General features: G+C 69.0%; 49 protein-coding genes and 1 tRNA gene (1 of these 50 cut by a window edge). 29 read left to right on the top strand and 21 right to left on the bottom strand.

The window, feature by feature from the left end; all coding sequences use genetic code 11:
* Both bchE and bchJ read left to right on the top strand, forming a co-directional pair.
* Window positions 1–1,530, top strand: partial view of a magnesium-protoporphyrin IX monomethyl ester anaerobic oxidative cyclase gene (bchE, locus tag IAI54_RS02145; protein WP_187970793.1) — the 3' portion only. Its footprint begins 96 nt before the window's first position; the window shows 1,530 of its 1,626 coding nt (coding positions 97–1,626); its start codon lies off the left edge, out of view; its stop codon occupies window positions 1,528–1,530.
* Window positions 1,531–1,570: 40 nt separating this feature from the next.
* Window positions 1,571–2,131 (top strand): bacteriochlorophyll 4-vinyl reductase, encoded by a 561-nt coding sequence (gene bchJ, locus IAI54_RS02140; RefSeq protein WP_187970792.1) that lies wholly within the window; start codon window positions 1,571–1,573, stop codon window positions 2,129–2,131.
* A 135-nt stretch (window positions 2,132–2,266) separates the two neighbouring features.
* Here bchJ and IAI54_RS02135 read toward each other — a convergent pair whose 3' ends face one another.
* Both IAI54_RS02135 and IAI54_RS02130 read right to left on the bottom strand, forming a co-directional pair.
* On the bottom strand, window positions 2,267–3,415 hold the full coding sequence (locus tag IAI54_RS02135) for a Gfo/Idh/MocA family protein (RefSeq protein ID WP_338021487.1): 1,149 nt from the start codon (window positions 3,413–3,415) through the stop codon (window positions 2,267–2,269).
* Complete coding sequence (locus tag IAI54_RS02130; protein ID WP_187970791.1) at window positions 3,363–4,775, bottom strand: L-fucose/L-arabinose isomerase family protein; 1,413 nt, start codon at window positions 4,773–4,775, stop codon at window positions 3,363–3,365. Before IAI54_RS02130 ends, IAI54_RS02135 begins: the two co-directional genes overlap by 53 nt.
* 46 nt (window positions 4,776–4,821) lie before the next feature.
* On the opposite strand from IAI54_RS02130, the gene IAI54_RS02125 reads away from it, so the two are divergent.
* Together IAI54_RS02125 and IAI54_RS02120 are read left to right on the top strand one after the other, a co-directional pair.
* A complete protein-coding gene (locus IAI54_RS02125) occupies window positions 4,822–5,379 on the top strand; it encodes a histidine phosphatase family protein (RefSeq protein WP_187970790.1) in 558 nt (185 codons plus the stop codon).
* A 90-nt stretch (window positions 5,380–5,469) separates the two neighbouring features.
* Window positions 5,470–6,024: a histidine phosphatase family protein gene (locus IAI54_RS02120; protein WP_187970789.1), complete on the top strand. Its 555-nt coding sequence runs from the start codon at window positions 5,470–5,472 to the stop codon at window positions 6,022–6,024.
* Window positions 6,025–6,085: 61 nt separating this feature from the next.
* On the opposite strand, the gene IAI54_RS02115 is transcribed toward IAI54_RS02120, so the two are convergent.
* Together IAI54_RS02115 and IAI54_RS02110 are read right to left on the bottom strand one after the other, a co-directional pair.
* Entirely contained in the window at window positions 6,086–7,135 is a 1,050-nt protein-coding gene (locus IAI54_RS02115; RefSeq protein ID WP_187970788.1) for a tagatose 1,6-diphosphate aldolase, read from the bottom strand.
* Window positions 7,132–8,028 carry a PfkB family carbohydrate kinase gene (locus IAI54_RS02110; protein WP_187970787.1) on the bottom strand — a complete coding sequence of 299 codons (897 nt, stop codon included), beginning with the start codon at window positions 8,026–8,028 and terminating at the stop codon, window positions 7,132–7,134. The genes IAI54_RS02115 and IAI54_RS02110 overlap by 4 nt, the downstream gene beginning before the upstream one ends.
* 269 nt (window positions 8,029–8,297) lie before the next feature.
* Between IAI54_RS02110 and IAI54_RS02105 the strand changes: the two genes are divergently transcribed.
* The 5 genes from IAI54_RS02105 (at window position 8,298) to IAI54_RS02085 (ending at window position 13,164) form a co-directional block, all read left to right on the top strand.
* Window positions 8,298–8,528 (top strand): acyl carrier protein, encoded by a 231-nt coding sequence (locus IAI54_RS02105; RefSeq protein ID WP_235679360.1) that lies wholly within the window; start codon window positions 8,298–8,300, stop codon window positions 8,526–8,528.
* Between the two features lie 99 nt (window positions 8,529–8,627).
* A complete protein-coding gene (locus IAI54_RS02100; RefSeq protein ID WP_187970785.1) occupies window positions 8,628–9,806 on the top strand; it encodes a beta-ketoacyl-ACP synthase in 1,179 nt (392 codons plus the stop codon).
* Between the two features lie 31 nt (window positions 9,807–9,837).
* Entirely contained in the window at window positions 9,838–11,109 is a 1,272-nt protein-coding gene (locus IAI54_RS02095) for a beta-ketoacyl-ACP synthase (protein WP_187970784.1), read from the top strand.
* Window positions 11,110–11,143: 34 nt separating this feature from the next.
* The gene (locus tag IAI54_RS02090) at window positions 11,144–12,175 is read left to right on the top strand and encodes a zinc-binding dehydrogenase (protein ID WP_187972978.1); all 1,032 of its coding nucleotides are present in this window, start codon (window positions 11,144–11,146) and stop codon (window positions 12,173–12,175) included.
* Window positions 12,175–13,164, top strand: coding sequence for a lipid A biosynthesis lauroyl acyltransferase (locus IAI54_RS02085; RefSeq protein ID WP_187970783.1), 990 nt, complete (start codon window positions 12,175–12,177; stop codon window positions 13,162–13,164). Before IAI54_RS02090 ends, IAI54_RS02085 begins: the two co-directional genes overlap by 1 nt.
* Here IAI54_RS02085 and IAI54_RS02080 read toward each other — a convergent pair.
* The 4 genes from IAI54_RS02080 to IAI54_RS02065 all read right to left on the bottom strand — a co-directional run bounded on the left by IAI54_RS02080 (window position 13,161) and on the right by IAI54_RS02065 (window position 18,570).
* Window positions 13,161–14,081 (bottom strand): dimethyl sulfoxide reductase anchor subunit family protein, encoded by a 921-nt coding sequence (locus tag IAI54_RS02080; protein ID WP_187970782.1) that lies wholly within the window; start codon window positions 14,079–14,081, stop codon window positions 13,161–13,163. The genes IAI54_RS02085 and IAI54_RS02080 overlap by 4 nt on opposite strands.
* Window positions 14,082–14,147: 66 nt before the next feature.
* Window positions 14,148–14,912, bottom strand: coding sequence for a 4Fe-4S dicluster domain-containing protein (locus tag IAI54_RS02075; protein ID WP_187970781.1), 765 nt, complete (start codon window positions 14,910–14,912; stop codon window positions 14,148–14,150).
* Window positions 14,913–15,123: 211 nt separating this feature from the next.
* Entirely contained in the window at window positions 15,124–17,973 is a 2,850-nt protein-coding gene (locus IAI54_RS02070; protein ID WP_187970780.1) for a molybdopterin oxidoreductase family protein, read from the bottom strand.
* A 165-nt stretch (window positions 17,974–18,138) separates the two neighbouring features.
* On the bottom strand, window positions 18,139–18,570 hold the full coding sequence (locus tag IAI54_RS02065) for a L,D-transpeptidase (protein ID WP_187970779.1): 432 nt from the start codon (window positions 18,568–18,570) through the stop codon (window positions 18,139–18,141).
* Between the two features lie 208 nt (window positions 18,571–18,778).
* Between IAI54_RS02065 and IAI54_RS02060 the strand changes: the two genes are divergently transcribed.
* Window positions 18,779–20,050, top strand: a complete 1,272-nt coding sequence (locus IAI54_RS02060; protein ID WP_187970778.1) for an acetylornithine deacetylase/succinyl-diaminopimelate desuccinylase family protein — start codon at window positions 18,779–18,781, stop codon at window positions 20,048–20,050.
* A gap of 96 nt (window positions 20,051–20,146) precedes the next feature.
* Window positions 20,147–20,581 carry a L,D-transpeptidase gene (locus IAI54_RS02055; RefSeq protein WP_187970777.1) on the top strand — a complete coding sequence of 145 codons (435 nt, stop codon included), beginning with the start codon at window positions 20,147–20,149 and terminating at the stop codon, window positions 20,579–20,581.
* A 22-nt stretch (window positions 20,582–20,603) separates the two neighbouring features.
* Here the strand turns inward: IAI54_RS02055 and IAI54_RS02050 are convergent, their stop codons facing one another.
* A complete protein-coding gene (locus IAI54_RS02050) occupies window positions 20,604–21,275 on the bottom strand; it encodes a glutathione S-transferase family protein (RefSeq protein WP_187970776.1) in 672 nt (223 codons plus the stop codon).
* A 232-nt stretch (window positions 21,276–21,507) separates the two neighbouring features.
* Between IAI54_RS02050 and IAI54_RS02045 the strand changes: the two genes are divergently transcribed.
* From IAI54_RS02045 to IAI54_RS02025, 5 genes are all read left to right on the top strand, one after another.
* Complete coding sequence (locus IAI54_RS02045; protein ID WP_187970775.1) at window positions 21,508–22,989, top strand: ABC transporter substrate-binding protein; 1,482 nt, start codon at window positions 21,508–21,510, stop codon at window positions 22,987–22,989.
* Between the two features lie 148 nt (window positions 22,990–23,137).
* Complete coding sequence (locus IAI54_RS02040) at window positions 23,138–24,085, top strand: ABC transporter permease (RefSeq protein WP_187970774.1); 948 nt, start codon at window positions 23,138–23,140, stop codon at window positions 24,083–24,085.
* On the top strand, window positions 24,082–24,951 hold the full coding sequence (locus tag IAI54_RS02035; RefSeq protein WP_187970773.1) for an ABC transporter permease: 870 nt from the start codon (window positions 24,082–24,084) through the stop codon (window positions 24,949–24,951). Before IAI54_RS02040 ends, IAI54_RS02035 begins: the two co-directional genes overlap by 4 nt.
* Entirely contained in the window at window positions 24,951–26,576 is a 1,626-nt protein-coding gene (locus IAI54_RS02030) for an ABC transporter ATP-binding protein (protein WP_187970772.1), read from the top strand. The genes IAI54_RS02035 and IAI54_RS02030 overlap by 1 nt, the downstream gene beginning before the upstream one ends.
* Window positions 26,577–26,591: 15 nt before the next feature.
* Window positions 26,592–27,047, top strand: a complete 456-nt coding sequence (locus tag IAI54_RS02025) for a GFA family protein (protein WP_187970771.1) — start codon at window positions 26,592–26,594, stop codon at window positions 27,045–27,047.
* Window positions 27,048–27,050: 3 nt separating this feature from the next.
* Here IAI54_RS02025 and IAI54_RS02020 read toward each other — a convergent pair whose 3' ends face one another.
* A complete protein-coding gene (locus IAI54_RS02020; protein WP_235679225.1) occupies window positions 27,051–27,404 on the bottom strand; it encodes a TerB family tellurite resistance protein in 354 nt (117 codons plus the stop codon).
* Window positions 27,405–27,849: 445 nt separating this feature from the next.
* Between IAI54_RS02020 and IAI54_RS02015 the strand changes: the two genes are divergently transcribed.
* The 10 genes from IAI54_RS02015 to IAI54_RS01970 all read left to right on the top strand — a co-directional run bounded on the left by IAI54_RS02015 (window position 27,850) and on the right by IAI54_RS01970 (window position 39,069).
* The gene (locus IAI54_RS02015; RefSeq protein WP_187970770.1) at window positions 27,850–28,698 is read left to right on the top strand and encodes a helix-turn-helix domain-containing protein; all 849 of its coding nucleotides are present in this window, start codon (window positions 27,850–27,852) and stop codon (window positions 28,696–28,698) included.
* 93 nt (window positions 28,699–28,791) lie between these two features.
* On the top strand, window positions 28,792–29,214 hold the full coding sequence (locus tag IAI54_RS02010) for a VOC family protein (protein ID WP_187970769.1): 423 nt from the start codon (window positions 28,792–28,794) through the stop codon (window positions 29,212–29,214).
* 71 nt (window positions 29,215–29,285) lie between these two features.
* Window positions 29,286–30,143, top strand: a complete 858-nt coding sequence (locus IAI54_RS02005; RefSeq protein ID WP_187970768.1) for a TrmH family RNA methyltransferase — start codon at window positions 29,286–29,288, stop codon at window positions 30,141–30,143.
* Window positions 30,144–30,247: 104 nt separating this feature from the next.
* Window positions 30,248–30,442 (top strand): hypothetical protein, encoded by a 195-nt coding sequence (locus IAI54_RS02000; RefSeq protein WP_187970767.1) that lies wholly within the window; start codon window positions 30,248–30,250, stop codon window positions 30,440–30,442.
* A gap of 429 nt (window positions 30,443–30,871) precedes the next feature.
* Window positions 30,872–31,420, top strand: coding sequence for an RNA polymerase sigma factor (locus tag IAI54_RS01995; protein ID WP_187970766.1), 549 nt, complete (start codon window positions 30,872–30,874; stop codon window positions 31,418–31,420).
* A 49-nt stretch (window positions 31,421–31,469) separates the two neighbouring features.
* Entirely contained in the window at window positions 31,470–32,423 is a 954-nt protein-coding gene (locus tag IAI54_RS01990) for a FecR family protein (RefSeq protein ID WP_187970765.1), read from the top strand.
* 168 nt (window positions 32,424–32,591) lie between these two features.
* Window positions 32,592–36,065 carry a TonB-dependent receptor domain-containing protein gene (locus IAI54_RS01985; RefSeq protein WP_235679224.1) on the top strand — a complete coding sequence of 1,158 codons (3,474 nt, stop codon included), beginning with the start codon at window positions 32,592–32,594 and terminating at the stop codon, window positions 36,063–36,065.
* Window positions 36,066–36,411: 346 nt separating this feature from the next.
* Window positions 36,412–37,629: a tonB-system energizer ExbB gene (exbB, locus tag IAI54_RS01980; protein WP_235679223.1), complete on the top strand. Its 1,218-nt coding sequence runs from the start codon at window positions 36,412–36,414 to the stop codon at window positions 37,627–37,629.
* A 4-nt stretch (window positions 37,630–37,633) separates the two neighbouring features.
* On the top strand, window positions 37,634–38,161 hold the full coding sequence (gene exbD, locus IAI54_RS01975) for a TonB system transport protein ExbD (RefSeq protein ID WP_187970763.1): 528 nt from the start codon (window positions 37,634–37,636) through the stop codon (window positions 38,159–38,161).
* A 62-nt stretch (window positions 38,162–38,223) separates the two neighbouring features.
* Complete coding sequence (locus IAI54_RS01970; protein ID WP_235679222.1) at window positions 38,224–39,069, top strand: energy transducer TonB; 846 nt, start codon at window positions 38,224–38,226, stop codon at window positions 39,067–39,069.
* A gap of 208 nt (window positions 39,070–39,277) precedes the next feature.
* On the opposite strand, the gene hisD is transcribed toward IAI54_RS01970, so the two are convergent.
* The 4 genes from hisD to IAI54_RS01950 all read right to left on the bottom strand — a co-directional run bounded on the left by hisD (window position 39,278) and on the right by IAI54_RS01950 (window position 44,404).
* Window positions 39,278–40,585: a histidinol dehydrogenase gene (gene hisD, locus IAI54_RS01965; RefSeq protein WP_187970761.1), complete on the bottom strand. Its 1,308-nt coding sequence runs from the start codon at window positions 40,583–40,585 to the stop codon at window positions 39,278–39,280.
* A gap of 71 nt (window positions 40,586–40,656) precedes the next feature.
* On the bottom strand, window positions 40,657–41,658 hold the full coding sequence (locus IAI54_RS01960) for an ABC transporter permease (RefSeq protein ID WP_187970760.1): 1,002 nt from the start codon (window positions 41,656–41,658) through the stop codon (window positions 40,657–40,659).
* Window positions 41,655–43,262, bottom strand: a complete 1,608-nt coding sequence (locus IAI54_RS01955) for a sugar ABC transporter ATP-binding protein (RefSeq protein ID WP_187970759.1) — start codon at window positions 43,260–43,262, stop codon at window positions 41,655–41,657. Before IAI54_RS01955 ends, IAI54_RS01960 begins: the two co-directional genes overlap by 4 nt.
* Window positions 43,263–43,291: 29 nt before the next feature.
* Window positions 43,292–44,404: a sugar ABC transporter substrate-binding protein gene (locus IAI54_RS01950; protein WP_187970758.1), complete on the bottom strand. Its 1,113-nt coding sequence runs from the start codon at window positions 44,402–44,404 to the stop codon at window positions 43,292–43,294.
* A gap of 203 nt (window positions 44,405–44,607) precedes the next feature.
* On the opposite strand from IAI54_RS01950, the gene IAI54_RS01945 reads away from it, so the two are divergent.
* Window positions 44,608–45,702, top strand: a complete 1,095-nt coding sequence (locus tag IAI54_RS01945; protein WP_187970757.1) for a LacI family DNA-binding transcriptional regulator — start codon at window positions 44,608–44,610, stop codon at window positions 45,700–45,702.
* Window positions 45,703–46,218: 516 nt separating this feature from the next.
* Here IAI54_RS01945 and IAI54_RS01940 read toward each other — a convergent pair.
* Window positions 46,219–47,988, bottom strand: a complete 1,770-nt coding sequence (locus IAI54_RS01940; RefSeq protein ID WP_187970756.1) for a hydantoinase B/oxoprolinase family protein — start codon at window positions 47,986–47,988, stop codon at window positions 46,219–46,221.
* Window positions 47,989–47,992: 4 nt separating this feature from the next.
* Window positions 47,993–50,050 (bottom strand): hydantoinase/oxoprolinase family protein, encoded by a 2,058-nt coding sequence (locus IAI54_RS01935; protein WP_187970755.1) that lies wholly within the window; start codon window positions 50,048–50,050, stop codon window positions 47,993–47,995.
* Between the two features lie 164 nt (window positions 50,051–50,214).
* Between IAI54_RS01935 and leuC the strand changes: the two genes are divergently transcribed.
* Both leuC and leuD read left to right on the top strand, forming a co-directional pair.
* Entirely contained in the window at window positions 50,215–51,621 is a 1,407-nt protein-coding gene (leuC, locus tag IAI54_RS01930) for a 3-isopropylmalate dehydratase large subunit (RefSeq protein WP_187970754.1), read from the top strand.
* Between the two features lie 2 nt (window positions 51,622–51,623).
* Window positions 51,624–52,283, top strand: coding sequence for a 3-isopropylmalate dehydratase small subunit (gene leuD, locus IAI54_RS01925; RefSeq protein ID WP_187970753.1), 660 nt, complete (start codon window positions 51,624–51,626; stop codon window positions 52,281–52,283).
* 31 nt (window positions 52,284–52,314) lie between these two features.
* On the opposite strand, the gene IAI54_RS01920 is transcribed toward leuD, so the two are convergent.
* The 5 genes from IAI54_RS01920 to IAI54_RS01900 form a co-directional block, all read right to left on the bottom strand.
* Window positions 52,315–52,749 (bottom strand): TadE/TadG family type IV pilus assembly protein, encoded by a 435-nt coding sequence (locus tag IAI54_RS01920; protein WP_187970752.1) that lies wholly within the window; start codon window positions 52,747–52,749, stop codon window positions 52,315–52,317.
* Complete coding sequence (locus IAI54_RS01915; protein ID WP_187970751.1) at window positions 52,746–53,324, bottom strand: TadE/TadG family type IV pilus assembly protein; 579 nt, start codon at window positions 53,322–53,324, stop codon at window positions 52,746–52,748. The genes IAI54_RS01920 and IAI54_RS01915 overlap by 4 nt, the downstream gene beginning before the upstream one ends.
* Window positions 53,325–53,329: 5 nt before the next feature.
* Window positions 53,330–55,309 carry a pilus assembly protein TadG-related protein gene (locus IAI54_RS01910; protein WP_187970750.1) on the bottom strand — a complete coding sequence of 660 codons (1,980 nt, stop codon included), beginning with the start codon at window positions 55,307–55,309 and terminating at the stop codon, window positions 53,330–53,332.
* Between the two features lie 404 nt (window positions 55,310–55,713).
* Complete coding sequence (locus IAI54_RS01905) at window positions 55,714–56,643, bottom strand: restriction endonuclease (RefSeq protein WP_187970749.1); 930 nt, start codon at window positions 56,641–56,643, stop codon at window positions 55,714–55,716.
* Window positions 56,644–56,895: 252 nt separating this feature from the next.
* A tRNA-Thr gene (locus tag IAI54_RS01900) sits at window positions 56,896–56,971 on the bottom strand.
* Window positions 56,972–57,051 lie beyond the last annotated feature (80 nt).

The following is a 57,051-nucleotide window of genomic DNA, read 5'->3' as shown; positions in this document are numbered from 1 at the left end:
CTGCGGCGCGCGGGCTTCGACGACATTCATTTCATCGACGCCATGACCGAGGACGTATCCGACGAGGATCTGGCGCGGCGGATGGCGCAGATCGCGCCGGACGTGGTGGGGGTGACCGCCATCACGCCGTCGATCTACCGCGCCGAGGAGGTGCTGCGGATCGCCTCCACCGTCGTGCCGGATGCGCTGCGGATGCTGGGCGGCGTCCATGCCACCTTCATGTACAATCAGGTGCTGACCGAGGCACCCTGGGTGGACGTGATCGTGCGCGGCGAGGGCGAGGAGATCTGCACGGCGCTGATGGAGGCGGTGCGCGACGGGCGCTGGCCGGCCGACCGGCACGCGATCCGGGGGATCGCCTTCCGCGACGGCGACAAGATCGTGGCGACGGCCGCGGCCGGCACCGTCAAGGACATGGCGACGATCAAGCCGGACTGGTCGGTGCTCGACTGGTCGAGATACATCTACATCCCGCTCGGCACGCGGGTGGCGATCCCCAACCTCGCGCGCGGCTGCCCCTTCACCTGTTCGTTCTGCTCGCAGTGGAAGTTCTGGCGCGACTACCGCGTGCGCGACCCGAAGGACGTCGTCGACGAGATCGAGGACCTCGTCGACAACCACGGCGTCGGCTTCTTCATCCTGGCCGACGAGGAGCCGACCATCAACCGCAAGAAGTTCGTCGCCTTCTGCGAGGAGCTGATCGCGCGCGGCCTGACCGAGAGGGTCAAGTGGGGCATCAACACGCGCGTCACCGACATTTTCCGCGATCGCGACCTGCTCTCCTTCTATCGCAGGGCGGGGCTCGTGCATGTCAGCCTCGGCACCGAGGCCGCCGCACAGCTGAAGCTCGACCGCTTCAACAAGGAAACCAAGGTCGAGGAGAACAAGACGGCGATCCGGCTCCTGCGCGAGGCCGACATCCTGGTGGAGGCGCAGTTCATCGTCGGGCTCGACAACGAGACGCCGGAGACGCTGGAGGAGACCTTCCGCATGGCCTGGGACTGGCAGCCCGACCTCGCCAACTGGTCGATGTACACGCCCTGGCCGTTCACGCCGCTGTTCCGTGAGATCCGCGACCAGGTCGAGATCTTCGACTTCTCGAAGTACAATTTCGTCACGCCGATCATGAAGCCGGCGGCGATGGAACGCGGCGAACTGCTCGACGGCGTGATGAAGAACTACCGGCGCTTCTACATGCGCAAGGCGCTGTTCCACTATCCCTGGCGCGGCAGCGGGTTCCGCCGGCGCTACCTGCTCGGCTGCCTGAAGGCCTTCCTGAAGGCGGGCGTGCAGCGGACCTTCTACGACCTCGGCAAGGCCGGCTACTGGGGACCGCAGACGAAGACGAGCGTCGATTTCGGCTTCGACGAGACGCGGACCCTCGCCGAGGCGCAGATGGATGACTGGGAAGCCTCGGCCGACCGCGCCGCCCGCGCCGCGGAGCGGCGGGAAGCGGTGCGCGCGCAGATGAAGGAGCGGTCGGAGGTGCGTGCCTGCGGCGGCGGCACGCAGCAGATGGAGGGCGCCTGAGGATGTGCGGGCGGCGGGCGGGCGGATCGGCCCGAACGCGGTGCTGCAGCTGTTGCCGGTGGTGGAGGAGCGGCTGGGCGCGGCGCGCGTCCGCCCGCTGCTGATGGCGGCCGGGCTCGCCGGTCCGCCCGACGGCACGACGATGATCCCTGAAGGCGAGGCGGTGCGGCTGCACCGCGCCGTCCGCGCGACCGAGCCCGTGCTCTGGCCCGCGCTGCTGGCAGAGGCCGGCGCGCGGACCGCGGACTACATCCTCGCCAACCGCATCCCGGCATCGGCACGGGGGCTGCTGCGGCTGCTGCCGGCCGGAGCTGCCGCGCGGCTGTTGTCGGCCGCCATCGCGCGGCACGCCTGGACCTTCGCGGGCTCAGGCCGGTTCCGGGCGGTCGATCCCTGGACCTTCGAGATCGCAGGCAATTCCTTCGTGCAGGGCGAGACGTCGGCGCATCCCGTCTGCGTCTGGCATGCGGCCGTGTTCGAGGGGCTGTATCGCGCGCTGGTCGACGACCGCTGCCGCTGCCGCGAGGTGCAGTGCGGGGCGCAGGCGGGGTCGGGCGGCGTCTGCCGCTTCGCGATGCGGCTGGAGCGGCGGCGGCGGTGAGACATGCGGGCGGGAAATGCGGTGAGAAATCCGGGGACAGTTTACTTAATTCGGGCCGAATCCTGAACGTTTCCCGAGACGTCTTCAGGTCGAATTAAGTAAACTGTCCCCGTACCTCCCGCACGTCCCGCATTTCTACCGCAGATCCACCGCCCTGCCCGTCCGTGCGCTCTCTTCGGCGGCGGCGCCGATGAGGACGGATTTCAGGCCGTCGTCGAGCGTCACCTCGGGCGTGCCGCCGCGGCGGACGAGGTCGAGGAATTTCCGGTGCTGGAAGAAGGTGGAGCCGTGGTGGTCGCCGGCGGCGAGGATGGTCTCGTCGACGTGGATCTCCTCGCGCACGGGCTGCTTGGTGGCGCGCGGCGAGATGACGACCTCCGACATCCGCTCGCGTCCGTCGGGGGAGAAGCGGGCGGGGCCGGGGACGAAGGCCTCGATGCGGGCGGCGTCGCCGGTGACGGCAACCTGTTCCTGCCACCAGGAGCCTTCGGCGAACATGCACAGATCGAGCATGGCGCGGACGCCGTTGGCGAAGTCGACGACGACGAAGGCGTTGTCGAGGATATCGGGCGCGCGACCATCATAGCGCTCGTCGAGGAAGTTCACGTCCATGGCGCCCGAGGCGTAGACGCGGACGGCCTCGGACTGCGCGAGCAGCCGCATCAGGTCGAAGAAGTGGCAGCATTTCTCGACCAGCGTGCCGCCGGTGCGGGCGGAAAACCGGTTCCAGTCGCCGACCTTGGCAAGGAAGGGGAAGCGGTGCTCGCGGATGGCGATCATGCGCAGGCGGCCGGCCGTGCCGGCGGCGAGTTCGGCGCGCAGGCGCTCCACCGGCGGCATGTAGCGATATTCCATCGCCACCCAGACGGGGGCTGCCCTGCCCTCGGCGCTTTTCAGGATGGCGCGGCAGTCGTCGACCGTGGCGCAGAGCGGCTTCTCGACCAGGATCGGCAGGTCGGTGGAGAGCACGTCGCGCAGGATGGCGGCGTGGGTGTCGTTGGGGCTGGCGATGACGATCGCGTCGCAGAGGCCGGACGAGATGAGGTCGCGGTGATCGGCGAAGGCGCGACAGCGTTCGCCATAGGGACCGGCGGCGAGCTGGCGGCTTTCGGGATGGGGGTCGGAGACGGCGGTGATCTCGGTGCCGTCGAGCAGGGCGATGTTGCGCATGTGCTCGCGCCCCATCATGCCCGAGCCGATGATGCCGTAGCGGATGGTCATCGGCCGCGCGTCAGAGATCGAGGACGGGAAGGCCGAGCGATCGGGCAGCGGCGTCGAGAGCATTCCGGTGGTCTCCATAGGCGAGCGCCATGTGATGCTCGAGCGCCGCGCCCATGATGCGGTCGAGCAGGTGTCTTGCCGGCGTGTCGAAGCGGACGACGCCGGAGGTTCCGGTGAAGGCCATCGGCCGCTTCAGCACCTCGCCGCCGCCGATGACGGCGACGGGGCGGCCGCGCGCCTGGCTGATGCGGAAGAACGTGACGCGGCCGGGCTTCAGCGGGAATTCGTAGAGCAGCGGCATCTTGCGGTTGGTGTGGATGGTCGCGCGTGCCACGGCATCGGGGTCGGCCATCGAGACCGGCGCCTGGCCGCAATGCCAGACGACGCCGGTGTCGTCCTCGGCATCGAGGTCGACGAGGTCGGTCAGGAAGGCCGGCGCGTCGGCGATCGTCTGGAGGAGCAGCGTCGACAGCGCGCCGTAGACGTCGGCCTCGCAGGCACAGGGCACCCGCGCCTCGCCCATCATCGAGACGGGTCCGCAGACCGCGCCGCCATATTCGGTGAAGGTCTCGGGCCAGCAGCGGATGGCGAAGGCGTCGTAGCGGCCCTCGGCCCGCAGCGCATCGATGGCGGGTTTCAGGCGCAGCGACCGGTCGAGTTGCTGCTGGTCAACGGCATCGAGGCCGACGAGGTCGACGCTGGCCGCCGCACGGGTCTCCGCGAGCGCCTCGGAAGAGATGGCGCCGGCGCGGGCAAACAGGTCGGACAGGTCGAGTTCGTCGACGGTCGCGCCGGCAAGTGCTGCGATGGCATGCTTGTCGTAGGCGCAGGTGGGGAAACCGTCCGGATGCCGGCCGATGCGGGCGATGCGGGCGCCGCGGATGGCCTGCGCGGCGGCGACACCTGCCGGATCGTCGCCGGTCGCTGCGCGCGTGCCGACCGGGACGGCCTGCCTTGCGCCCGACAGCAGGTCGGTCAGCGCGGCGCCGATGCCGGAGGCGTCGGGCGCGGCATGGAGATAGCCGAAGGCGCGGTCGGCGAGCCCCAGCGCGTGGGCCGCGAGATTCAATCCGCAGAAGGAGTTGAGCCGCAGCCGCCCGCCGGCGCGCGGCTCGGGGATCGACCAGAGCGCCAGCGGCTTTGCGAAGGCATTCGCCACCTCCGCCACCATCCCGGCATCGGTGAAGGTGACCTGCAGCACGAGCAGCCGGTCGATGGTCTCGCCTTTCAGGGCCGCAATCGCCGCGCGGGTGGCGTCGGCATCGAACAGCAGTGACCGCGGCCCGACGGTCTCGATGCCGGCGCGGTCGAGGGCGGCCAGCATGGCGGCGAGGTTCTCCCCGGCGAAGGGCACGTCGAAGGTCGGCCGCCCGAGCGGCAAGAGCCCGACGCGCCCGATGGTCGCGGTTCCTTCACCCGGCATGGCGGTCCCCTAGATGGCTCTGCATCGGGACGCGGAGGCGACGACGATGCGATTTCTGTTGGTTTTCCTGGCGATGGGTCTGCTCGCGACGACCCCGGCGCGGGCCGACGAGGCCGACCGGCTGCTGCTCTCGGAAGGCGGACGCACCGTGCTGATCAGGCATGCAACGGCACCGGGGACCGGCGACCCGGCCGGCTTCGACCTCGCCGACTGCGCCACCCAGCGCAACCTCTCGGAGGAAGGGCGCGCCCAGGCGCGGCGCATCGGCGAACGCTTCGCGGAATGGGGCGTCGAGGTGGACGCGGTGCTGTCCAGCCGCTGGTGCCGGTCGCTGGAGACGGCGCGGCTCGCCTTCGGCGCCGACCGGGTGGAACCGTATCCGCCGATCGATTCCTTCTTCGGCGACCGCACGTCGGAGCCTGCGCAGACCGCGGCGGCGAAGGCGCGGATCGCGGGTTTCGATGGCGACGGCGTTCAGGTGATGGTGACGCACCAGGTCAACATCACCGCCCTGACCGGCATCGTGCCCGGTCAGGGCGAGGCGGTCGTGGTGGAGCCGGACGGGGACGGCGTCGCCGTCGTCGGCCGCATCCGCTTCGACTAGCCAGGCAGCAGGCGCGACCAGGACCGCGGATACCGGCGCTTTGCTTCGGCTGCACTTTGCCTGTATCCAGACGTTCCAACCGGAGGATTCATGATCCGTACCATCCTTGCTGCAGCTCTGCTGCTGTTCGCGCTGCCGGCGCAGGCCACCGAGGCCGGCTGGGCGCTGCTGCGCGAAGGCGGGCATGTCATCCTGCTGCGGCACGCCTACACGCTCGGCACCACCGACGCCGAGGCCTTCGACATCGAGGACTGCGCCACGCAGCGCAATCTCTCCGACCGCGGCAAGCTGCAGGCGCGCAAGTTGGGGGCGCTGCTGGCAGCGCGCGCCGCGCCCGTCGAGAAGGTCTATTCGAGCCGGCTCTGCCGCGCCCTGTCGACGGCGGAACTCGCCTTCCAGCGCATTCCGATCGAGGCGTTCCCGCCGCTCGACCCGCCCGTGGGCGACGCCGAATACGGCGCGGAGGCGCGTCAGGCGGTGCTCGACCTCGTGCGCAGCTACCGCGGCTCCGACAACATCGTGCTGGTAACGGACCTGGCGACCATACAGGCGCTGACCGGACGCGCGGCCCGCGAGGGCGAGGCGCTGATCGTGAGGCCGGGCGACGCCATGCTGTCGGTCCAGGCGCGGATCATCTTCAACTGAAGCCGCACGCCTTCCGGCGCGCCCCTGCCCCCTGCCCTTCAGCGGTCCGCACGGCATCGGTCTAGACCTCCATCCCGCCATAGACGTGCCGGAAGGAGGCGTCGGCCGGCCGGAAGACCGCGCCTTCCGGGCCGTAGGCCGGATGGCGGTACCAGGGGAGCGCTTCGGCGTCGGTGAGCGCGTTGAGGTCGCGCATGTAGCCGACGGCACCGCCTTCGAGCCCGGTGCGCATCGCCGGCCAGTCCGGGAAGTGGCCGAAGGCCTCCAGCCAGATGGCGCGGCCGGCGAGATAGCCCGACGCGCCGGCCCTGTAGGCATGGGTGAGGAGGGCACGGAAATCGGCCTTGCCGGCGCCGGCCGACAGCATCACCCAGGGCCGTCCGGCGAGCCGTCCGAGTTCGTCGAAGACGGCCTGGACCTCCTCCCAGCCCTCGCCGCCGACGCCCGGCGCGTCGCCGGCATTGACGGGGCTCTCCAGCTTGAAGACGTCGACGCCATAATCGGGCCTGGCGAACTCCTCGACGGAGGCGAGCACGTCGTCGGCCTTCTTGCCCTTCATCTCGACATAGTCGCTCGTCTGGTGCGCGTCCTTTGCCAGCGGATAGACGAGGAGTTCGAAAAGAAAAGGAATGTCAAAGCGGTGGCAGGCCTCGCCGATGCGCCGGACGAAGTCCTTCTGATGGCGATTCACCGCATCGCCGGCATCCGGGCGGTACCAGGCGAGCACCTTGACCGCATCGGCGCCCATGCGCTTGATCTTTTCCACCGACCAGTCGTCGATCTCCGACGACAGGCGCCCCTCGGGCGTCTCGACGAAGATGGAATCCTCGAGCGTGACGATCAGGCCCTTCTGGGCCGACAGCCGGCCGATGCCGCGCGGGATGGCATAATGCGGGTCGAGCAGCATGGCGGAGGATTCCTCCTGCAGCGTCTCGATCAGCAGCGTCTTGAAGCCGGCGACGTCCTCCCAGGGCGCGTCCGCGAGCCCGTAGTGGCGGGCGATCGGATTCTTGATCGGCGGACGCTGGTCGACCGCCGTCATCTTGAAGCGGCCGGCGGCATCGGCCATGCGGCGCATGCCCCAGAGCTTGCCGGGCGAAAGGTCGATCATGTCCTCATCCTCAGGAAGGCTTCGGCCTCGGCGCGGTCCGGCGTGCCGGTTCGGCCGCCGAAGCGGGTGCATTTGAGCGCGGCGACCGCGCCGGCGAAGCGGATGGCGGCGCGGGCGCCCTGCCCTTCGCCGAGCGCGAGCGCGAAGGCGCCGTGCCAGACGTCGCCGGCGCCGAGCGTGTCGACCACGTCGACCGCGAAGGCCGGCTCGCGGGCGAGGCCGTCGTCCTCGAAGAAGGTGACGCCCGCGGCGCCGTCGGTGACGCAGACGAAGGCGCCGGTCTCGTCGCGCGCGGCCTTCAGCGCCGCGTCGAGATCCGCGATCCCGGTCAGGTCGCGCAGGCCCTGCGCCGAGAAGGCGGCGTGCGAGGCCAGCCGCAGCGCGTCCGCGGCCTCGCGCACCGGGGCCTCGGCGTCGAGGATGCCGGGGATGCCGCGGTCGCGCGCCGCGGCCATGGCGACGGCGGCGCCCTGCGGCCAGCGGGTATCGGCCAGGATCGCGTCGACCCCGTCGGGGATGCGGCCTTCGAGCCAGGCGCCGTCCAAGCTCAGCGCCCCGTCGCGGAAATTGACGATCTGCCGCTCGCCGGCGGCGTCGACATAGATCGAGGAGAAGGACGAGCGGCCGCCGGGAATGCGGCGCACGAGGCTGCAGTCGACGCCTTCGGCCTCGAGGCCGGCGACGATCATGTCGCCGACCGGATCCTGCCCGCAGCGCGCGGCGAGCAGGGCACGGCCGCCGAGCCGCGCGACCGCCGCCGCCGCATTGGCCGCGCAGCCGCCGCCGACGATGGCGGCGTCGCGGGCACGGTACTTCTCTGCTTTGCGGGGAAGCGCGTCGATCGACATGACGATGTCGATGACGGCGACCCCGACGGTGAGGATGGTGGTCATGTCGCCAGCCGGAGGATCCTGGCCCGCTTCGATGCGGGAGAGGTCAGGATACCGAGTCTTATATAAGTTACAAGACTGACGCGAGACCGTCGCCGAGGCATATCGGCGACGGGACGGCTTCGCGGAGATGCGAATCGATTGGGTCTTTGACTTCGCGCGAAAACGGATTAGAGACGCGCGACAGTCCCTCCCCCCAAGACTCTCGAGGTATCCCAACCGTGTCCACGACATTCGATAAGGTGGCCGACATCATCGCCGACACGAGCGAGATGGACCGCGACACCATCACCCCCGAAAGCCACACCATCGACGACCTCGGCATCGACAGCCTCGATTTCCTCGACATCGTCTTCGCGATCGACAAGGAATTCGGCATCAAGATCCCGCTCGAAAAGTGGACGCAGGAGGTCAACGACGGCAAGGCGTCGACCGAAGAGTACTTCGTGATGAAGAACCTCTGCGCCAAGATCGACGCGCTGGTGGCCGCCAAGTCGGCCTGACGCGCTGGCCCGACCGGCGAGCACGGGTCCTGCGGGCGACGCGCGGCCCGGACCCGGCGGGCTTGACGCATGCGAGCCGCGACGTCACATGATCCGCGCATGAACCAGCACGACGCAATCATCACCGGCATCGGGATCGTCTCTTCGCTCGGCGAGGGACCCGCGGCACATCTGTCCGCCCTCACCGCGCCGCAGCCCCGGCCGGTGCTCGATGCCGGGCGCTTCGCACCCTACACCGTCCATCCGCTGCCCGAGATCGACTGGGGCAGCCAGATCGCCAAGCGCGGCGACCTGCGCCAGATGGAGGCCTGGCAGCGGCTGGGCACCTATGCGGCAGGCCTGGCACTCGACGATGCCGGACTGAAGGGCGACGAGACGCTGTCGGCGACGATGGACATGATCGTGGCGGCCGGCGGCGGCGAGCGCGACGCGGCGGTGGACGGCGCCATCCTGGAAGCCTCGCTGACGCGCAACGACCGGGGCGTGCTGATCAACGAGAAGCTGACCACCGAACTGCGGCCGACGCTGTTCCTGGCGCAGCTCTCCAACCTGCTCGCCGGCAACATCTCGATCGTCCACAAGGTGACGGGCTCCTCGCGCACCTTCATGGGCGAGGAAGGCGCGGGCGTCTCGGCGATCGGGACGGCGGTGGCGCGCATCCATGCGGGACAGTCGAGCCACGTGCTCGTGGGGGCCGCCTTCAACACCGAACATCCCGACCATCTGCTCGGCTTCGAGGTCGGCGGCGCGCTGCACCGCGACGCCTGGGCGCCGGTGTGGGAACGCCAGGGGATGCGGGGCGGCGGCATCGTACCCGGCTCCGGCGCCGCCTTCCTGGTGATCGAATCGCGCGAACACGCCGCGGGCCGCAGCCGCGCAGGCTATGCCGCGATCGGCACGGTGGCGTCCGGCCGCGCCCGGCGCGGCAGCGAGGACCTCGCGGCGGCGATCGGAGCGATGATCGACACCGTCGGCGGCGACGGGCTGCCGGTGATCTCGGCCGCCTCCGGCGCGCATGCCGCGACGGCGGCGGAGAAGGCGGCGCTCGACGGCCGCGGGCTGCACGCGGTGCGGGGCTTTTCCACGCTGACGGGGCACATGAAGGAAGCGCAGTTTCCCTTCGCCGTGGCCCTGGCGGCGATCGCGGTGCGGCACGGCGCGACGCTTTCGCCCTTCGACGCGGCGTTCGCGGCGCCGGCGCCGGTGCAGGATCGCGTGCTGGCGACGAGCGTGGGCTCGCGCCGCTACGAGGGCGCGGCCGTCGTCTCGGCCGCTTGAGCCGGTTGACGGAACCGACAGGGAGAGTGCCATGCGCAGCATGACGGACAGCTTCGGACGGCCGATCGTCGTCGTTACCGGCATCGGCATCGTCACCTCGCTCGGCGTCGGCAAGGCGGAGAACTGGGCCGCGCTGACGGCGGGGAAGTCCGGGATCCACCCGATCACCCGCTTCCCGACCGACCACCTCAACACCCGTATCGCCGGAACGGTCGATTTCCTCGCCTCGAGCGGCCGCAGCGCCAGCGCGCTGACGCACGAGATGGCCGAACTCGCCGGCCGCGAGGCGACCGGCCAGGCCGGCATCGGCGGCGATTTCGGCGGGCCGCTGTTTCTCGCCGCGCCGCCCGTGGAACTCGGCTGGAACCAGCGCTTCGAGCTCTACGCGCGCGGCGGGGCCGGGCAGCAGGGCTACGAGCGGCTGCTTGCGGCCGCGCACGGGGTGCCGGGCGAGAATTATGAGGAAGACACGCAGTTCGGCGCGGTGGCGGAGCGTCTGGCCGACGGCTTCGGCACGCGTGGCCTGCCGATCACGCTGTCGACGGCCTGCGCGTCCGGCGCGACCGCGATCCAGCTCGGCGTCGAGGCGATCCGGCGCGGCGAATGCGACCGCGCGCTGGCGATCGGCGCCGACGGCTCGGCCACGGCCGAGGCGCTGATCCGCTTCGCGCTGCTGTCGGCGCTGTCGACGCAGAACGACCCGCCGCACAAGGCGTCCAAGCCTTTCTCGAAGGATCGGGACGGCTTCGTGCTGGCGGAAGGGTCGGCCGCACTCGTGCTGGAATCGCTGGCGGCGGCGACGGCGCGCGGCGCCCGCATCCTCGGCGTGATGGCCGGCTGCGGCGAGAAGGCGGACGATTTCCACCGCACCCGCTCCAAGCCCGACGGCTCGCCAGCGATCGCCGCCGTGCGTGCCGCACTCGCCGATGCCGGCATGGGCGAGGACGCGATCGACTACGTCAACGCGCACGGCACCTCGACGCCCGAGAACGACAAGATGGAGCACCTGTCGCTGTCGACCGTCTTCGGCGAGCGCATCCGCTCGATTCCGGTGTCGTCGAACAAGTCGATGATCGGCCACACGCTGTCGGCGGCGGGTGCGATCGAGGCGGCGATCTCGCTGATGACGATGCAGGAAGGGGTCATCCCGCCGACGATCAACCACGACAATCCCGATCCGGCGATCGATCTCGACGTGGTGCCGAACGTCCGGCGGGAGCGGCCGGTGGCGAGCGTCTTGTCGAACTCGTTCGGTTTCGGCGGCCAGAACGCCTGCCTTGTCATGACCCGCGAACCGGTCTAAGCGGACCAGCCTTCCAACGGGGTCCGCCTTGTCCATGCGCGCACTGCAACTCGTCGACGAACGCCGCCTCGAAACCGTCGACCTGGCGCCGCCGCCGCCGCCGGGTCTCGGCGAGGTGACGGTCGCGATCCGGGTCGTCGCGCTGAACCACATCGACGTCTGGGGCTGGCGCGGCATGGCCTTCGCCAAGCGCAAGATGCCGCTGACCGTCGGTGCCGAGGCCTCGGGCGTGGTCGAGACCGTGGGCCCGGGCGTTTCCGGACTGCTGCCGGGACAGCTCGTCTCGATCTACGGCGCGCGGACCTGCGGTCTCTGCCGCCACTGCCGCGCCGGGCGCGACAATCTCTGCGAGAACGTCGCCGGCGTGCACGGCTTCCATCTCGACGGCTTCGCGCAGGAGAAGATGAACCTTCCCGCACGGCTGCTGGTGCCCGCCCCTACGGGCGTCGACGACGTCGGCGCCGCGCTCGCCCCCGTGACCTTCGGCACGGTGGAGCACATGCTGTTCGACAATGCCAAGCTCGAGCCCGGCGAGACCATCCTCGTCCATGCCGGCGGCTCCGGCATCGGCACGGCGGCCATCCAGCTCGCCAGGCGCATGGGCTGCACGGTGATCACGACCGTCGGTTCCGACGACAAGATCGACAAGGCGAAGGCGCTCGGCGCCGACCACGTCATCAACTACCGGTCGGACCGCTTCGAGGGCGTGGTGCGCAAGCTGACGAAGAAGAAGGGCGTCGACGTCGTCTTCGAGCATGTCGGCGCCGACACCTGGGCGGGCTCGATGCTGTGCCTGAAGCGCGGCGGCCGGCTGGTCACCTGCGGCTCGACCTCCGGCGTGTCGACGTCGATGAATCTGATGCAGCTGTTCCAGCAGCAGCTGAAGATCCTCGGCTCCTTCGGCTGCCGCATGGAGAACATGGCCGACGCCATGCAGAAGATGGCCCGCGGCATCGTTCATCCGGTGATCGACACCGAGATCGGTTTCGACGGGATCGGCACGGCGCTGGAGCGGATGGAAGGTCGCGCGGTCTTCGGCAAGATCGTGCTGCGCGTCTCGTCCTGATGCCGTCGCGGGCCGCGAGCAGGATCAGACCCCTCGTCGCCCGCGCGCTGAAGATCACGCGCCACGTCAACTACTGGATCGTGGCCCAGCTGGCGCTGACGGTGCTGCGGATCCTGCGCCTGCTGCCGGCGGCGGCCTCGCTCAATTTCCTCGACCGCACCGCGCGGCGGATCGGCCCGCTGATGGGCCGCCACCGCGCCGCCCTCGCCAACCTGCGCGCCGCCTATCCGGAGAAGGACGAGGCGGAGATCCTGGCCATCGCGCTCGACATGTGGGGCAACATGGCCCGGCTGGTCGGCGAATACGTCTACATGGCGCAACTGACGCAGGCCGATCCGGCGACGGGGCTCCCCGCCAACATCGAGATCGTCGGCGAAGAGCTGTTCGTGCGGCTGCGCGAGGAGAAGGGACCGCACATCTTCTTCACCGGGCATCTCGGCAATTTCGAAATCCTGCCGACGGTCGCGGCAGCCTACGACCTCGAGATCAGCGCGCTGTTCCGGGCCCCGAACAATCCGTTCCTCGCCGCACAGCTGATGGAGACGCGCAGCGAGAGCATGGGAGACCTGGTGGCCTCGGGCCGCGGTTCCGCCTTCACGCTGGCCCGCATCCTCGACAGGGGCGGCAACATCGGCCTGCTGGTCGACCAGAAGTTCTCCGGCGGCATCGCGACGACCTTCTTCGGGCGCCCGTGCCAGACCAACCCGCTGCTGGCCAAGCTCGCGCGCCAGTACGACTGCCCCGTCCACCCCGCCCGCTGCGTGCGGTTGCCCGGCAACCGGTTCCGGCTCGAACTGCACGAGAAGCTCGACCTGCCGCGCACGGAAAAGGGTACGATCGACGTGAACGCCACCGCGCAGCTGCTCAACGACGTGGTGGAGGGCTGGATCCGCGAGGATCCCGGCCAGTGGATGTGGTTCCACCGCCGTTGGGAAATGCGGCTGCGGCAGCGCTTCCGGCGCCCGAAGCCGCGGGACACCGAGCGCTAGCCGCCGTAATAGTTCATCACGGCGTGCCGCGCCTGCGCGAAGAAGAGCCAGCGCTCCACGAGCAGGGCAAGGACGAAGCCGAGGCTGGCGAGCGCCGCGGCGGCGGTCGCCAGCATTCCCTGAGGCACCGCAAGAAGCAGGACGAGTGCTCCGGCCGGGAGCAGGGCGCCGAGCCCGACGGCGATGCGCCAGAGCTTGGCGGCGTGCTTGCGCGCGACCCTGAAGCCCATCTCCCGGGTCAGGTAGTTCTCCGTCATGTGCGGACGCTCGAGCAGCCGCACGGCGCCGATGGCGCCGAGGCCGGTGGCCGTCTCAGGCGTCGAGGCTGGGACGAGGCCGGTCATGCGCCGTCTCCAGGCGCGCTTCGTGCCCCAGGCGACCGCCAGCAAGACAAGGGCGGCGAGCCCGGGGCCGCGCGCTTCGCCGCCGCCGAGCGCGGAAAGGAGCGTCGCCAGCAACGCCCCTCCGGCGAGCGAGAAGGCGACGTAGCAGGCCGACGTGAGCGGCGTGGCCCAGGCGTCGACGGTGCGCAGCGAGGCGTAGATCATGGCCGTGCAGTAGACCGTGGCGACCGCCATCGCGGCGCCGACGAGGCCGAGCGGCAGCACGAAGCGGTCGGCGAACAGCGCCAGCGCAGCCGAGAGCGTCAGCGGCACGAAGGTCGCCACCGCCATGACGCCCTCGCGCGACAGCCAGCTCGAGCGCCATTGCGAGAAGGCGCGCCAGGCGCGCTGCGGATTGCCGAGGTGGAGCGTCGACGACAGCAGGCCGCCGCCGATCAGCGCGAGCGAAAGGACGTGCGCGAGCTTGGTGGCGAGCGCCCCGGGCTGGAGCAGGCCAAGGCCCAGCATGACCGCGAGGCCATAGCCGAGGCCAGAGCAGACCGTGAAGAGGATGATCGAGGGTGCCGGATGCATCAGGCGTCTCCGGCGTGCCGGCCGAACGGTGTGGCGCGGAACTGCGGCATGGCGGGGCGGGTCACGTCAGATCCTGTCCAGCATGCCGTCGAGCCAGGCGAAGAAGCCCTTCGCGGCCGCCGTGTTTTCGGCGAGCGGCACGGAGGCCATCCCCGCGAGCGGCTGGCGCGGGCGCGGCGGAAGGTACTTGTTGACCGGCCGCGTGCCCTGCTCCGGCATCAGGTCGATGCCGCCGCGCGCCGCCGTCAGCCGCGAGACGTTCGAGGCCGGATCGGCGAAATCGCCGAAATGGCGCGCATTGGCCGGGCAGGTGCGCACGCAGGCGGGCACGCGGTCGACCTCCTCGAAGGTCTCGTTGTAGATGCGATCGATGCAGAGCGTGCACTTCTTCATCACGCCGGCCGCCACGTCCATCTCGCGCGCGCCGTAGGGGCAGGCCCAGGCGCACAGCCCGCAGCCGATGCACTTGTCCTCGTCGACGAGCACGATGCCGTCGGCGGCGCGCTTGTAGGAGGCGCCGGTGGGGCAGACGGTGACGCAGGGCGCATCCTCGCAGTGCAGGCAGCTCTTGGGGAAGTGGACGATGCGTGCATCGCCCGCCTCGCCCACGACCTCGCCGCCCTCCGGCACCACCTCGAAGGTGTGGATGCGGTTCAGCCAGGCGCCGGAGACGTCGGCGCCCCAGGGCTGCTGGTCGGACAGCGCCGCGCCGTAGCCGCCGGTGTTCCACTCCTTGCAGTTCACCACGCAGGCATGGCAGCCGATGCAGACGTCGAGATCGATGACGAGGCCGAGCTTCTTGGGGGTGGGGTGGGTCGGGAGGGAGGTCATGCGGGGGTGGCCGGCTGGGATTCGGAGCGGGGGATACTCTCTTCAAGCGCAGCGGGCGGGATAGCCCCTCCCCTCCAGGGGGAGGGGGAGCGCCGACGTCTCACGTCCCCCTCCCCCTTGAGTGGAGGGGTAAGGGGTGGGGGTATCGCACGCGCAGACCTCGCGGTCGTTGCGTCCACCCGGAACCGCCCGCCGCACATGAATCTCGCGCTCACTTGCTCCACTCCTGTCCGTAGCGCAGCTCCGCCGGGCTCGATCCGGACGCAGCCACCGGCGGGAACTGCGGCTCGGCCTCCCCGCCGGGCTCCGCCTTCTCGATCCGCACACGCAGGTCGTACCAGGCGGCCTGACCGGTGATCGGATCGGAGTTCGACCAGCGCAGGCCGTCCGCCTTCGGCGGCAGGAGTTCGTTGATGAGGTGGTTGAGCAGGAAGCCGCGCTTCGCTTCGGGGGCGTCCGGCGACAGGCCCCAGGCGCCCTTGCGCTTGCCGATGGCGTTCCAGGTCCACAGCGTTGCGCCGTTGACGGCCTCCATGCGCGCGACCTCGACCTTGATGCGGCCGTGCGGCGAGACAAGCCAGGCCCAGTCGCCGTCGGCGAGGCCGGCCGCGTCGCAGACGGCGCCCGGCACGTAGAGCGGGTTGCGCGTGTGGATCTGGCGCAGCCAGGCGTTCATCGAGCCCCAGGAATGGTACATCGCCGCCGGGCGCTGGGTGATGGCGTGCAGCGGGAAGGCGTCGCGGTCGATCGCGGCCTCCTCCAGCGGGCGATACCATGAGGGCAGCGGCGAGAAGGCGGCGAGGATGCGGTCGCGGTGGGTGGCAGGCGCCACCGGTTCGCGCAGGCCCTCTGCCGACAGGCGGAACTTCTGCAGCGTCTCCTGGTAGAGCTGGAAGGTGACCGGCTGTGGCGTATCAAAGAAGCCCATCTTCACCGCGAAATCCTGATAGGCGCGGTTGGCGTGCTTGAAGAACAGGGCTTCGGCCGGCAGATGCTGGACGAAGAACGAGCCGTTGTCGACGTAGCGCCGGAGCTGGTCCGGATTGGCCGCACCCCGCCCGGCGCGGTCGCCATCGGCGCCGCGGAAGCCGGCGAGCGGACCGATGCCGGGGCGGCGCTCGTGGCGCACGATGTAATCGGCATAGTCGCGGTAGAGCGGCGTGCCCCGGCTGTCGGCGAAGCCCGGCAGGCGCAGCCGCGCACCGAGATCGAGGAGCACCGACTGGAAGCCGCGCACCCCGTGGTGGCCGGGCCGGTCGGGCTCGACCACCGGCCAGCGGATCGCGTCCTGCACCGCGTCGGGCTCCGAGATCGGCCGGTCGAGCATCGAGATGCAGTCGTGCCGCTCGAGATAGGTCGTGTCGGGCAGGACGAGATCGGCATAGGCGACCATTTCCGACGAATAGGCGTCCGAGACGATGATCTTCGGGATGCGGTATTCGCCGGTTTCGGAATCCTTCTCCTCCAGCATGCGGATGACGCCGCCGGTGTTCATCGACGAGTTCCAGGCCATGTTGGCCATGTAGAGGAACAGCACGTCGACCGGATAGGGATCGCCGGCATGGGCATTGGAGATGACCATGTGCATCAGCCCGTGGGCCGAGATCGGCGCGTCCCAGGAGAAGGCCTTGTCGATGCGCGCCGGATTGCCCTCGGCGTCGATCAGAAGGTCCTCGGGACCGCGCGGAAAGCCGAGATGCGGGCCGGCCAGCGGCTGCGAGGAGCCGAAATGCTCGGCCTTGCCGTGCGGGCGCGGATGCGCCTCGACGGGCTTGGGATAGGGCGGCTCGAAGCGGAAGCCGCCGGGGCAGTCGACGGCGCCGATCAGCACCTGCAGCATGTGCAGCGCGCGCGCCGTCTGGAAGCCGTTGGAATGGGCCGAGATGCCGCGCATGGCGTGGAAGGAGACCGGCCGGCCGACGAACCGGGCGTGCGCCTGCCCGTGCATGTCGGTCCAGGCCTGCTCGACCGTGATCGCCTCGTCGAAGGCGACGCGGCCGATCTCGCTGGCCAGGCCCCGGATCGTGTCGGCGGAGACGCCCGTCTCGGCGGCGACGGTCTCGGGTGCGTAGCGGGCGTCGAGATAGGTCTCGGCAAGGAGCGCGAAGGACGGGACGGCCGCGCGGCCGTCGGGCAGCGTGAAGCGGCCGGAGAGCGCGGGGCGGACGCCGGGGCCGTCGGCCATGGCCTCCGCGGTCGCGGTGTTCCAGACGAGCGCCCTGCCCTCGCCGTCGCGGGCGAAAAGCCCGTGATCGGCGGTGCCCGGCGCGTCGATGACGAGCCAGGCGGCGTTGGAGTAGCGGAGGAGGTAGTCGACGTCGATGCGCCGCGCCTTCAGCAGTTCGTGCACGAGAGACAGGATCAGCAGGCCGTCGGTGCCGGGCCGCACCCCGATCCAGTTGTCGGCGATGGCGGAATAGCCGGTGCGCACCGGATTGACCGAGACGAAGCGGGCGCCGCGGCTCTTCAGCTTCGAGATGCCGATCTTCAGCGGGTTGGAATCATGGTCTTCCGCCACGCCGAACATCACGAAGAGCTTCGTGCGGTCCCAGTCGGGCGCGCCGAACTCCCAGAAGGCGCCGCCGATGGTCATGATGCCCGCGGCCGCCATGTTGACCGAGCAGAAGCCGCCATGGGCGGCATAGTTGGGCGTGCCGAACTGCTGCGCCCAGAAGCTGGTCAGCGCCTGGCTCTGGTCGCGGCCGGTGAAGAAGGCGAGCTTCTTGGGGTCGGTGCGGCGCACATCGCCCAGCCAGCCGCTCGCCAGTGTCAGCGCCTCGTCCCAGGAGATCTCCCGGAATTGCCCCGAACCGCGCGGACCGGTGCGCAGCATCGGGCCGTTCAGCCGCGCCGGCGCGTTGTGCTGCATGATGCCGGCCGAGCCCTTGGCGCAGAGGACGCCGCGATTGACCGGATGGTCGCGGTTGCCCTCGATGTAGCGGATCTTCCCGTCCTTCAGATGGACGTCGATGCCGCAGCGGCAGGCGCACATGTAGCAGGTGGTCTTGCGCACCGTGTCGCCGACGGGTTCGGACAGCGCCAGGCGCGGTTCAGCGGTCATTCGGAGCCCTCATGCGGAGGAGTCCTATACAAGACCGCGCCGCATGGGAATTGCCTGGCCCGGCGATTTGGCGACCGTCATCGCGCGTTCGCACCCCTGGACCAACGAAAAGGGCGGCCGCGTGGACGTTGCGCGCGGCCGCCGGTCCTGCCCGGGAGGACGGGTTCAGTTCGTGACGACGATCTGGGCGTTGCCGGCGCCGACTTCCTTGACCAGCGCGTAGAGCCGGGCGGCGTTGGCGGTGTGCAGGCGAACGCAGCCATGCGAGGCCGGGCGGCCGAGCTGCTTGACGTAGTTGGTGCCGTGGATGGCGTAGCCGCCGCGGAAGAAGATCGAATAGGGCATCGGCGACATGTCGTATTTGCGCGAATACCACATCTTGTGCATCCGGGTCGGCTTGTACTGGCCGCGCGGCGTGACGTAGCCCGAACGGGCCGTCGACACCGGCCAGGTGTAGAGCACGCGGCCGTGCTTCGACACGGTCATGGTCTGGCTCGACACGTCGACCCGCGCGACGAGCGTGCTGGCGAAGCTCGCGGATGCGGCTGCGGCCAGCATCCCCGCAGCGGCCAGAACCATCAGTACGAATTTTCTCATGACGTCACCTTGAAATGTTGCCGATGACGCTACGGTACGGGCACGCCGGTGAACCGTCAGTGAACAGTTTTACACTCGTGCAACAGACCGTTACCGAAGAGTTTCGGCGCCGGCCGCGGCTGCGCCACCGTGCCGCTGCCGCTGGGCCAGACCTTTCCACAGGCTTGCGCTTGCAAAACGCCGGGCCAGCCTGCTCAATTCGCCCATCATGAATGAACAGCTCTTCGCCGCCATCGAGGCCCGCACCGACGACCTCGTCACCCTCACCTCGGACCTGATCCGCTTCCCGACCGTGAACCCGCCGGGCGACGCCTACACGCCCTGCGCCGAGTTCATCGGGGAGCGGATGCGCCGTTCGGGCTTCGAGACGACGCTGATCCGCGGCGAAGGGGCGCCGGGCGATTCGGACCGCTATCCGCGCACGAACGTGATCGCCAGGCGCGAAGGCGGCAGGCCGGGACCGACGGTGCATTTCAACTCGCATATCGACGTGGTGGAGGCCGGCGAAGGCTGGACCATGGACCCGTTCGGCGGCGTGGTGAAGGACGGCCGGGTGTACGGGCGCGGCGCCTGCGACATGAAGGGCGGGCTCGCCGCCTCGATCATCGCGGTGGAGGCCTTCCTCGCGGTCAATCCGGATTATCCGGGCGCCATCGAGGTGTCGGGCACGGTGGACGAGGAATCCGGCGGCTTCGGCGGCGTCGCCCATCTGGCGAAGCTCGGCTATTTCTCCAAGCCGCGCGTCGACCACGTGATCATTCCCGAGCCGCTGAACAAGGACCGCATCTGCCTCGGACACCGCGGCGTGTGGTGGGCGGAGATCGAGACCAAGGGCACGATCGCGCATGGCTCGATGCCGTTCCTCGGCGATTCGGCGGTGCGGCACATGGGTGCGGTGCTGCATGCCTTCGAGGAGCAGCTGTTCCCGGCCCTCGACCAGAAGCAGACGCGCACGCCGGTGGTGCCGGAAGGGGCGCGGCGCTCGACGATGAACATCAACTCCATCCATGGCGGCCAGACCGAGGATTTCTTCCCCGGCCTGCCCTCCCCCAACGTGCCGGATTCCTGCCGCATCGTCATCGACCGGCGCTTCCTGCTGGAGGAGGACATCCAGACGGTGAAGGGCGAGGTGCTGTCGATCCTGGAGCGTCTGAAGCAGGACCGGCCGCGCTTCGACTACGTGGTCAAGGACCTGATGGAGGTGCTGCCGCTGATGACCGAGCGCGACGCGCCGGTGGCCGAGGCGATCGCCGCCGGCATCCGCGCGGTGCTGGGCAAGGAGCCGGACTACGTCGTTTCCCCCGGCACCTACGACCAGAAGCACATCGCGCGCATCGGCCATCTGCACGACTGCGTGGCCTACGGCCCGGGGATTCTGGACCTCGCCCACACGCCCGACGAGTGGGTGGGCATCGCCGACATGGTGGAATCGGCCAAGGTCATGGCGATGAGCCTCGACAGGCTGCTGCGCGGCGGCTGAGAGCATCGCGCTGACGAAGATGTGAACGCGCGTTGACTGGACCGTAACCCGATCCTTGTTTGAACAGAAGCACATACGGGTAAAACGGGGGTCTCCATGATACGCAACGCAATCGCCGCCACGCTCGTCTTCTGCGCGCTCGCTGTGACGACGCCCGCGGCATCTCAGGCGGCAACCGTGGTTGCACGGGTGAGCATCGCGCAGCAGCAGATGACGGTGAGCTACAACGGCCTTCCGGTGCACACCTGGGCGGTCTCGACCGCCCGGCGCGGCAAGGTGACGCCGGTGGGAAGCTGGAAGGCGAAGTGGCTGTCGAAGAACCACAAGTCCAGCCTCTACGACAACGCGCCGATGCCGTTCTCGATCTTCTACAACGGCAACTACGCCGTCCACGGCACGACGAGCGTCTCGAAGCTCGGCCAGCCGGCCTCGGCGGGCTGCGTGCGGCTGCATCCCGACAACGCGGCGATCCTGTTCGAGATGGCGAAACGCGAAGGGCTCGACAACGTCATGATCGTCGTCGAGCCCTGAGGGCGGCCTCCGGCGGCGCGCGTCAGGTCTTCGAATAGCCGTAGGTGTCGCCGCCGCGCGTAATGGCCCGCTTGTAGGCCGGACGGGCGCGGATCGCCTCCAGCCAGCGGCGCAGCACCGCGACGTCCTGGCCGTCGGCGATGCGCGTCAGGCCCGCCTCGACCGGAAAGCTCATGGCGATGTCGGCTGCCGAGAACTCCTTGCCCGCGAAATACCCGTCGCGGGCGAGCTCGGTCTTCCAGAGCGCCAGATGGTCGGCGAGCTGCGGGTCGATCAGCTTGCCGTTGACGCCGCCGGAGATCATGCGGGCCACCGGGCGCAGGACGAAGGGCATCTGCGCGGGCAGCCGCGAGAAGATGAGCTTCATGACCAGGAGCGGCATCGCGGACCCTTCCGCATAGTGCATCCAGTAGGTGTAGCGCAGCCGCTCCTCGGTGTCGGCGGCCGGACGCAGGCCCTCGCCGCCGTACCTCTCCACGAGATACTCGGTGATCGCGCCGCTTTCGGCGACGACGCGGCCGTCGTCCTCGATCACCGGCGACTTGCCGAGCGGGTGGACCGCCTTGAGGCTCTCGGGCGCGCGAAAATCCTTCGTGCGGCGGTAGGTCTTCACCTCGTAGTCGAGGCCGAGTTCCTCGAGCAGCCAGAGGGCGCGGTGGGCGCGCGACTTTTCGAGGTAGTGGACGGTGATCATGTCTGCGGGTCCCGCGTGGCTGAACGTCGCGGCCTTTCTACAGGATCGAGGCGGCGCGATCCATGCGTTGCATGGCCTCCTCTCGGGCGGCAGTGGCCCGCGAGGCGGCAGGTCGCGCGGCACGCGGGGAAAAAACGGTGACGGCGGGCTGGCTCATGCGAAACGCGATTTACTCCCGCCGGAAATCGCGCTTTGATCGCGCACCGATCCGGCAACAATGGGAGCAAAAACAATGAGTGCCTGGAAAAGCATACTGGCCGCGACGGCGCTGGCGCTGGCCTCGTCGACGGCGGCCTTCGCCGCCCGCACCGACGTGGTGGTGGGCGTGGTGCTGGAGCCGCCGCATCTCGATCCGACGGCCGGCGCCGCCGCCGCCATCGACGAGGTGGTCTATGCCAACGTCTTCGAGGGCCTGACCAGCATCGGCCCCGCCGGCGAGGTCGAGCCCGCGCTGGCCGCGAGCTGGGACATCTCGGAGGACGGCAAGGTCTACACCTTCAAGCTGCACGAGGGCGTGAAATTCCACGACGGCACCGAACTGACCGCGGAGGACGTCAAGTTCTCGCTCGACCGCGCCCGCGCCGAGGATTCCACCAATGCCCAGAAGGGCCTGTTCGCGCAGATCGATTCCGTCGAGGCCGTGGATGCCACGACGGTCAAGGTGACGCTGAAGCAGCCGCAGGGCTCGTTCCTCTACAATCTCGGCTGGGGCGACGCCGTGATCGTCGCGCCCGAGAGCGCCGACGGCAACAAGGAAAAGCCGATCGGCACCGGCCCCTTCAAGTTCGACAGCTGGGCCAAGGGCTCGTCGATCACGATCGTCAAGAACCCGGACTACTGGGGCGAGGCCGTGGCGCTCGACAAGGCCGAGTTCCGCATCATCCCGGATGCCGCGGCGGCCGTGCCGGCGCTGCTGTCGGGCGACGTGCAGGCCTTCCCGAACATGCCGGCAGGCGACGCGCTGCCGCAGATCCAGTCCGACCCACGCTTCAAGGTGGTGATCGGCGCGACGGAGGGCGAGACGGTTCTGGCGACCAACAACAAGAAGGCGCCCTTCGACAATCTGAAGGTTCGCCAGGCGATCGCGCACACGCTCGACCGCGAGGCCATCATGGCGGCCGGCTCGTCGGGCCTCGGCACGCCGATCGGCTCGCATTTTTCGCCCGCCAACGAGGCCTATGTCGACCTGACCGGCACCTATCCGAAGGACATCGAGAAGGCCAAGGCGCTGCTGGCGGAGGCCGGCTATCCGGACGGCTTCAAGGCGACGCTGAAGCTGCCGCCGCCTGCCTATGCCCGCGACGGCGGCCAGGTGATCGCCTCGCAGCTGCGCGAGATCGGCATCGAGCTCGAGATCATCCCGGTGGAATGGGCGCAGTGGCTGGAGCAGGCCTTCAAGGGCAAGGACTACGACCTGACGATCGTCTCGCACACGGAGCCGAACGACATCGGGATCTATGCCCGCAAGGACTACTACTTCAACTACGACAACCCGGACTTCGACAAGGTGATCGCCGAGCTCGACGTCGCCTCCGACCCGGCCAAGCGCAACGAGCTGTTCAAGCAGGCGCAGGAAATCCTCGCCAAGGACGCGGTGAACGGCTTCCTGTTCCAGCTGCCGAAGGTCGGCGTGTGGGACGCCAAGCTCGAAGGCATGTGGGAGAACGCGCCGATCCAGGCCACGGACCTGACCGGGGTGAAGTGGGCGGATTGAGGCCAGGCGCCGTCGCGCCGAGCCGCGGGCCGACAGATCACGGACATGAAGGGCGGCCTCGCGCCGCCCTTCTCCGGTCCGGCTGTCCCGCGTTCCCTGCCCCGTCCGTCTTCCCGCATGCCGGGGGACGGAAACCGTCCGACATGACATGATCGCCTTTCTCGCCAAACGACTCTCGGTCGGCTTCGTGACGCTCATCGTCGCGTCCGTCGTCGTCTTCGCGGTGCTGGAGGTGCTGCCGGGCGATCCGGCGCAGCTGATGCTCGGCATGAACGCGACCGACGAGGCGGTGGCGGCGCTGCGCGAGCAGATGGGCCTCGATCAGCCGCTGCTCGTCCGCTACGCGAGCTGGATCGGCGGCCTGCTGACCGGGGATTTCGGCCGATCCTTCACCTATTCCTCGCCGGTCCTCGATCTCATCGCCGAGCGCGCGGTGGTGTCGCTGCCGCTGGCGCTGATCGCGCTGGCGATGTCCACCGTCATCGCGATTCCGGTCGGGCTGTTTGCCGCCGCACGGCGCGGCAAGGCGGCCGACACCATCACCATGGGTGCGGCTCAGATCGGCGTCGCGGTGCCGAATTTCTGGTTCGCGCTGATCCTGATCTACATCTTCGCGGTCTGGCTGCGGCTGGTGCCTTCCGGCGGCTTTCCCGGCTGGGATGCGGGCGTCTGGCCCGGCATCAAGGCGCTGCTGATGCCGGCCGTCGCGCTCGCCCTCCCCCAGGCCGCCATCCTGTCGCGCGTCACGCGCTCGGCGCTGCTCGAGGTGCTGGGCGAGGACTACATCCGCACCGCGCGCGCCAAGGGCATGCCGCGGCGCCACGTCCTGTGGCGGCACGCGCTGCGCAACGCGATGATCCCGGTGCTGACGATCCTCGGCCTGCAGTTCGCCTTCCTGCTCGCCGGCACGATCATCATCGAGAACGTCTTCTACCTGCCCGGCCTCGGCCGCCTGGTCTTCCAGGCGATCACGCAGCGCGACCTGATCGTGGTCGAGGGCGTGGTGATGCTGCTGGTCGCCTCCGTCATCCTGGTCAACATCGTGGTCGACATCTGCTACGCGCTGGTCGATCCCCGCCTGAGGTCGAACGCGTGAGCGCCGAACCGATTTCGCCCGCAGCGCAGGAAGGGTCGTTCCTGGCCGCCGCGCTCGCAAACCGGTCCTTCGTGGCCGGGCTGGTCATCACCGGACTGATCGCGGCGATGGCGCTCCTCTCCTTCGTCTGGGCGCCCTACGACATCACGCGCCTCGAAGTGGCCGACCGCATGCAGGGCCTGTCCTGGGAACACCCGTTCGGGACCGACCATTTCGGCCGCGACATCCTGACCATGATCATGATCGGCTCGCGCAACTCCATCGCGGTGGCGATCGTGGCGGTGGGCATCGGCATGGGCATCGGCGTGCCGCTCGGCGCCTGGGCGGCGGCGCGCGGCGGGCTGGTCGACGAGGCGCTGATGCGCTTCAACGACCTCGTCTTCGCCTTTCCGGCGCTGCTCTCGGCGGTGCTGATCACCGCGATCTTCGGCCCGGGCGCGATCAACGCCATCATCGCCATCGGCATCTTCAACATCCCGGTCTTCGCCCGCGTGGCCCGGGCCGGCGCGCTGTCGATCTGGCCGCGCGAGTTCATCCTGGCCGCACGCGCCGCCGGCAAGGGCAAGGCGCGCATCACCGTCGAGCACATCCTGCCCAACGTGGCCTCGATGCTCCTGGTGCAGGGCACGATCCAGTTCGCGCTGGGCATCCTGGCGGAAGCCGGCCTCTCCTATGTCGGGCTCGGCGCGCAGCCGCCGGCGCCCTCCTGGGGGCGCATGCTGTTCGACGCGCAGACGCGCATGATGGTGGCGCCGCACCTGGCGCTGTTCCCGGGCTTCGCCATCGTCGTCACCGTGCTCGGGCTCAACCTGCTCGGCGACGGGCTGCGCGACGTGCTCGACCCGCGGCTGAGGCGGGAACGCTGATGGCCCTGCTCGAAATCGAGAAACTGTCTCTGTCGATCGGCCGCGTGCCGATCCTCAAAGGCATCGACCTGACCATCGGCGCCGGCGAGACCATGGGTCTGGTGGGCGAATCGGGCTCCGGCAAGTCGATGACGGCGCTGACGCTAATGCAGCTCCTGCCCACCCCAGCGAAGGCCACCGGCCGCGTCACCTTCGACGGGATCGACATCCTCGCCGCCCCCGAGGCGGCGATGTGCCGGCTGCGCGGCAACGACATCGGCATGGTGTTCCAGGAACCGATGACGGCGCTGAACCCGGTGAAGACGATCGGCGAGCAGGTGGCCGAGGGCATCCGCTGGCACACCGGCGCCAGCCGCGCCGACGCCGAGGCTTCGGCGCGGCGCATGCTCGACCGCGTCGGGCTGCCGGAAGCGAAGTTCCCGCTGTCGCGCTATCCGCACCAGCTCTCGGGCGGGCAGCGCCAGCGCGTCGTGATCGCCATCGCCTGCGCGCTGAAGCCGAAGCTGCTCGTCGCCGACGAGCCGACGACGGCGCTCGACGTGGTGCTGCAGAAGCAGATCCTCGACCTGCTGCGCGGGCTGGTGGCGGAGGACCGGATGGGGCTGCTCCTGATCTCCCACGACCTTGCCGTCGTCACCGACATGGCCGACCGGATCACCGTGCTGCGGCACGGCGAGGTCATGGAGGAAGGGGAGACGGCGCCGACGCTGTCGGCGCAGGTGCACCCCTACACGCGCCAGCTGGCCGAAGCCTCCATGCACGTGCCGGCGCGGCCGAACCGACATGCCGCGCACGCCGCGGGCGACAATCTGCTCGAGGTGGACGCGGTGGTGCGCGACTATCCGGGACGCAGGCGCTCGCTGTTCGGGCCCGCCGAGAAATTCCGTGCCGTCGACAACGTCTCCTTCTCGATGAAGCCCGGCCAGTCGGTCGCCCTCGTCGGCCGCTCGGGCTGCGGCAAGTCGACGCTCGCGCGGATGATTCTCGCGCTCGACCGGCCGACCGGCGGCGACATCCGCTTCCTCGGCACCTCGCTGACCGCAAGGAGCGAAGCCGAGCTGAAGCCGTTCCGGCGCAACATGCAGGTGGTGTTCCAGGACCCGTACGGCTCGTTCAACCCGCGCCACACCGTGGAGCGGCTGGTGGCAGAGCCGCTCTATCTGCTCGACCGGCAGCCCGCGCCCGCCGAGCGGCGCGAGATGGTGGCGGACGCGCTGCACGAGGTGGGCCTGCGCAAGCCCGACATGGACAAGTATCCGCACGAGTTCTCCGGCGGCCAGCGCCAGCGCATCTCGATCGCGCGGGCCATCATCACGCGGCCGAAGCTGGTCGTCGCCGACGAGCCGGTGTCGGCGCTCGACGTGTCGATCCGCGCGCAGGTGCTCGACCTGTTCGCCGAACTGAACCAGAAGCTCGGCGTCGCCTATCTCTTCATCACCCACGACCTGACGGTGGCGCGCGCCATCACCGACGAGGTGATGGTGATGCATGACGGGAGGATCGTCGAGACCGGCCGCACCGACGCGGTGCTGGACGACCCGCGCTCGGATGCGGCGAAGGACCTCGTCGCGGCCGCACCCGACCTGAAGCGGGCGATCCGGCGGCGGATGATGGAGCAGGGGTAGATGGAGACGCGCGACATGTCGGCCATTTCGCTTCCACTCGACGGCACCTGCCGCTGCGGCGGTGTCCGGATGCGGGTCAAGGGCGCGCCGCTGTTCACCTGCGCCTGCCACTGCACCGGCTGCCAGAAGATGTCTGCCTCGGCCTACTCGCTGTCCGCGCTGTTTTCGGCGGACGATTTCGAGGTCGTGGAAGGCGAACCGGTTCTGGGCGGAATGAGAGGGGCGTTGCAGCACTTCTTCTGCCCGGCCTGCATGAGCTGGATGTTCACGCGGCCGCCGGGGCTGGAAGGCCTCGTCAACGTGCGGCCCACCCTGTTCCAGGACCTGTCCTGGTTCGCGGTCTTTGCGGAGACATACACGATCGAGAAACTGCCTTTCGCCGAGACCGGCGCCGTTCGCAGCTACGACCGTTTCCCTGATGCAGGCGCGTTCCGCGAACTTGTGGACTCCTATGCGCGCTGGCGGACGTGAGAATCAAACACCTTCGCCGACGATCTCCTTCGCGTCGATGTCGAGCACTTCCAGCGTCCGCTTGAGCAGCCGCACCTCGTGCTCGGAGAGGTCCTCGTCGGCCTTGGCGATCTCGGCGAGATGGCGGCCGAGCTGGATGCGGCGGTCGCGGTCGAGGGTCTGGAACAGCGCCAGCGCCTGGGCGCCGGTGGTCTCGTAGCCATAGTCCTGCAGGTAGCGGATGACGCCGACGAGGCTTTCCTTCGGGATGCCGAAGGAGTCCGTGCAGATGCGCTTGAAGGTGGCGAGTTCCTTTTCCTCGACCGCGCCGTCAGCGAGGATCATGCGGAAGAGCAGCAGGAGTTCGGCGGTAAGCACGGGATCGTCGGCAACGCGGCGGATGCCGGGATCGCCTTCGAAGAGCTACATGATCCGCGACAGGAATCCGTCCGCCATCGTCGTCCCCCATGGGTCTGGCCCGGAGAGTAGCGGGATTCCCGCGGGGTGGGAACGGGGTTCCAGCGTCGAATCCCGGGATTGCACGCGCCTGCGCTCCGTGGCGCCCCCTCTGCCTGCCGGCATCTCCCCCACGAGGGGGGGAGATCGGCAGCTTCCGACCGGGCGTTCATTCTGCAACGTCGAAGAATGGCTGCGTCCGCGGCGACATCGATCTCCCCCCTCGTGGGGGAGATGCCGGCAGGCAGAGGGGGGCGCGACGGGGTGCGGACGATCGGGGCGGAGGCTTCGGCTCCGTGACGACGTATCTGAACCTTTGCCGTCCCCGCCCACCTGCCCTATCCTGCCGGCAACGGAGGTGAACGGAATGGATGGCGATGCCGGGCGGAATTCGACGGTACCGGCCCGCCATGCGCCGGAGTTCCGCCGCCGCGCGGTGCGGGAGGAGCATCGCGGGCTGGTGGCGTCGATCGTCGGCTATCGCGAGACCGGGTTCGGGCTGTCCGGCTCGGTGGAGATGGCGCCGCTGGTGGTGCCGCTGATCCTCTCGTTCGCAGAACCCTTCGAGATCGCGCTCGGCCGCGCGCCTTCCGCCGAAGACCGCTACGGCAGCTTCACCTCCGGCCTGCATCCGGGGTTCGTGACGATCCGTTCGACGGGCGGGGCGGAGTGCATCCAGGTGGATTTCACCCCGATCGGCGCCTTCCGCTTCTTCGCCCTGCCGATGCGGGCGATCGCCAGCCGGATGGTGACGCTGGACGAACTGGCCGACGGAGACCTGCGCGACCTGCGTCTGCGGCTCGCGGAGGAGCCGGACTGGGAGCGGCGGTTCGACCGGGTGGAGGCCTTCCTGTCGAACCGGCTGGCGCACGGACCGAAGCCCCACGCGGCCGTGGCGCATGCCTATAGCCGGATCCTCGGCTCGGGCGGGGCGGTTCGCATCGGCGACGTCGCGCGCGGGCTCGACTGGAGCCGCAAGCACCTGAACCAGCGCTTCCGCGAGGAGATCGGGCTCGGGCCGAAGGCGGTGGCGCGGATGGCGCGGTTCAACCGGGTGCTGGCGCTGGCGAAGGGCGACGCGGCGCGCGACTGGGCCGACATCGCGGCCGCCTGCGGCTATGCCGACCAGGCGCATCTGGTGCGTGAGTTCCGCGACTTCGCGGGCGCCCCGCCGACCGCGGTGGCACTGCCGGCCCGGGCGCCGGTGATCGCCTGATCCGGTATCTTTCGCCGAGGTACCATTTCTTCAAGACCGGACAGCGGCGCCGGTGCGAGGGTGCAGCGTCGGCTCCAACAAGGGAAACACGCCATGACCGCCATCGAAGCCCCCCGCCTCTACCCCGCCTTGCGCTTCCGCGATGCCGAAAGGATGATCGCCTTTCTCTGCGACGCCTTCGGCTTCGCCGTGCATGCGAAGTACACCAACGACGCCGGCAAGGTGATCCATGCCGAACTCGCCTTCGGCTCCTCGATGATCATGTGCGGCGACGAGAAGGACGACGCCTTCGGCGCCATGGTGGGCGCGGCCGACGGGCGGAGCGGCAAGGCGCTCTATCTCGCCGTCGACGATGCGGACGCCGCCTTCGAACGGGCGCGGGCGGCGGGTGCAGAGATCCTGCAGGGTCTGGTCGAGCGCGACTACGGCAGCCGCGAGTTCATCTGCCGCGATCCCGAAGGCAACGTCTGGAGCTTCGGCACCTACTGGCCGAAGGCGCACGAGCCGGCCGGCTGACCGGCGGGCAACGGCGCGATCGCCGCGCCGCGGCCGTATCCTTCCACGCGCGGCCCCGCTATAGAGGCGGCATGAGCGACGAGAAAAAGAGCGGGACGCCGAAGGACAGCCATTACGCCAGGCTGCGGCGCACCCATCGCGACCAGAACGGCCCGGCCGGCGCGCCCGTGCGGCGCGCGGGGCCGCCGATTGCCGGCGAGCCGCCGCCGGACGGTCTGGTTCGGCTCTACGGCCTGCACACGGTGCGGGCGGCGCTCGACAACCCGCGGCGCAAGGTCACCCGCCTGATGGCGACGAAGAACGCGCTCGACCGGCTCGGCGTCGCCGATCCGGCCGCCCTCCCCTTCCCGGTCGAGATCGTCGAGCCGCGCGCCATCGACCGGCTGCTCGGCAGCGACGCGGTGCACCAGGGCGCGATGATCGAGGCGAAGCCGCTGAAGCCCAAGGCGCTGTCGGCGCTGTCGGACACGCCGCTGATCCTGGTGCTCGACCAGGTGACGGACCCGCACAATGTCGGCGCGATCCTGCGCTCGGCGGTGGCCTTCGGCGCCGGCGCGCTGGTGACGACGTCGCGCCACAGCCCGGCCGAATCGGGCGTGCTGGCCAAGGCCGCCTCGGGCGCGCTGGAGCACATCGACATGATCGAGGTGAAGAACCTTGCAGCCGCGCTGGACGAGATCCACGCGGCCGGCTTCACCAGCATCGGTCTCGACTCCGAAGGACCGGCGGTGCTCGAGGGGACGCTCTCCGGCGACCGCCTGGCGCTGGTGCTCGGCGCCGAGGGCAAGGGCCTGCGCCAGAAGACGCGCGAGACGGTGACCGCGCTCGCCCGGCTCGAGATGCCGGGCGCGATCCGTTCGCTCAACGTCTCCAATGCGGCGGCCGTGTCGCTCTACGCCGCCCGCCGGCATCTCGACGGCGGTTCCTGAACGCGGCGCCATCCGCCGTCGCCACATTTCGGCGATGCCTCGGCCTCAAATCCGGACGGTTTGCCACCCAAACTGTTAACCATACGGAAAGAGGAGGCAGACGCATGACCCTGCATGTCAGACAGTCCGATCGCTCCCGCGCCCGCCCCGCGCAGTGGACACCCTGGGGCGCCATGCCGGCCACGCGCGAGCCCGTCCGGAACAGGACGCTCGCCGACAAGGCCGCCGCGCGGCCGCAGGCTCCGCGCCTCTCGGCAATCCGGCCTTCGCGCGGCGAAGGCTCCTGCTCGGGCAACTGAACGGAGAGGGCTGAAGACCGATACCGGCCGAGGCTCGGGCGGCGTCATCCTTCGGCGCGGCAACCGGCACGATACGCCGGGCACATCACGCCGGAAATCCGCGTCGGGAAGGTCTCCGCCCGGCGCGGAAGATCGTCATCTCGTCGGTGGTCGGCCATGGTTCGCCGGTTCGCACAGCCCGCGCTTCACCTGCCAACGCGCCCATCTCCAGTGCCGTCGAGAGACAGCACCCGCGCGGGCATGACCGTTCCCGCACCACCGGTCTCAGTTTCGGCTTGTCATCAAAACCTTCTTTGATTAGTCAGGATTTGGCGATCAGGCACCTTACCCGGAACATCGCCAGATAGGGCCCTGGCTGATCGAGCGCCGGACGGCCGCCCATGTCGGCGGTCTCCCGGCGTTGGACGAGACTGGGCAGGCAGGCGATGAATGTGGGACATCCAAACTCTCTTCAGGAAGCATGCACGCGAGATTGCGCTGTCGCTTCGTCGTCGCGGATTCAACGAGGACACGGCAGCCGATCTGACGCAGGAGACATTCGTGCGCGTCCTTTCCTCACCCCCGAGGGCCGGCACCGCTTTCCACAATCCCGCCGGATATCTGTTCCGGACCGCCCGCAATCTCGGGACCGACCATCAGCGTCGCGAGCGGCTTGTGACCTATGTGGATCTTCCCGCCGAGGACTTCGCGGCGGTGGTCGATCCTTCCCCGTCAGCGGAAGCGGCCGTCTATGACCGGCAGCGCCTCGCCCTGACGCAGTCCGCACTGGCCGAACTGCCGGAGCGGACCCGCAAGGCATTCGTGCTGCACCGCGTGGAGGAGATGACCATCGCGGCCGTGGCGGCGGAACTCGGCCTGTCGGTGTCGCGGACTTGGACGCTGATCCGAACCGCCTACGAACATATCGACGAACGGTTGACGGCTGGCGGCGGAGCCTTCACCGAACGGCAGAAGGTTCCGGCCCGACATTCGTACTGACGGTCGGGGCTCCTTCCGCAGCACCGCGAAAGGCGCAGGCAAGGGATACATGGCTGGATCATCTGAGGATCGTCGCCTGTTCCGGGAGGCTGCCGATCTGGCAATCCGCCTCCAGAGCGATCCTTCCAATCCGGTTTCCCTCCAGATGGTGCGCGCATGGAACGCTCGCAGTCCGGCGCACGCAGATGCCTGGGCGCGCGTTGCCGAGATACACGGCATGACCGGAAAGATACTGGCCGAAGAATCCAGGACCCGCGACACGGACGGGATTTCGAGGCGCAGCTTCGTGATCGGCGGGGCGGCCGGCCTCGGCCTGATCGGGGCGGGTGCCCTGACCTTGCCTCCACTGATCCGCCGCGTGAAGGCGGACCACATCACAACGACTGCCGAGATCAGGCGTATCGATCTGCCCGACGGCAGCAAGGCGACGATCGGCCCCGACAGCGCGCTTGCCATCGCCTACGGCAAAACCCGGCGCCACATGGACCTTCTGGCGGGCATGGCCTATTTCGAAGTGGCGCATGATCCGTCGCGCCCCTTCGCCGTCACCTCCGACAGCCTCGTTGCGACCGCGCTCGGAACGGCATTCGACGTGTCGAACGATGCGCGGTTCGTTTCCGTCTCGGTCGCGCATGGAGAGGTTCAGGTCCGCGCACGGGAGACGGAGCCGAGCGGGGCCGAGAAGCTTGCCGCCGGCCAGTGGCTCACGCTTGCCCCCGCGACGCGCCGCTTCACGCGCGGCACGCGCGAGACATTTCAGATCGCCGCCTGGCGAAGCGGCATGATCGTGACCGAGAACGAGACCGTCGCAGCCGTGGTCGCGAAGATCGCCCGCTGGCAGCCCGGACATGTCGTCGTGGCGGATCCAGGGCTTGGCGCGCGCGTGGTCAGCGGTGTGTTCGATCTCAGCGATCCGGTTCGCGCGCTCGATGCCGTCGTGCGGCCCTTCGGTGCGCGGGTGCGCGAAATCGGCAGCTTCCTGACGGTCATCTCGCCCGTCTGAATTTCTTCGGAGAAGGCTGAAAAATCCGGTGCCCCGTTCGTAGAGCATGATAGGGGCTGCTTTACCCAGTGAACAGGCACGCCGGCCCTCCAACGACCGATGGAGTGGATGGGTATGGGACACGTGTCTCCGAAGTACAATCTTGGTTGCGCAGGCGGCCGAGTCCTGGTGGCTGCGCTGCTGGCGGCGCCGGCGATACCGGCGAGCGCGGTGATCGCGTCGACCGACAGTCTGGCCCAGGTCGGTTCGCAAACCACCTACGACATTCCGTCCGGGTCGCTGAGCAGGGTGCTTGCCGTCTTCGGGAGCCAGTCAGGCACGCAGGTTTCCTACGAGGCTTCGATAGCAGCCGGAAAGACGTCGCCCGGCATCAGCGGTGCGGCCACGCGCGAACAGGCGATCGTCCAGATCCTCCGCGGTTCCGGCCTCTCCTGGTCGTTCACCGACCCGACCAGCGTGGTGATAACGGATCGCGCTGCAGCGGCGCGTGACGGGGGAGCGCCTTCCGACGGTTCGCTCGTGCTCGACACGATCGACGTGACGGGCGGAGGCGAGAGCTCGGTGTACAGCCCCTACGCGACCGCAGCGCCCTCCTCCCATGTTTCCGGCGAGACCATCGAACGGTTTCGCGGGTCCAGCCCGGCCGACATGTTCCGCGGTACCCCCGGCGTCATGTCCGGCGAGGCGCGGAACGGCGCCGGCTCGATCGATCCGAACATTCGGGGCATGCAGGGGATGGGACGTGTCGCGACCACCATCGACGGTGCGGAGAACGGCGTCACCATCTATCAGGGCTATCAGGGTCTCTCCAACCGCACCTTCGTCGATCCCGACTTCATCGCCGGCATCGACATCACCAAAGGCGCGGATGCAGGGGCCTGGGGCAATGCCGGTTCCGTCGCAATGCGGACGGTCGGCGCCGACGACATCGTCAAGCCGGGTGACACCTGGGGCGTCCGGGTGAAGGGCAGCATCGGCGGCAACACCAGCGATCCTATGGCCGGCAACAGGGCAGGTTATCTGTTCAGGAATCCCCTCGGCAGCGCAAACGACCCCGCGTCCGGATACGGCTCTGCCACGGCTTCTCCGACCGGCCTGAACCGTCCCTCCTTCCTGTCTCCCACCAGCGGCTCCAGCAGCGTCGTCGGCGCCTACAAGGGCGAAGGTTTCGACCTGCTCGCCGGCTATGCGCGTCGAAGCCGGGGCAACTACCATGCCGGTACACGTGGTCCTGCCGCGCGGCCGATCGGCACGGGCCCCAGGCCTTTCTGTTACTCCGGCGGGTACTGCCCGCCCGAGTACCTCTACAGGGATGTCGTCGAAAACGAAGGACTGGCCAACTACCGCGCCGGGGAGGAAGTGCTCAACACGCAGCTCGAAACCGAATCCTGGCTCGTCAAGCTGAACGCCGACATCGGCAACGACCAGACGCTGCAGCTCGGCTACACGGGCTTCCGCAGCGAAGCCGGCGACCGTCTGGCCTCCGCTCAGGCGGGGCCCATGAGCCAGGCGATCCAGCAGAAGCAGACGACAGGCACCAGCCTCGACACCATGACGGCCCGCTACCGCTGGAATCCCGAGGACAACGACCTCGTCGACGTGAAGGCGAACGCCTACTGGTCGCATCTTGAACAGCGAAATCCGCTTCGTGCCGGCGCCTACAACAGCCCGCCGAACTCTCTGGGCCTGCGATCCGACTACCGATCGGGCTCCGACAGCGATCTCTGGGGCGCCGATGTCAGCAATCTTTCGAAATTCACCTTCGGATCCGGCGATCTCGACCTGACCTACGGTCTCTCCTACCGGGGAGAGGACACCCGCGGCAGCAACCACGCGGCCGCTCTCGAAACATGGCTCACCCCGCGCGATGCGATCCGTCACGAGATCGCGGGCTTCGCCAAAGCAAGCTACAAGCCCGCCGAACTCGACTGGCTGACCTTGAATGCCGGGCTCCGCTATTCGCACTTCTGGTCCAAGGACCGGGTCGACCCGTACAGCCGAAGCCAGATCGGGAACAACCGTGTCGTGCTCGGACACGAGATCGATGCCGGCGGCTTCAGTCCGTCCCTGGGCGTGACCGTCGAGCCGTTCGACGGAACCCAGTTCTATGTCAACTACGCCAACGCCATGCGCGCGCCCAGCATCATAGAGACGGTCTCGGCCTTCAACAGCGTCGTAGCCAACGACGCCGTCAGGCCCGAGCGCTCCAGCAACTGGGAGATCGGCGCGAATTTCAACCTCGACAGGCTGATGGGCGGGGACGACCGCGCCATGCTCAAGCTTGGCTATTTCAACTGGGACGTGAAGGACTACCTCGCTCGGAACATCATCGTCGATCCGTCCCGTCCCGGCCAGATGTCGATGAACATCGGAAACATCGATCGCGCGAAGTTCTCGGGACTGGAACTGTCCAGCCGCTATGAGATCAATGGATTCACCGCGGAACTGACGGCCAACTATTTCCTCAACGTCGAATACTGCCGAACCGCTGCGAGCTGCGGTGCGGGCACCTTGTACGGCGACTATGCCACCAATCATGTCCAGCCGAAATACACCGTCGATGTGGCACTGTCCCAGAAGCTGTTCGAGGACAGGCTCACCCTCGGCGGACGGGTGTCTTACGTCGGCCCGCGGGCGATCGGCCACGGCGACGTGACGGCACAGGGTGCCCAGCAGTTCATCGCCCCCGTTCTCTGGAAGCCCTACACCCTGGCCGACGTGTTTGCCGAGTACAAGATCAGCGACGACGTCACTGCAACGTTCAGGGTCGAGAATCTGTTCGACACGTACTATGTCGATCCCCTCGGTCTCGTCACCCAACCAGGACCCGGCCGCACCTTTTCCGCAAGCCTGACCGGCTCCTTCGGCGGCGACCAGAAGTTGCCGTCTATCCTCCCGCCGTTCTTCGGCCGCTCCTCGACCGGCACGTCCGGATCCGGCGACTGGACCGGCGCTTTCGCCGGTGTCCACGGCGCGGGAGGCGTGTCCGGCGTGTGGGGATCGACGACCGCTCTCGACGGCACGCCCGATGCCATCGCAGCCACCGAGTCGGCGAACCTGAACATGACCAGCGGGCTCTTCGGCCTGCAGGCCGGTTACAACTGGCATCTCGGGAACGGCATCGTGTTCGGCACCGAAGGTGACTGGAGCAAGAGCTGGATGAGCGGCAAGCAGAAGGCAGTCTCCACGGAGGGAGAACTGGCCACCGCAGGATCGACGCAGGCGCTGACCTACTACGACGTCGACTGGACGGCCAGTCTCCGCGGGCGTCTCGGCTATGCGTTGGGCGAGCGCTGGATGATCTACGGTACGGGAGGCGTCGCGCTTGCAGGAGAACGTCGGTCCCGCGAGCAGTACAAGCAGCCCGAAACCTGGTCTACGGAAACGGTCATCGCCTCTGTCGAACGGGAGGACAAGACCCGCGTCGGCTACATCGTGGGTGCCGGGGCGGAGTATGTTCTCAATGAGAACTGGTCCGTCGATACGAGCTATAGCTACAGCCGTTTCGGAAGCACGAATTTCGATTTCAAGTCCGCTCGCGCGGGGGCACAGACCGGCAGCTACGACAGTGTGAACGGCAGACGCGCCTCAGACAGTCTCGACCTGCATGCGATCAAGATCGGATTGAACTACCGGTTCTAAGGCGTGTCAGGAGACATGCTTTGGCCCGATCGGTCCTGCGCCCCTCCGTCTGCGAACGCCGGGCGCAGGAATGGTCCGGCCTTCTTTCGAGCCCGTCCCGCGAGGCGTATCCATGAATGAAGCTTCCCTTCTCGACGATCCATCCGCCTTGCCCCGCCCGAACCGGACGAGGGCTGCAACGGGACAGACACACGGGCGGGTGGACCCGTCGGTCACGGCGGGGAGACCGTTCGCGGACCGGATCCGCCGTGCCTCGTTCGCCGGGCCGCAGAATGCGTTCCGCCGCGAGGTCGATGCCCTCCATGAGGACGCGCCTGCCGGTCGCAGTCGGCCTGCAGGAAGACCGATGCCGGCAATCGCCGGTTTCCGCGTCCGGCGTATGGTCCGGCCCCGCGCGACCGGCGCGATCTCCCAGATCCTGGCCGCATGTCTCGTCCTGTCGGTCGCCGTTTCGGCCGCCGCGCAGGAGACCGCGCCACCCGCCTCCCCCGTATCGGCAGAAGACGTCGCGCCGCAGGTGCAGACGCCGCAGAGCCGGCGGTCCGACCCGCGGAGGGCGTTCGGGCAGGCTGCGGATCCCGACAGCGACCCGTCAGCACCTGTTTCGCATTCCCCGAGCGTCCAGGAAGCCTCGTCGGCGGCACCGGCACCGACCGACCCCGTTCCGACCGCGGGCGATCGTTCCGAACCCGCCACCGTCGATGCAGCGCCGCCACCAGCGCCGGCCCCGTCCTTTCTCGACGACACGGCAGAGGCGGCCTCCCGGTTTCTGAATGCGGAAGACCGATCCGGCTCGCCGCACGACCTGTCGCCGTGGGGCATGTTCCTGGCCGCCGACCGGGTGGTGAAGGCGGTGATGATCGGGCTTGCCCTCGCCTCACTCTGCGTCTGGACGGTGTGGGCGGCCAAGACCACGGAAATCGCCTGCGCGAAGGCGCGGGCGAAGCGGGGCGCGTCTGCGATCGCGTCGGCGTCCACCCTTGCGGATGCCGCGCGACTCGTGTCCGGGCGGGGCGGGCCGGCCGCCTTCATGGTGCGCTCGGCCGAACACGAACTGCGGCGCTCGTCCGCGGTGCTGGATCATGCCGGCAATGACGGGGTGAAGGAACGTCTGGGCGCACGGCTCGCCCGCATCGAGGCGCAGGCCGGACGACGCCTGTCACGCGGCACGGATCTTCTGGCGACGGTCGGCTCGACCGCGCCCTTCATCGGCCTGTTCGGCACGGTCTGGGGTATCATGAATTCCTTCATCGGCATCAGCCAGGCCAACACCACCAATCTCGCTGTCGTGGCGCCCGGCATTGCCGAGGCCCTGCTGGCGACGGCAATCGGTCTCGTCGCAGCCATCCCCGCCGTGATCGTCTACAACCTTTTCGCTCGCGCGATCGCCGGCTACGGTCAGTTGCTGGCGGACGCTGCATCCGGCGTCGAGCAGCTGGTCAGTCTCGACCTCGACCTGCGCAAAGTGCCGCGGCAGGCAGGCTCCCCCGTGCCTGAGCCGCATGCGGCTCCCGTACCGCCGTGCCTGGACGCGCGCCAAGCGGTCGTTCCCGCGGCGGAGTGACGTCATGGCCGGAGGCATACGCAGGAACGCCGGCTCGTTGCCGGAGGAAAACAGCGACATCAACATCGTCCCCTTCATCGACGTCATGCTGGTGCTGCTCATCATCTTCATGGTGGCGGCCCCGCTGGCGACCGTCGACATCGACGTCGATCTTCCGGCCTCGACGGGCAAGCCCGCCGAGAGACCGGACAAGCCGCTCTACCTGACGCTGAAACCGGACCTGACGCTTCATCTCGGCGAAGACGAGGTCGCGAGGGAGGATCTCGGAGCCGCCCTGGATGCCTCCACCGACGGCCAGAAGGAAAAGCGCGTGTTCCTGCGCGCCGACCGGGGCGTCGATTATGGCGACGTGATGGAACTGATGAACCTGCTCCGACAGGCGGGCTATCTGAAGATCGCACTGGTCGGCCTCGAGGCGGCGGAACGTGCGGCACCCGGCGATTCGAGGGGGCCTGCGGCTGCGCCCGCCGGCCCGGGCAACGACGAGGGGGTGCGCGTTCCGTCGACCGCGCCCGCCGGAAGCGGGCGATGAGGAGGCCTGCCTGGCAATCGAGTTCCTCGCGGACTGCCCGGCTTGCGGAACAGGCCCAATGGATGGTCGCGGCAGTGCTCGCACTCTCGGCGCATGTGGGCGCGGCCGCGTGGCTCATGCATCAGCCCCCCGTCGTCGCAGCCGACGAGGCGCCGCCGGCGGCCATCATGATCGAACTGGCGGACGAGCCGGAAGCGGTGCACACCGAGGAGAACGAGATCTCCGAGCAGATGGAGAATGCCGAGGCGAGCGCACCCGCCGAAGAGGTCGAGGCTCCGGACCCCGTGCCGGAGGAGATCGTGGAGGAACGGGTCGAGCCCGAACCGGTCGAGGACGTCGCGGAAGACGTGCCAGAGGCGGAGCCGGTCGAGCAGGATGTCGTCGCGCCGGAGGAGCAGCCGGTCGAAGAGACGGTCCGCCTTCCCGATGCGGAGGTTCCGCTTCCGACGGCGAGGCCAAGTCCGCCCGAGCCCCGCAAGGAGAAGCCGAAGCACGATCTGGTGACGAAAGAACGCCCGCGCCCGCAACGGCAGCAGGCGGCGTCGCAGACGATCCGTCAGGCTGAAGTGGAGGTCAGGCAGGGTGAACGCACCGCCGCCCGTCAGTCTGCCTCGGGTGTGTCTTCCCTTACGCCGGCGCGCTGGCAGTCACGGCTGATGGCGCATCTGGAGCGTCGAAAGACCTATCCGGCCGACGCCCGCAGACGCGGCGAACACGGCACGGTCTACGTGCGCTTCCGTATCGACGACGGAGGCAACGTCATTTCCGTCGCACTGGCTCGTTCGTCCGGATACTCTTCCCTCGACGACGAGGTGCTGTCGCTGGTTCGCCGCGCCTCGCCGGTCCCGGCGCCACCGCCCGGAGTCAACAGAACCATCACTGCTCCGGTCCGGTTCAGCGTGAGGTGACGGGCGGGCGTGGCGTTCGGGTCGGAAAAGCCGAAAGGCGGTGGGCGACCGCAACCGCGGGGGAACGGCCGGAAAGAGAACCCGCGCCAGTGCTTTCGGGTCGGCGGGAACCATTCCGGCAGCGGATCGCCGCGCGCGCGGGTACGGGACAGGGAAGCCGGCAGTCCAGGAGCCGCCGGCCGGCCTCGCTCACCTGCTGCCCGTTCGCCTACTCCGCCGCCGCGCCGTAGTCGACATTGCCGCCGCCGTAACGGCGCACGCGGACATTGGCCTGTTCGGCGTGGCCGACGAAGCCTTCCAGCATCGACAGGCGCGAGGCGTAGCGGCCGACGAGCGCGCTCGCCTCGTCGGTCATGACGCGCTGGTAGGTGCAGGTCTTCATGAACTTGCCCACCCAGAGGCCGCCGGTGTAGCGGCCGGCGCGCTTCGTCGGCAGGGTGTGATTGGTGCCGATGACCTTGTCGCCGTAGGCGACGTTGGTGCGCGGGCCGAGGAAGAGCGCGCCGTAGTTGGTCATGTTGGCGAGGAACCAGTCGGGGTCGCGCGTCATCACCTGGACGTGCTCGGAGGCGATGCGGTCGGCCTCGGCGAGCATCTCCTCCTCCGTGTCGCAGACGATCACCTCGCCATAGTCGCGCCAGGCGGCACCGGCGACGTCGGCGGTGGGCAGGACCTGGAGCAGCCGCTCGATCTCGGCCATGGTGTCGCGTGCGAGCTTTTCCGAATTGGTGAGCAGGACCGCCGGCGAAGTCGGGCCGTGCTCGGCCTGGCCGAGCAGGTCGGTCGCGCAGATCTCCCCGTCGACGCTGTCGTCGGCGATCACCAGCGTCTCGGTCGGGCCGGCGAAGAGATCGATGCCGACGCGGCCGTAGAGCTGGCGCTTGGCCTCGGCGACGAAGGCGTTGCCCGGGCCGACCAGCATGTCGACGGGTGCGATGGTCTCGGTGCCGAGCGCCATGGCGCCGATGGCCTGGACGCCGCCCAGCACGAGGATCTCGTCGGCCCCGGCGAGATGCATGGCGGCCACGATGGCCGGATGCGCGCTTCCCTTGAACGGCGGGGCGGAGGCGACGACGCGCTTCACGCCCGCGACCTTGGCGGTGAGCACGCTCATGTGAGCCGAGGCGACCATCGGATACTTGCCGCCCGGCACGTAGCAGCCGACGGCGTTGACCGGGATGTTGCGGTGGCCGAGGAAGACGCCCGGGAGGGTCTCGACCTCGATGTCCCGCAGCGCCGCCTTCTGGTGTTCGGCGAAGTTGCGCACCTGCGCCTGGGCGAAGCGGATGTCGTCGAGATCGCGCTTCGAGACGGCCGACAGCGCCCTGTCGATGTCTGCGTCGGACAGGCGGAAGCTCTCGGGCTCCCAGCGGTCGAAGGTGCGCGAGAGATCGCGCACGGCGGCGTCGCCGCGCGCCTCGATGTCGGCCAGGATGCCCTCGACGGTGGCGCGGACCTTGCCGTCGGCCTCTGCGCGCTCCTCTGCGGCCCTCGCGGTCTTGAGATGGCGGATCATGGATGTCTCCTCGAAAAGAACGAAAGCCCCGGCACGATGCGCCGGGGCGATGATGATGGGCAGGGCCCGGTTCAGCCGATGTCGCTCGCCTCGCGGCCGCGCGTCAACTGCGAGATGGTGACGGCCAGGATGAGCGCGCCGCCGTTGAACACGTTGGTCACCCAGAGCGGGATGCCAAGCATGGTGAGGCCCGTGATGCCGGTGGCGAGAAAGTAGACGGCGACGATGGCGCCCCAGGGGTTGAAGCGGCCGGGCAGGATGGTGGTGGCGCCGAGAAAGGCCGCGGCGAAAGCCGGCAGCAGGAAGTTCAGGCCGGAATAGGGATCGGCCGAACCGAGCACGCCCGCATAGAGCACGCCGGCCGCCGCCGCCAGGATTCCGGAGGTCAGCAGCGCGCCGAGCCGGACGCGGTCGACGGCGATGCCGTTGAGCCGCGCCACCTCGCGGCCGCGGCCGACGAAGAGCAGCCGACGGCCGAGCGGGGTGAAGTCGAAGACCCAGGACATGAGGATCGCGGCGACGATGGCGTAGTAGAAGGCGTAGGGCACGCCGAGGAAACGGCCGCCGACGACGGCCATGACGAGGCCGTTGTCGATGCCGCCGATGGTGGACGAATTGGTCATCCACTGCACGATGCCGGTGATCAGCGAGGTGGTGCCCAGCGTCACGACCAGCGAGGGGATGCGCACGTAGATGATGAAGAAGGCGTTGATCAGGCCGACGGCGGCACCCGCGCAGAGCGCCAGCCCGATCGCCAGCCCGATCGGCAGACCCTGCCAGACGTTGAGCACGCCGATGACGCAGGACGAGAGCGTGAGCGTGGCGCCGACCGAGAGGTCGTAGTCGCCGGCCGTCAGCGGCACGATGATGGCGAGCGCCAGCAGCGCGGCAGGCGCGTAGGAGGCGAAGAGGATCGCGAAGTTGCCCCAGTTCAGGAACGAGGTCGGCATCGCCGCGCCGAAGCCGCCGATCAGGAGCAGCCAGACGAGGATGAGCGCCACCCGTTCGAACAGGCGCGTCAGATTGGCGCCGGAGCCTGCGGCGGAGGCGGTCGTGGAGGGGGTGTCGGTCATGACGGTGTTCCGTTGACGGGCGAAGACGCGGCAGCGCGGTCGAGCGAGGCGTAGCAGGCTTCGGCGATGCTCTCCTTGGAGATCTGGTCGCCGACGAGTTCCCCGCAGACGGCGCCGCGGGCGAAGATCAGGACGCGGTCGCAGATGTCGGCGAGCTGCTCGGCGTCGGAGCTGGCGCAGAGAACCGACATGCCGCCCGCCGCCGCCTGGCGCAGCGCCGCGAAGATGTGCTGGCGGGTGCCGACGTCGACGCCCTGGGTCGGCTCGTCGAGCAGCAGCAGCCGCGGCCTGCGGTTCATCCAGCGGGCGATCAGCACCTTCTGGGCATTGCCGCCGGAGAGTGCGGACAGCTTGAGCAGCGGATCGTTGGGGCGCACCTCGAAAGCTGCGCCGAGGTCGCGCGCCTCGCGCTTCATCCGGCCGTTGCGCAGCAGGCCGCCGGTGAAGAAGCGGTCGAGGTCCGGCAGGAACATGTTGTCGACGATCGGCAGCGAATCGACGCCGCTGGCGCCCTGGCGATCGCCCGGAAGCAGCGCGAGGTCGAGGTCGATCGCCCGGCGCGGCGACAGTTCCGCGAGCGCGACGGCGGGGCCGCCGTCGAGCGCGAGCGTGCCGCCCGTGACGGGCCGGGCGCCGAAGGCGAGATAGGGCAGTTCCTCGTAGCCGGAGCCGATCAGGCCGGTCAGGCCGACGATCTCGCCCTCCCCGACCACGAGGCTGGTCGGCCGGAGCGTCCGGCTGGCGACGCCGTCGAGGCGAAGCCGCGGCTTCGGATGGGCGGAATGGGCGGACCGGACCGGCGTCGCGCGGGCGAGCTTGCGGCCGACGATCATCTCGACCATCTGCTCGTGGGTCGCCTCGGGGGTGACGAGACTGCCCGCGACGTCGCCGTCGCGCAGCACCGTGGCACGATCGGTGATGGTCATGACCTCGTCGATGTCGTGCGAGATGAACACGACGCTGGACCCGTGCGAGGCGATGCTCCGCACCAGGGTGAAGAGCTTCTCCACCCCCTCGCGCGGCAGGAAGGGCGTCGGCTCGTCGAGCAGCACGAGGCCGGGACGGCCGGTCGCCTCGCGGGCGACGCGGACCTCCTCGAAGGCGCGGACGATGGCCAGCAGCGCGCGGTCGACGGCCGAGAGCCGGTCGATGCGGCGGTCTGGATCGAGCGGCACGTCGAAGCGCGCCAGCGCCTCGCGGGCGGCACGGCGCTCGGCCGGCCAGTTGATGACGCCGCGGCCGATGGCGGTGAGATCGGAGAGGCGCAGGTTCTCCAGCACCGTCAGCGAGGGGATGAGCCCGAGATTCTGGTGGACGAAGCTCATGCCGAGCCGGCGGAAGTCGCCGGGCTTCAGCGGAAGCGCCACGGGCTCGCCGTTGAACTCCATGACGCCCCCCGGATCGGGCGCGTGGAAGCCGGCGAGGATCTTGACGAGGGTGGACTTGCCCGAGCCGTTCTTGCCGAGCAGTCCGTGGACCTCGCCGGGGGTGACCTCGAAGGACACGCCCTTCAGCGCGCGGGCGCCGCCGAAGGTCTTGGCGATCCGGTCGAGACGCAGGACCGGCGGCGCAGGCCGCGCCGCCGGGGTTTCGGATGTGGTCATGTCGGGACCTTCTCGGAGCGGGCGTCCGCTTACTTGTCGAGGCCCCAGAGCTTGCGGAAACCGGAGACGTAGGCGTCGCCGTAACCGGTGTCGAACTGCGCCGGCGTGCCGGCGTCGGCGACGTTGCTCTTGTCGAAGATGTAGAAGGGCACGTTCAGCGCCTTGGGGCTCTCCATGCCGCAGGCGTCGCGCAGGTGGCCGTCGACGGTGGCGTAGGCGATCCAGTCGAGGCTCTCGCCGATGTTCATGTCGACGAGGCCCTGGGCGATGAAGTCGAGCACGAAGGGCGTGCCGTTGAAGGTCGCGACCTTCACCTGGCCGACCTTGCCGGTGAGGCGCGTGGCCGGGACGACGAACTGCGACATCGAGTCATAGATCGGGATGATGACGTTGATGTCGGGATTGGCCTGCAGCGCCGCCTGCACGGCCGGCTGGATCTTGGTCGCCCATTCGGTGACGCCGACGTTGATCTCCTGCACGATCTTGCAGTCGGGGCAGTTGGCCGCGAGCATCTCGTCGATGCCGGCCGTCAGCGGGATGGTCGGCGGCACTTCGCGCGAGACGATGGTGAGGATGTTGGCCTTGCCGTCGGTGTTGGCGATGGCCCAGTTGGCGAGGATCTTGCCGACCTCGTTGAAGCCGATGGTGAGCGAGGACGAGACGTCCGGATGCTGCTCGAAGGACGGATCGTAGAAGTGCGAGGTCATCACCTTGACGCCCGCTTCCTTGGCCGCCTTCACCTGCGGCGCCACCGTGCCCGGATCGATGCCCGAGATCAGGTCGATGATGTCGAAGCCGTCGCGGATGGCGAATTCGAAGCCCTGCACCCACTGGCTGGGCTGGCCCTGGTTCTCCCACTCGACGACCTCGAGGCCGAGTTCGCCGCCGACCTTCTTCATGCGGTCGATGATGCCCTTCAGGAAGGGATTTGCGGAGGAATTCGGGATCGACAGCATCTTCTTGCCGGCCGCGCAGGCCTTGGCGTCGAAGGGTTCGCCGGGCGCCGTGAAGACCGGCTTGGACAGATAGGGCTCGAGGAACTTCTTCGCATTGGCAACGCCGGGAGCGTCCTGGGCGGAGGCAGCTCCGGCCCCCAGCGCGACGGAAGCCAGCATTACGAGCGGAACGAGGCGTCTCAGCATGATCTTCTCCCTTGGGGACGCGCGCCGGTTCCCCATGGCGCCGTCCGGATTATGAATACGCATGCAAATGTTGCGCATCGGCCGATCCGAGTCAATCATGATCCGCGCTCTCGACGGTTGAATCGGCAGCCGAGAGGCATTACCCATCATGACGGGAAGGGGCGGAGCGACATGATCATGCGACAGCTGAATACGGTCGAGCGATGAGCGACGGCGCAGACCTCTCCCTGCCCGGATCCGAGCCGGCGACGGGCGCGGCGCGACGGGTGCAGTCGCGGACGACGTCGTTCGACGTGGCCGCGCTGGCCGGCGTCTCGCAATCGGCGGTGTCGCGGGCCTTCACGCCGGGATCGAGCATCGCGCCGGCCAAGAGGCAGCGCATCCTGGAGGCGGCGCGCAAGCTCAACTACGTGCCGAACTCGATCGCCAGCAGCCTGACGACGAAGCGCACCAACATCGTGGCGCTGATCCTGGGCAACCTCGCCAACCCCTTCTACGTCGAGGTCCTGCGTACCTTCATCGACCGGCTGCAGGCGCAGGGCAGGCAGATCCTCACCTTCACCGTCGAGAACGGCGCCGACAGCGACGAAGCCATCCTGCGCGTGCTTCGCTATCAGGTGGACGGCGTCGTGCTGACCTCGGCGCAGCTGTCGACGCGCATGACCAGCATGTGCCACGATCGCGGCATCCCGATCGTCCTGTTCAACCGCTACATTCCCGGCAGCGATGCCTCGGGCGTGCGCTGCGACAATGCCGGCGGCGGACGGCTGATGGCCGAGGCCTTTCTGGCGGCCGGCGCGCGCAGTTTCGCCATGATCAAGGGCGATCCGAAGGGCACGACCAGCCAGGACCGCGCCCGCGGCTTCACCGAAAGATTGCTGGAAGCCGGCATTGCGCGCAGCGCGATCCGCGAGATCGAGGGCGCCTCCACCTATGATGGCGCATTCAGCGCCGTGCTCGCCGCCTATCGCCGCGAACCGGACCGGCTGCCGGACGCCATCTTCGGCATCAACGACATCATGGCGATGGGGGCGATGGACGCGCTGCGCCAGCGCATGGGGCTGAAGATCCCGCAGGACGTGATGATCGGCGGCTTCGACGACATCCCCGAAAGCCGACGCCACCCCTACCAGCTGACGACGGTGCGCCAGCCCGTGGAGAAGATGGTCGACGAGGCGCTGGCGATCCTCCATCTCGACGAGCCGGCGCTGGCGATCGAGCCCGGCATCGACCGGCAGGTGCCGGGCCGGCTGGTCTGGCGCGGGACGATCCCCAATCCGGCACTGCCGGGGGCCTGAGGCGGGACGGGGCACCGGCGGTTGCGATCCCCTCGAGGGGAGGGGGCGGCGGCGGCGAGGAAGGCCACGGCTCTGCGGACGAATTCGACCCAAAACGGCTGTTCAACCGGATCGTCCCGCCCTTGATGGATTGGGCACCGGGGCTCGCGATCCCCCTCCCCCCTGAGGGGAGGGGTAAGGGGTGGGGGTCGGCCCGCAGGGCCCACTAAGGACCAGCCCTGCACGCCCCACCGGCAACCTGACAAGTCACCCCAAGGTATCACCCAGCAGACCCCCACCCTTACCCTCCCCTCAAGGGGGAGGGGGACACCGGCGTCTGCGTTCGTCCTAGCACCTCGGGCGAAGGGCGGGATGTACGGGGTGCCCCCGGCGTTCAGGACTCGGCGCGCGGCAGACCCCCACCCCTACCTGCCGGGGCGAGCCACGCGTCTCGCCCGTCCTTCGGCCCCCCTCAAGCGGGGGGGACGCCGGCGAAGCGGCCGACGACAGGTGGGGTCGCCGGAGTGCCGCCCCGCCCTACTCCGCCGCCTGCGGAAAATACCCGAAGCTGAAGGGCTCCGGGGCGCCGCGCACGGCGCGCTGTTCGGCGCGCAGTTTCTCCGTGGCGGCGGCGTCCACCTGGTTGTCGGGCGTCAGCACGACGCCGTACTTCTCGCTCGCCGCTTCGGCCGAAACCAGGTCGTAGCGCACGTCGCGGGCGACCTGTTCGGCCGGGCGGTCGAGGGGATCGCCCCACCCGCCGGCGCCGGCGGTGCGGAAGAGGATGCGGTCGCCGGCTTCCACCGCCAGATTGTCGATCTTGGAGGGGATGCGGGTCGGCTCGGTCTCGCCCTTCTTCAGCAGCCACTTGGACGAGGTGCCGCCGTAGAGGCCGCCATTGATGCCCCAGGGCGGCACCACCTCGCGGTCGTCGTGGATCGACACCTTGCCGGTCTCCAGCACGCGATAGATCTTCTCGATGCCGGCGCCGCCGCGGTGCAGGCCGGCACCACCGGAATCGCGGATCGGCCGGTAGCCCTCGACGAGGACCGGATAGTAGTTCTCGATATATTCGATCGGGGTTGCCGAGAAGAGCGGCCACCAGGCGTGGCCGTCGAGGCCATCGCCGCGCGGGCGGCCCGGCACGCCGCCGAAGAGCAGTTCCATCAGCTGGAAATACTTCCCGTCCTTGTCGTGGCCGGTGAAGATGAAGTGCGGGCTGGTGCCGTAGCCCGCCGCCATCGACAGATGCGGCGCGCGCTGGCCGAGCGCGCCGGCCTGGCAGTCGAAGAAGCGGGTGTGGGTGTTGAGGCGGTTCGACAGCGCCGCCGGGAATTTCGGGTTGAGCAGGCTGCCCTCGGGCAGCACCACCTCGAACAGGTCGTAGAAGCCCTCGTTGAACAGCACCGAGGGATCGAAGGCCATGATCATGTAGACGCCGAAGAACAGCTTGCAGAGCCCTTCGTGGATGTGGAAGTTGATCGGGCCCGGCGCCTGCGGGTCGGTTCCCGTCCAGTCGAAGACGGCGATGTCGCCGCGGCGGTAGATCGACAGCGTCATCCTGAAGGGGCCGTTGCCGAGCCCGTCGTCGTCGACATAGTCGGTGAAGGTGACGGGCTCCTCGGAGATGTACTTGTCGATCAGCACCTTCATCGCCTCGCGGGTGCGGTCGAGCAGCATGTCGCAGGCGGTGGTGTAGGTGTCGCGGCCGAAGCGGTCGCAGAGTTCGCGCACGCGGGTGGCCGCCGTGCGGCAGCCGGCGATCAGCGCCATCAGGTCGGCGCGGTTCATGTCGGGCGTGCGCGAATTGTTGAGCATGATGTCGAGCACGCCCTTGTTGAGCACGCCCCGGTCGTAGATGCGCACCGGCGGCACGCGCAGCCCCTCCTCCCAGATCGTGTGGGCGTCGGCGGGCATCGAGCCCGGCACCTTGCCGCCGACGTCGACCATGTGGCCGAAGATCGAGGAGAAGCCGACGAGCACCTCCTCGTGGAAGATCGGCATCATCACGCACCAGTCGTTGTTGTGCGAGATCGAGCCCTTGCAGGCATAGGGATCGTTCCAGACGAAGACGTCGCCTTCGTTGATATCGCCTTCGAACTTCTCGACGATAGCGGGGATGTAGGAGCCGAACTGGCCGACGATCATGCGGCCGCGGGCGTCGCAGATCATCGGGAACTCGTCATGCTGCTCGCGGATGACGGGCGAGAGCGAGATGCGCACCACGACGCCGTCCATCTCGAAGCGGGCGTTCTTCAGCGCGTTCTCGATGATGTCGAGGGTGATGGGATCGACTTTGGTCGCCATGATGTCAGTTCCCCTTCGAAACGGGCCAGATCAGCAGGTTGCCGTGGACGTCCACCTCGGCATGGTGGCGCGGCAGGAGCACGGTGGTGGTGTCGTACTGGCGGATGATCGCCGGACCCTCGACGCGGGCGCCGACGGCGAGCCGGCTGCGGTCGACATGCGGGACGTCGATCCAGGCGCCGTCGAAATAGGCCGGCCGCGTCTCCATCACCGCGTCCTTCGGATCGGCGCCTTCCACGACCGGCGGATGCTCGTCCACCGGCGGCGTGGCGCCCGTGGCGACCACGCGCAGCGCGACGAGTTCGACCGGCACGTGGAAGCGCACGCCGTAGAGCCGCTCGTGCACGGTGTGGAAATCGTCGAGCACGGCGTCGAGCGCGCCGCCGCCGTCGACCAGTCCGGCCGGGACGTCGACGCTGACCTCGAAGCCCTGCTGCTCGTAGCGCAGGTCGAGCGAATAGGCGATGCCGCGGTCGGCCGGCTCGACCTCCTGCTCGTCCAGCCAGGAGACCGCCTTGGCGCGCAGGTCGGCGAAGAGCGACCAGACGTCGGCCGAGTCGATGCCCTTCGTGGAGCGGATGAAGGTCTGCACGAACTCGTTCTTGAACTCGGCCTCCAGGAAGCCGAGCGCCGACAGGACGCCCGGATTGGCCGGAACGACGACGGGATAGCAGCCGAGGAGTTCGGCGAGCGCATTGGCGTGCAGCGGCCCGGCGCCGCCGAAGGCGACCATGCCGAAGTCGCGCGGATCGAGCCCGCGCTGGACGGTGATGACGCGCAGCGCGCCCAGCATCACCTCGTTGGCGATGTCGAGAATGCCCTTGGCCGCGTCCTCGACCGACAGGCCGATGGCCTCGCCGATGCGGGCGACGGCGTTGCGCGCGCCTTCGACGTCGAGCGTCATGTCGCCGCCGAGCAGGACCGGCGGCAGGTAGCCGAGCACCACGTTGGCGTCGCTGACGGCAGGCTCGGTGCCGCCGCGGCCGTAGGAGACCGGTCCAGGCCGGGCGCCGGCCGAGCGCGGGCCGACACGCAGCGACTTCGTCAGGTCCGACACCTCGGCGATGGACCCGCCGCCGGCGCCGACCGAGCGGACGTCGAGCGTCGGCACCTTGGCCGGAAAATAGCCGACCTCGGTGGAGCGCGAGATGGTGGGCTCGCCGTCGATGATGACGGAGACGTCGGTGGAGGTGCCGCCCATGTCGAAGGCGAGCAGCTTGCCGAGCCCGGTGCGCCGCGCGATCATCACCGTCGAGGTGACGCCGCCGGCCGGGCCGGAAAGAACGGTGTGGACCGGCCGGTCGGAAGCCGCCTGCGCGCTCATCAGGCCGCCGTCGGAGCGCACGATGTGCAGCTTGGCCGCGACCCTCTCCTCCTTCAGGCGGTCTTCGATGCGCGACAGGTAGCGCTTCATGATCGGCCGCACGTAGTCGTTCATCACGGTGGTGATGGTGCGATCATACTCGCGGAATTCGGGCAGGATGTCGGAGGACAACGAGACCGGGATGTCGGGCCAGCGCTTCGCCACGATGTCGAGCAGGGCGCGCTCGTGGGCCGGGTTTGCATAGGAATGCATGAGCGAGATCGTCAGCGCCTCGATGCCCGAGCCGCAGAGGTCGTCGATCGCCCTGGTCGCAGCCGCGACGTCGAGTTCACGCACGACCTCGCCGCGGGCGTTGACGCGCTCGGGGATGCCGCGGGTGTCGGCGAGAGAGGCCAGCGGATCGGGCTTGTCCATCACGATCCAGCCGAACAGCGGGCCGGGCGTCCACGACTTGGCCAGATGCAGCGTGTATTCGAAGCCTTCGGTGACGAGCAGGCCGACACGGGCGCCCTTCCCTTCCAGAACGGCATTGGTGGCGACGGTGGTGCCGTGCAGGACCAGCGCGAGGTCCGAGGGCGAGATACCGGCCTTCTCGCAGATCAGCCGTACGCCCGCGGCGACTCCGATCGACTGATCCTCCGGCGTGGACGGCGTCTTGGCCTGCCACGTCCGCTGCGTCGCCTCGTCGTGCAGCAGGAGGTCCGTGAAGGTCCCCCCGACATCGACTCCCAGTCTCATGCAAACACCCTTTCGCTTCGGAACCCAGCGGAGCAAACCGCTCTTGAATGCGTATTCATTGCAGCATAGATTGCACCGGACGACATTCGCAAGAGGGTCGGCGCGCGATTCCGCGGGCTAAACCTGCGGCGTTCCGCCCCTCGCCATCCAGGGACCTTCGGCGCATGACAGGACGGACGCTCTACGACAAGGTTTGGGACAGCCACGCGGTCAAGACCTACGGCGACGGCTCGACGCTGCTCTACGTCGACCGCCACCTCGTGCAGGAGGTGTCGAGTCCCCAGGCCTTCGACGGCCTGAAGGCGATGGGCCGGCCCCTGCGCCGGCCCGACGCGCACGTGGCGGTGGCCGACCACGCGGTGCCGACGCGGATGCGCCACAAGCCGCTGCCCGACGGGCTCGCCGCACGGCAGGTGGCGCGGCTCGTCGACAATGCGAAGGCCTTCGGCGTGCCCTACATCCCGATGAACGACCGCCGGCACGGCATCGTCCACGTGATCGGTCCGGAGCTCGGCTTCACGTTGCCCGGGGCGACGCTGGTCTGCGGCGACAGCCACACCTGCACGCACGGCGCCTTCGGGGCGATCGCCTTCGGCATCGGCGCCAGCGAATGCGAGACGGTGTTCGCCACCCAGACCATCCGCCAGACCAAGCAGAAGCGCATGCGCGTCCAGCTCCTCGGCGCGCTCCGACCCGGCGTGACGGTGAAGGACATCATCCTGGCGCTGATCGCGAAGATCGGTACCGGCGGCGGCTTCGGCCACGCCATCGAATATGCAGGGCCGGCGATCGCGGCGCTCTCCATGGAGGCGCGCATGACGCTCTGCAACATGTCGATCGAGGCCGGCAGCCGGGTGGGCATGGTGGCGCCCGACGAGACCACCTTCGCCTATCTGAAGGGCCGGCCGCTGGCACCGACGGGCGCGCTGTGGGAGCGCGCGGTGGCGGAATGGCGCACGCTCGCCAGCGACGCCGACGCCGTGTTCGACCGCGAGGTGGAGCTCGACGTCTCGGCGATCGCGCCGCACGTCTCCTGGGGCACGACGCCGGAGGAGACGCTGCCGGTGACGGGCGCCGTGCCCGACCCCGCCGCCGAGGCCGACCCGGCGCGGCGCGCGCGGCTGCAGAAGAGCCTCGACTACATGGGGCTCACCCCCGGCATGCCGCTCACGCAGATCGCCATCGACCGGGTGTTCATCGGCTCGTGCACCAACGGCCGCATCGAGGACCTGCGGCGGGCCGCCGGCGTGCTGTCGGGCCGCAGCGTCGCGCCCGGCGTGCAGGCCATCGTGGTGCCGGGCTCGGCCGGCGTGCGCATCCAGGCCGAGGCCGAAGGGCTCGACCGCATCTTCCGCGACGCCGGCTTCGAGTGGCGGGCCTCCGGCTGCTCGATGTGCGTGGCGATGAACGACGACCGGCTCTCCGAGGGCGAGCGCTGCGCCTCCACCTCCAACCGCAATTTCGAAGGCCGCCAGGGCAAGGGCGGTCGCACGCACCTGATGAGCCCCGAAATGGCGGCGGCCGCGGCCGTGGCCGGGCGGCTCGCCGACGTGCGCGACCTCAGGAGCTGACGATGGACAAGTTCACCACGCTCACCAGCATCGCCGCCCCCCTGCCCGAGACGCATCTCGACACCGACGTGATCTTCCCCGCCCGCTTCCTGCTCCTGCCGGACAAGAAGGGGCTGGGCGAACAGCTGTTCAACGAGCGCCGCACCAACCGCGACGGCAAGGGCGAGGCCCCGCGCTTCGTGCTCGACACGCCGCCGTGGAACGAGGCCCGCATCCTCGTCACCGGCCGCGCCTTCGGCACCGGCTCCAGCCGCGAGCAGGCGGTGTGGTCGCTCGCCGACTTCGGCATCCGCTGCGTGATCGCGCCGAGCTTCGGCGAAATCTTCTTTTCCAACTGCTTCAAGAACGGCGTGCTGCCGATCGTGCTCGACGAGGCCGCGCATGCGTCGGTGATGGCCGAGGCCGACGCCGCGCGGCCGCTGACGATCGACCTCGAGGCGCAGGAGATCCGCTTCCAGGACGGCCGCACGCTGCCCTTCGCCATCGACCCGCACCGCAGGCGCACGCTCATCGAGGGCCTCGACGAGATCGGCCTGATCCTCGCCGACGACCTCGCCGAGATTTCGGATTTCGAGGCCCGGCAGCGGCAGGAGCGTCCCTGGCTGCACCTGACGCGGGACCAGCTGGCATATCTCGACGACGTGGGGGAGGAACTGCGGTAGGGGCGCGACCGAACACCCCTCCGCTTGCGGCTCAGCCTCCCGCCACCGGAAAGCATGACTGTCCCGTCATGACGATGTCTTCCGGGAAGACGAAGCCGACGGGCGAGAGGAACCTGTAGGACACGGTCACGACGGCGAAGCCGCCGATGCCCGCGCAGGTGCCCTCCCCGTCGATCTCGACCAGATCCGGATCGAGAAGGACGCCGAGCCCTCGCGCGGCGGCGACGGCGTAGGTGCGGGCCTGCGCCGCGTCGAAGGTCCCGCCGGGCGCGCATTCCGGCTGGGCAATGCCGATGCACCGGGCGACCGAGGTGGCCACGTCCTTGACGGCCTGGCTGGTCCAGTAGGCCCTCCCGCCTTCGATGCTTCCGAACAGCAGCGCGAACATCGGCAGCGCCAGGATGGCGACCTCCACCGCGCTGGACCCGGCACGGCAGGCGAGGAAGCGGCGCAGCGCGCGTCTCACGGCACGCTCACGGTGGAATCGACGGTGATGGAATCGCCCGACGAGACCAGGAGGAGGCCGCCGAACTTCGGTTCGAAACTGCGCGACACGACGATCTGCACGTACCGGGATGCGTAGCCGCCCGTCCCGCAGGGCCGGCCGCATTCGAGCGCGCTTCCGAACGACATGGCGGTGCCCGACGGCGTGGCGCAGAAGCACCGGGCAGCGGATGCGGCACTCCCTTCGGTCGAGAAGCGTCCGTCCCGGTTGACCACCGTGAGGTCGCCGTTGACGATGACGCGCACGACCCCGCCGCCGGGAAGGCGGTTCGCGGCGACTGCGGCGGTCTGGCGCGCGACCTCTTCGGGAGCTTCCGCCACGCGGCCCGCATTGACCAGGAGGAAATTCGAGCCCGCCGACACGGCGGAGCTGACGTCGGACCGGGAGACCAGCAGATCGCCGACGTCGGCTATTCCTGCCATGATGACGATGAGCACCGGTGCGATCAGCGCGAACTCCACGCTGGACAGGCCCGCCTCGGCGTCGCGGGCGCGGGCGAGGCAGCGCCGCAGCCGCGCGCGCAGGGATTCCGCCATGCCGCTCACCGGACGATCCTCACGGCCACGGTTTCCTGCGCGCCTCCGCTCTCTGCGCTCATCTCGCAGTTCGACGCTCCGGTGGTTCCGCCCGTCAGCGTGACCCGCGAGGCCACCACCTGGAAGCAGCCGCCCGTGCCGCCGCCGACGCCTGCACCGCCGGACATCTCCAGCGGGCCGTTCGGAAAGTAGAAGGCACCGGAGATCCGCGCGCTCGCGGCGCCGGCGGCGAACGAAGCGCCGGTGGTCGTGGCGGAGGTCTGCGGACCGATCAGCGCGACGTTGGCATTCGCGCCCGTCGTCGGCGCCGACAGCGTGACGTTTCTGTAACCGGCCGTCGCGCAGAAGGCGGCGTCGCCGCACGATCCCGACGACTTCACGCCCTTGCCGGAGACGACCAGGGTGACGTCCTGGCCGAGCAGGCTCACCTCCTGTCCGAAGCAGGTCACGCCGCCGCCGCCCGACGCACCGAGCTGGAAGCCGCCGTTCACCGTCCACGTGCCCGCGCCGAGGCGGCTGCCGCCCGAGAGCGACATCTGGCCGTCGACGTCGCTGTGCGCGGCGCGGCCGAACCACGCGCAGGAGCCGCCGGCCGTCTTCACGTCGCCCTTGATCCGGAACCCGTCGGCCGCCGAGACGTCGCCCGTCCTCAGACGGCTGCTTCCTTCCAGGGCCACCGCCGTGCCGCCGCTGTTGCCGATGTGGTAGGCGTTGCCGCTGCCGCCGCCGAGTTCCACCCTGGTGCTGCCCTCGATGCGAAGGCCGTATCCGAGGTTGAACATCGAGGCGTCCCCGAAGACGAGGCTCCCACTTCCCTGCACGCAGATGCTCGGCTGGCTGCCGCCGCAGGTGAACTTGCCGTTGCCGATCAGGAAGCTTCCCGCGCCGAAGGTGACCGACGCCGACCCCTGGACCCGCAGCCCCTGGCGGATGGTCCAGTTGCCGCCGCCGAACCTGAACTCGCCCGACGAGCCCGTCTCGATGCCGCCGTTGACGTAATAGGTCCGCCCCTTCCCGTTGGGATCGACGTCGAGGGTGACGCCTCCCGCCACGGTGATGTTCCCGAACCGGATCTCCTGCCCGGACGAGACGCCGGAACAGTCGACGGTCCACCGCGGCGCGTTCCAGGCCGCGCTGCAGCCGATGGGCATCTTCGCCTTCACTGCCGCGACGGTGGTCTGGTTCCACCCGCCCTCGAAATGCACGTCCGTGCCACTCTTGACCGAGGGCACCGGCGGCCACTGCATCGCGTTCACGGAGGCCACGCGGGCCCATGCGGCCGCGATGCCCGTATGGCCGGCGAGCGGATCGGTGACGGACTGGCGGGCGACCGTTTCCCGGACGTTGGTGTCCCATCTGCAATTGTCGAGGGTGGATCCGTAGGTGACCTTCAGCGCCGAAACCCGGGTGCCGCAGGGCACGACCACGGCGGCATTGGAGGCGATGGCGCAATCCGGCGCGTTGAGCGTGGTTCCGCCGGAGAGCGTGATGCCGGACTGCGCGGCATCGAGCGCCACGATGCAGCCGCCCCCCTCCTCCCGCGCCGGACTGCCGAGGATGGCGGTGGACCCGGCAAGCACTGGAATGGCGATCACGTCGCTCAGGATTGCCGACAGAAAGGCCGGCTGGACGCCCGCCACGTCGACCCGGACGGCGAGGGCGTCAGGGTCGAGCGGCGAGGCGACGAGGCTGACCTCGGCCTGCTGCGGGTCGCCGCCGTTGAGGGCCACCACAGCGAGGGCCGCCGCGCGCATGCGCTCTTCGGACTGCTCGCGCGCATAGGCGACCGCGCCGGCATAGGCCGCGAGATCGGACATGCGCTGGTTCTGCGCCCGCAGGCCGACGGCCGAGCCGTACTCGACCGCAAGCCCCGCGCAGCCGATGACGACAGGCATCGACAGGGCCGACAGCACGAGCATGTTGCCCGACGCATCGGCCGCAAACCGCTTCAATACCCTGCCCATCGGCCCGACCAAAGTCACCACGACCCCTTTCCCGCCGCTTTGCCGCGACAACGCCAAACCGCTCTTTTCGCAGCGGTTTTCCTTTACACGACGGCTTCATACACCCCTGGCTATGAACTTCCGGTTGCAGGGAGTGGTTAGAAAAGTGGAAATGGCGGGAGCGGGCGGCGGGGGGGGAACGTCGTCCGAAGACACTGAGATTGTCGTGCCGCACCGGGCTCCTGCCTTCCAATCCCGCACAGTGCTGGAAGCTGTCCAACCGGAGCAGGCGGGTGCGTCGCTTCGGTTGAGCCAGTTGGATCGGTCGCAGGCTTGACCGGAGAAGCCCTGGATAGCGTAATCCTTCGTCTTCGGGACGTTGCGCGAGGCTTCTGGTATGACGGCATCGCTTCCGAGAGCCGGTCGCGGTTCGGCTTCGCGGCGTGTCATTCCTCGCTGAAGAAGTCCTCGTCCAGCCGCTGGATGTCGATGCGGCTGTGCAGCCGGGTGCCGACGCCGTGCTCGATCATCAGGGCCGTCAGCCGCTCGCCGTCGATCAGGATCACCCGCTGCGGCAGGTTTCGCGCATAGTCGACGGCGGCCTTCGTGAAGCTCGACGTCGTGACGAAGACGCCCTTGCCGGCGCCGAAGCCGACGAGCGAACCGACGAAGCCCTGCACGTCCGGGCGGCTGATCGCGTTGCCTCCGGCAAGGCGCTTGGCCTGGACGTAGATCCGGTCGAGGCCGAGGCGATCCTCGTTGATGACGCCGTCGACGCCGCCGTCGCCCGAACGGCCGAGCTGCTCGGCGGCGTTCCTGTGGCCGCCGCCATAGCCCATCGCGACCAGAAGCTCGACGATGAGGCGTTCGAAGAAGGCCGGGGAGTTGTCACGGATTCGCTCCAGAAGGTCCGCACGAAGGGAAGCGTTGAGCGCGCGGTACGCCGCCTCGATCTGCTCTTCCGGCGTCGCCTCCGGCGCCTTGTCGGCCCGCGTCTCGACCGGCGGGACGGCGGCGCCTTCCGCCTCAGCTGCTTCCTTCTGGTAGAAGGCGCGGAACGCCGGATAGGTGAGCAGGAACTCGGTGTCGAGGCGATCGGGCGGGGAGGCCAGAAGCGCGCGCCCGGTTTCGGTGGCGACGAACCGTCCGCGAGACGGCGAGGCGATCAGCCCCGCCTTCGACATGTAGAACTTCGCCCAGTGGATGCGGTTGTGCAGCACGCGCTGCCGTCCGCTCGGCAGTAACTCCTCGCGTTCCTCGGCCGAGAGGTCGAATTCGTCGGCGATCCGCTCGGCGGCGTCGGGCACGCGCTGCTCGCCGGCAGCGGCGTGGCGCAGAACGGGGAGCATGAGGGCCTGATAGTCCGGGATCGTCATTCGGTCCTCACCCTCGATCGACGTCCTGGACGAACGCCAGGAGGCGGCGGAACTCCGCGTCCAGAGTATCGCTTTTCCACCGGGTCACGAAGTGGCAGACGATGACGTCCCCACCAGCATGCTTACCCTCGCCCGTGCCGGAACGATGGCACAGCTCGCAGAACCAGGCAAACAACGGCTGCTGCGCCCAGCGCGACGATCGACAGAATTCGGAACCTCATCGAGCGCCGATGCTGGCACGGATCGTGTGGCTGGTGCCCCCGGCAGGGATCGAACCCGCGACCTTCGGTTTACAAAACCGCTGCTCTACCAGCTGAGCTACAAGGGCATGGGCGCTGGTTAGCACAATCGGCGCGGCAGTAAAGGCCCTTGCGGCGCGTCGAGCCGGGCGGATCGCGGCTTTCCCGC

This window comes from Aquibium microcysteis (assembly GCF_014495845.1).
Taxonomy (GTDB): domain Bacteria; phylum Pseudomonadota; class Alphaproteobacteria; order Rhizobiales; family Rhizobiaceae; genus Aquibium; species Aquibium microcysteis.
This window is presented reverse-complemented; position numbering and strand designations above follow the sequence as displayed.

Bases quoted from the DNA above. Each gene is read 5' to 3' on its own strand.
- IAI54_RS01935 (WP_187970755.1), bottom strand. From the start codon at position 50,050: ATGAGACTGGGAGTCGATGTCGGGGGGACCTTCACGGACCTCCTGCTG.
- exbD (WP_187970763.1), top strand. From the start codon at position 37,634: ATGGCCGGAGGCATACGCAGGAACGCCGGCTCGTTGCCGGAGGAAAAC.
- IAI54_RS02065 (WP_187970779.1), bottom strand. From the start codon at position 18,570: ATGAGAAAATTCGTACTGATGGTTCTGGCCGCTGCGGGGATGCTGGCC.
- IAI54_RS02125 (WP_187970790.1), top strand. From the start codon at position 4,822: ATGCGATTTCTGTTGGTTTTCCTGGCGATGGGTCTGCTCGCGACGACC.
- IAI54_RS02130 (WP_187970791.1), bottom strand. From the start codon at position 4,775: ATGCCGGGTGAAGGAACCGCGACCATCGGGCGCGTCGGGCTCTTGCCG.
- IAI54_RS01995 (WP_187970766.1), top strand. From the start codon at position 30,872: ATGTGGGACATCCAAACTCTCTTCAGGAAGCATGCACGCGAGATTGCG.
- IAI54_RS02105 (WP_235679360.1), top strand. From the start codon at position 8,298: ATGGACCGCGACACCATCACCCCCGAAAGCCACACCATCGACGACCTC.
- leuC (WP_187970754.1), top strand. From the start codon at position 50,215: ATGACAGGACGGACGCTCTACGACAAGGTTTGGGACAGCCACGCGGTC.
- IAI54_RS01970 (WP_235679222.1), top strand. From the start codon at position 38,224: ATGGTCGCGGCAGTGCTCGCACTCTCGGCGCATGTGGGCGCGGCCGCG.
- IAI54_RS02025 (WP_187970771.1), top strand. From the start codon at position 26,592: ATGTCGGCCATTTCGCTTCCACTCGACGGCACCTGCCGCTGCGGCGGT.
- IAI54_RS02000 (WP_187970767.1), top strand. From the start codon at position 30,248: ATGACCCTGCATGTCAGACAGTCCGATCGCTCCCGCGCCCGCCCCGCG.
- IAI54_RS01940 (WP_187970756.1), bottom strand. From the start codon at position 47,988: ATGGCGACCAAAGTCGATCCCATCACCCTCGACATCATCGAGAACGCG.
- IAI54_RS02080 (WP_187970782.1), bottom strand. From the start codon at position 14,081: ATGCATCCGGCACCCTCGATCATCCTCTTCACGGTCTGCTCTGGCCTC.
- IAI54_RS02090 (WP_187972978.1), top strand. From the start codon at position 11,144: ATGCGCGCACTGCAACTCGTCGACGAACGCCGCCTCGAAACCGTCGAC.
- IAI54_RS02040 (WP_187970774.1), top strand. From the start codon at position 23,138: ATGATCGCCTTTCTCGCCAAACGACTCTCGGTCGGCTTCGTGACGCTC.
- IAI54_RS02075 (WP_187970781.1), bottom strand. From the start codon at position 14,912: ATGACCTCCCTCCCGACCCACCCCACCCCCAAGAAGCTCGGCCTCGTC.
- IAI54_RS01990 (WP_187970765.1), top strand. From the start codon at position 31,470: ATGGCTGGATCATCTGAGGATCGTCGCCTGTTCCGGGAGGCTGCCGAT.
- IAI54_RS01915 (WP_187970751.1), bottom strand. From the start codon at position 53,324: ATGGCGGAATCCCTGCGCGCGCGGCTGCGGCGCTGCCTCGCCCGCGCC.
- IAI54_RS02115 (WP_187970788.1), bottom strand. From the start codon at position 7,135: ATGATCGACCTTTCGCCCGGCAAGCTCTGGGGCATGCGCCGCATGGCC.
- IAI54_RS02010 (WP_187970769.1), top strand. From the start codon at position 28,792: ATGACCGCCATCGAAGCCCCCCGCCTCTACCCCGCCTTGCGCTTCCGC.
- leuD (WP_187970753.1), top strand. From the start codon at position 51,624: ATGGACAAGTTCACCACGCTCACCAGCATCGCCGCCCCCCTGCCCGAG.
- IAI54_RS02095 (WP_187970784.1), top strand. From the start codon at position 9,838: ATGCGCAGCATGACGGACAGCTTCGGACGGCCGATCGTCGTCGTTACC.
- IAI54_RS02110 (WP_187970787.1), bottom strand. From the start codon at position 8,028: ATGACCACCATCCTCACCGTCGGGGTCGCCGTCATCGACATCGTCATG.
- hisD (WP_187970761.1), bottom strand. From the start codon at position 40,585: ATGATCCGCCATCTCAAGACCGCGAGGGCCGCAGAGGAGCGCGCAGAG.
- IAI54_RS01950 (WP_187970758.1), bottom strand. From the start codon at position 44,404: ATGCTGAGACGCCTCGTTCCGCTCGTAATGCTGGCTTCCGTCGCGCTG.
- IAI54_RS02070 (WP_187970780.1), bottom strand. From the start codon at position 17,973: ATGACCGCTGAACCGCGCCTGGCGCTGTCCGAACCCGTCGGCGACACG.
- IAI54_RS02050 (WP_187970776.1), bottom strand. From the start codon at position 21,275: ATGATCACCGTCCACTACCTCGAAAAGTCGCGCGCCCACCGCGCCCTC.
- IAI54_RS02120 (WP_187970789.1), top strand. From the start codon at position 5,470: ATGATCCGTACCATCCTTGCTGCAGCTCTGCTGCTGTTCGCGCTGCCG.
- IAI54_RS01960 (WP_187970760.1), bottom strand. From the start codon at position 41,658: ATGACCGACACCCCCTCCACGACCGCCTCCGCCGCAGGCTCCGGCGCC.
- IAI54_RS02085 (WP_187970783.1), top strand. From the start codon at position 12,175: ATGCCGTCGCGGGCCGCGAGCAGGATCAGACCCCTCGTCGCCCGCGCG.
- IAI54_RS01905 (WP_187970749.1), bottom strand. From the start codon at position 56,643: ATGACGATCCCGGACTATCAGGCCCTCATGCTCCCCGTTCTGCGCCAC.
- IAI54_RS01945 (WP_187970757.1), top strand. From the start codon at position 44,608: ATGAGCGACGGCGCAGACCTCTCCCTGCCCGGATCCGAGCCGGCGACG.
- IAI54_RS02045 (WP_187970775.1), top strand. From the start codon at position 21,508: ATGAGTGCCTGGAAAAGCATACTGGCCGCGACGGCGCTGGCGCTGGCC.
- IAI54_RS02030 (WP_187970772.1), top strand. From the start codon at position 24,951: ATGGCCCTGCTCGAAATCGAGAAACTGTCTCTGTCGATCGGCCGCGTG.
- IAI54_RS01955 (WP_187970759.1), bottom strand. From the start codon at position 43,262: ATGACCACATCCGAAACCCCGGCGGCGCGGCCTGCGCCGCCGGTCCTG.
- IAI54_RS02100 (WP_187970785.1), top strand. From the start codon at position 8,628: ATGAACCAGCACGACGCAATCATCACCGGCATCGGGATCGTCTCTTCG.
- IAI54_RS02135 (WP_338021487.1), bottom strand. From the start codon at position 3,415: ATGCTCTCGACGCCGCTGCCCGATCGCTCGGCCTTCCCGTCCTCGATC.
- IAI54_RS02060 (WP_187970778.1), top strand. From the start codon at position 18,779: ATGAATGAACAGCTCTTCGCCGCCATCGAGGCCCGCACCGACGACCTC.
- exbB (WP_235679223.1), top strand. From the start codon at position 36,412: ATGCCGGCAATCGCCGGTTTCCGCGTCCGGCGTATGGTCCGGCCCCGC.
- IAI54_RS02005 (WP_187970768.1), top strand. From the start codon at position 29,286: ATGAGCGACGAGAAAAAGAGCGGGACGCCGAAGGACAGCCATTACGCC.
- IAI54_RS02015 (WP_187970770.1), top strand. From the start codon at position 27,850: ATGGATGGCGATGCCGGGCGGAATTCGACGGTACCGGCCCGCCATGCG.
- IAI54_RS02055 (WP_187970777.1), top strand. From the start codon at position 20,147: ATGATACGCAACGCAATCGCCGCCACGCTCGTCTTCTGCGCGCTCGCT.